Source organism: Virgibacillus xinjiangensis (assembly GCF_042643145.1).
Lineage (GTDB): Bacteria > Bacillota > Bacilli > Bacillales > Amphibacillaceae > Virgibacillus_O > Virgibacillus_O xinjiangensis.
This window is the reverse complement of the sequence record NZ_JBHRSA010000046.1, coordinates 230,687-280,061: the sequence shown is the minus strand read 5'-3', so window position 1 is coordinate 280,061 and position 49,375 is coordinate 230,687. Positions and strand designations below refer to the sequence as shown.

The following is a 49,375-nucleotide window of genomic DNA, read 5'->3' as shown; positions in this document are numbered from 1 at the left end:
CGGCTACAATGACCTTCACCGCTCGGGACTCGAACCCTAAAGCGTGCGCACATGCCGGGCACACAAAAATAAGGCTGTCGAGAACTTTCTCGACAGCCTGAGGGCTTAGAGAACATTCTCTAAGCCCTTTTCCTATTTTTTCTCCGTGGAAACTTCATCAAGAATTGCCGATCGGCCAGTCGAATGGCGGAGATCCTGGTGGTGAGTGCTGAATAATATCCATAAACGGTATGGTGTAAGCAAACAGGATCAGTGCTGCTGTAATAGCAATCCACAACTTCCAGTTCTCCAGCCACATAGGTGTTGCTGGTGCTTCTTCCTCCTCTTCGGCAATCGGGAACTCTTCATCCCCTTTTGGTGCGAAGAATGCCAGTTTAATAAAGATGTAAACCATCAAGCCGATGCCGATAAACAGGATTGCCCCGCCGACAGCCTGTGCCATCTGATACCAGCCCCACTCTGCTGCCTGGGCGGTTCCTCCATAGTCGGAGTAAGCGGAACGCCGTGGTGCACCAAGCAGACCTTGAATGTGCATGGAGCCTGACATGATGAGCATACCCACAGCCCACACAATGGTCTGGATAATTCCCAGCCTGTTGATGGATTCCGTCAGCCGCCTTCCAGTCAAATGTGGGATCAGCCAATAAGCAACACCGAAGAAGGTGAGAATAACGGTGGTTGCCACGGTCAGATGGAAATGCCCGGTTACCCAGATGGTATTATGGACAATGGAATTCAACTGGTGGGAGGCATTGATGATTCCCCCGGCCCCTCCTGGGATAAACGCAACCATACCGAGGAACGGAGCCAGAAAGCGGACATCCTTCCATGGAAGGTGCTTGAACCAGCCGAACAAGCCTCCAAACCCTTTGCGTCTGCCGGTTATTTCAAATGTCGCGAACATGGAAAAGGCAGTCATCAGGCTTGGAACGATCACCATGAATGTCAGCACAACCTGGACAAATTTCCATGTCGGATCAATCCCCGGCTCTGTCAGCTGATGGTGGAAACCGACTGGAATAGAGAAGAATAAGAATAGCACAAAGGATAATCTAGCAAGAGAATCACTGAATATTTTCCCACCTATGATCTTTGGAATGATTGCATACCATGCCATATAGGCAGGAAGCAGCCAGAAATAGACGAGTGGATGGCCGAAATACCAGAACAACGTACGACTGACCAATACATTGATAGTCTCTGCATATCCGAGGGACCATGGAATGAACTGAATCAGCACAGTTGCTGCGACACCAAGGGATGCAATGAACCACATGATCATATTGATGGTAACCATGAATGCCAGAAGCGGTGCCTTTTCTCCACGATGTTTCTGCTTCCATGTATACAGTTGATGCCAATTCACAAATCCGGCAATCCAGCTGCCGATGATTACGAGAGCAAGCCCGATATAAAAAGCGGGATGAGCTTTCAATGGTGCATAGAAGGTATATAATACGCTTGCTTTGCCAAGCATGATCGTAACAGCAGTAAGGATGGTGCCTGTGGTCATTGTCCAGAATGCCAGCCAAGAAACCCTCCGCTGCCTTTCCGATATGCCGACCGTCTTACCCATCAATGCATATTGGAACCCTATGATGAAGAAGGTGGTAAGTACAAGGGCAAGAATGACACCATGTACTGTCAAGACCTGATAGTAGTCGATTCCCCATGGCAGTTGAAAATGGCCGGATCGGACGAACACTTGCAGAAGTCCCATCAACCCCCCGACGAATAATGCTATGAATGCAACATACATATAGGACATATAAAGTCTTGACTCTCTTTTGGTGATGGACAAAGGTAAACGATTATCTTGCTTATATCTTTCCAGTGCTTCCAGCTCCATTATTCATACACCTCCACTGTGGCAAACATCTGATGGTGACCCGTGCCACAATACTCATTGCACACTACGGTGTATTCGCCAGGCTTATCCATGACCTCTTCCATACTGCTCACATATCCAGGTTCGACCATCATATTGATATTCGTACCTGCCAAATTAAAGCCATGGACCACATCTTTCGTCGTTACCTGAAACAGGACGGTAGAACCTTTTGGTATCCGGATATGCTTGACTGCTTTACCTTCCTCATCTGTTCCAAGATCATAATTGAAAGCAGAGGCTGCAATATTAAGGATATATTTCCCTTCCTCCACTTTGGTAAGGCCCAGATTCTCCGGTTTGAAAGCATCATGTGCCTCGATGTTTTCCGGATCGATGGTCACTCCATGGCTCTGTGGATGTGTTCCCATATAAAATGCGCCGTAACCAAGAACCACCAGAAACAGAATAAGAGCCCCCACCCCGGAGAACAGCCAAATCTTTTCATACTTGTGCAAATGCATCGCCACTCACTTCCTTTCCGTCACTTTTTACCTGCCGAGAAACAACATAAATGCCCCCACCCAGCTGATCAAGATAAACAGCCCAACTGCAGAAACCGAAATCAATGTTCCTTTCAGGCTGGGGTTTTTTTCTTCGGAAGCAGTATGTCTGACCACCTTTTTTTCTGCTTTCATTTCACTCACTCCCCTCCTTGAAGAACTCTTCTGTCCTCATTATATTAGATTTTTTCCTGTTATCTCTGTAATTGGAAGCGATTTCATTAAATAGCCAATTGTTTATGAACCTTTTTTGAAAAATTGAACATGTAGGTATAAGGAATTAGAATGATTATCAACTAGGGGAGCCAAAAGGCTGGTAATAGAAGTGGGTAACGCATGATATTTGGATAGTCGGAAGTTGTATCCCTATCCAGGGATCGGCAGGAAATAGAAAAAGCCTACGAAAAAGGTCCCTTTTCGTAGGCTTAAGTATATGGAAAAAACCCCTATCATTATTTTTGTTTTACTTTTTCCAGCATATCTTTGGTCATCTTATCCAGATCATAATCCACATGAAAGCCCCATTCCTGCTGTGCTGCTGAAGAATCGATGGAATTTGGCCAGCTGTCGGCAATTTTCTGCCGTACCGGATCCACCTCATACTTCATCTCAAATTCAGGAATATGGTTTTGGATGGACCGGGCAAAATCCTCTGGTGCTGCTGAAAATGCGGAAATATTGAATGCATTACGATGAATGAGCTTAGCCGGATCTGCTTCCATCAATTGGACTATTGCGTCCAACGCATCCGGCATATACATCATATCCATCTTTGTGCCTTTACCGATATAAGAAGTATACGACTTCTTCTTAATAGCTTCGTAATAAATTTCCACAGCATAATCCGTCGTTCCCCCCCCGGGTGGGGTGACATATGAAATCAATCCTGGAAATCGCACGCCCCTCGTATCTACACCAAAACGCTGATGATAATAGTCACAGAGCAGTTCCCCTGCAACCTTATTCACTCCATACATTGTAGTAGGCCGTTGGATAGTATCCTGTGGCGTATGGTCCTGTGGCGTCGTCGGCCCAAATGCCCCGATGGAACTTGGAGTGAAAAGTTTCAAGTCAAGCTCATGGGCAACTTCCAAGGCATTGACCAATCCCCCCATATTCAAATCCCAGGCAAATTTCGGGACAACCTCTGCTTTAGCAGAAAGGAGCGCAGCAAGATGCATGAGTGAATCTGCCTGGAATTCCTTTGCCACCTCATGCAGTCGGTCTGCATCCGTCACATCCACCTGTTCGAATGGCCCATCACCGATTCCTTCAACCGGCTCGCGGATATCCGTTGCCAGAACATTGGCTTCCCCATATGTCCGTCGCAGTTTCTGTACGAGCTCCGAACCAATCTGCCCAGCAGCCCCTGTTACTAAAATCTTTTTCATCGTCTCTCCCCTTGTTGTCTTTCTAGATCAAGCCCATCTCCCTGCCTACTTTTCCATAAGCGGCAATAGCTTCATCCAGCATTTCTTTGGTGTGTGCGGCAGTAGGCATATTCCGTACCCTTCCTGTCCCCTTCGGCACTGTTGGGAACACGATGGATTTCGCATATACCCCTTCTTCATACAAACGCTTGCTGAACTTCTGTGCGTCCTTCTCGTCCCCAATAATACATGGTGTGATCGGTGTCTCACTGTTTCCGATATCAAAACCGAGCTTCTTCAACCCTTCTTTCAGGTAGTTGCCATTTTCCCATAATCTCTCATTGAGTTCCGTACTCTCCATCAGCATATCAACTGCCTTCGTGCTGGCCGCAGCATCTGCCGGCGACACCGCTGTAGAGAACAAGAACGGACGTGACCGTACTTTCAGCCAATCAATCAGGTTTGCTTTTCCAGCGACATAACCACCGATGACCCCGATAGCTTTCGAGAGAGTTCCCATTTGCATATCCACTTTATCTTCCAAGCCGAAATGTTTAACAGTACCGGCACCTTTTCCAAGCACTCCGGACCCATGGGCATCATCCACATAGGTAATCAGATCGAACTCTTCCGCTATCTCGACGATTTCCGGCAGGAGGGCGACATCCCCATCCATGGAAAAGACACCATCGGTAATGACCATCACTTTGTTATATCGTCCGGATTCAGTCGCTTCCTTCGCTTTCTCACGAAGATCCTTCATATCTGAGTGATTGTACCGGATGATTTTCGCTTTTGACAGACGACAGCCGTCAATGATGGATGCATGGTTCAATTCATCAGAAAGGATGGCATCATTCTTATCCATCACAGCGGAGATCGCCGCCATATTGCAGTTGAAGCCAGATTGATAGGAAATTGCCGCCTCTGTACCTTTGAAGGCTGCCAGCTTTTTCTCCAACTCTATGTGAAGATCAAGAGTGCCGTTGATGGTACGCACAGCTCCTGCCCCGACTCCATGGGAATCGACCGCTTCCTTGGCAACTTCTTTCAGTGATTCATCGGTGGCCAACCCCAGATAGTTATTGGAAGAAAGGTTGATCAGGTCCTTTCCATTCAATTGGATGACCGGCCCGTTAGCCCCCTGTACTGGATCAATTTCATTATAAAGGCCCTGGTCTTTCAAGCCAGCAATATTCTCATTCAAAAAATTATCCAAAGCTTTGCTTGTCATATTCATATCCTCCTTGGAATGTAAACGCTTTACATAAATGGTACCAACAGAAAAACGTTGCATCCATATACATTCAGTTTAACACACCGCCTATCAAATGTTATCAGGTTGAAAAAGCCCGCAATAGTAAAAAAGTTATGAATCTGTCAATCTATACGGTATTTTGCTAAAAACAATAGTCATCCTGCAATTACTTTATTATACTGGGAAAAGAGAACATTTCTGGAGGATTTCAACATGAGAAGAGTATTATTGGCATTATTCATACTGATCATTTTGGTTGTCGGGATTACCGGTTACGTCGAATCGAACGACAAGCCGGTGGAAGTAATTGATGATCATCATCGTTCCACTACCATAACCTATTAACATAGCAGTCCGTTTGTTTTTAAAATGACGTTTTAATACACGAAAAAAAGGAAAGTATCGTACCAAGAGATACTTTCCTTTTATTATGGTATTGGTGTCCGATCGTAATGATGCTATTACTCTACAATTGTAACATTGACTGTTTTGCGTCCCCAGTCAAATGCTTCATCTTTTGTCGGTACATGCACATCGATACGGTTGCCTTTGATCGCACCACCGGTATCAGCTGCTGTGGCATAGCCATACCCTTCCACATATACTTCTGTACCTAGTGGAATCACGTTAGGATCCACGGCAATTACTTTAGCATTCGGATTTTCATTCAAATTGACTCCTGCTGCAGTTATTCCGGAACAGCCATAGCATCCTGCAGTATATGCAGTTGCTTCCATTGCAATGGTTTTACCTTCTGCCTCTTCGGACTTGGTTTCCTGTTGCTTCGGCTCAGCAGTTTTTGTTTCCTGCTTGGCAGGTTCATTGCTTGTTGTATTTGCCACTGCTACATCAGCGGACTGTACTTGGGCTTTACGTTCTTTCGTGCTTTCTCCGTTTACCGCAATTTCTTCACCTGTGACAATCAAATCGGATGGAAGGTCGTTCCATGCTTTCAAATCTTCTATAGATACATTATGTTCGTTACCGATCTTGCTTAATGTATCTCCCTTTTCCACTACATAGTATTCTATGTTGCCATTTTCTTCTACTTCGATTACTTGTTTAGGATGGATCACCGTAGATTTCAATTCATTTATATCAACTAACTCTTCAACTGTAGTATTATATTTATCTGCAATCTTCCAAAGGCTGTCCCCTTTTTGGACCTGATAATCTGCTGCTGAAACGGATGTTACAGCTGTACCGGCTAGAATGATACCAGCAATAGCTGCTACTAATTGTCGCATTAGTAAATTCCTCCTTTGAATTTCTGACAATGCCTATACTAGCATACGAAACGAGGCATTACAGTTACAAGGGAGTTAAGTGTATGTTACACACATCCGCTTTTATCGCCAAAATGTTACAAACGTAACAGTTTTGTAATATTACTTTGGTCCTAGTGGCTTTTATATTACAAAAGTAACGGAAAAAATTGGTTTGTAACAATTCTACCGTCTTTTAATCTAATAAATTAGGGAAAAAGAACTGTTGCAAATCTATTAATGGAAGAATGCTTCCCTTCATTTGGAAGGCTTCTAGAAGTTCTCCTTGGGAAAAGGGCTGAATCATTGATGACTCAGCCCCTCTCTTTGGTGTACTATATTCCATTTGACAAGGAGCTCTTCAAGCATAACCTATTGCTTGAAGAGCTCCAGTTTTCATCATCCACGAAACATGTCGCTCAGGGACTGGAAAAGATCCCGGAAAAAGTTGGCGACTTTCTGCCAAAAACCTTCATCCAACCCCAATTCTTCCATTTTCTCTGTTACGGTTGACGCAATATCCTCCAATTGGCTGCGCACCTGATTGAAATCGATATTCAAGTCACGCATCCGGTCGAACAGGTCGATGAGCATTTGACGATCCGCTTCACTCAAAGAAATTTCCAGGTTCTCCAGATTTTGTTGGACAATCTGCTCCACTTCTTCTCTTGTTGCGGGGTCTTGTTCAGCAATCATCTGCTTGATTTCCGTCAACAGTTCACTTACTTGTTCCTGAGAAACTTCTTCATTCTCTGCTAGGTCTGTTGCCACATTCAATTCATCATTGGCAAGTTCCATGCGTTCCTTGTCCAGTTCCGCTCCTTCTACATCATATGCCTTATAGATCCCTGTAAGTGCGGAGTGGCCGGTGACTGCTACCGGTGAAGCTACATCGACCGTTGCGTTCTCTACACCCGCTGTCAATAGGGCATTAGCGTACATCTCTGTGGTGACTTCCGTTATGTTGTCGGGGGTTACAATATTGATATCCAATCCTTCTCCACTGTCCTCGAGGGTAATCCGTGCGGAAGAATACATATTTGCGTTCGGATTGCCATTGATATATTTTGCATAATCTTCTCCACCGATATCGTACTCTTCGACTGAATCCGTCCCATCGATGCCGACCAAGTCCCTTACTTCTGTCCGTTGCTGTTCTGTCAATTTGTCTCCGTAAACCATGATGGTAGTTGAAGCAGCTCCTGCAGTGGAAGCTGTTCCAGCGGCTATCAAGAAAACCAGCATAAAAGCAACCAGCAGTTTCCCTATATATTTCATAATGTGTATACCCCTTTTCAATGTGTGGTACTTCACGTCCATTATACCTTTTTTTCAGAAAATGTGTACCTTCCATATCATGATCCATTTTCTGAGCAGAAGACTTTTGACTGTCTAGAAAATCGGGTATATTTAGGGTGACGAAATAAATTTGGCAGAAAGAAGGTCATTGTCATCATTGATCAAGAAAAAATAGTCAAACGCAATTTAGCAATCATGTGGGTTGCTAACTTTTTTGTTGCAGGAAGCATGACGATGGTTATTCCGTTCATTTCATTATATATAGAATCACTAGGAAACTTTTCCGACAGTTTTGTCCAAAGATGGTCCGGATTTACATTCGGCATCACCTTTGTGACAGCCTTCCTCTTTTCTCCTATATGGGGGAGAATCGGGGATAAATATGGCAGGAAAAAGATTCTGATTTTCTCCGCATTCGGCATTGGCCTGTCTGTTCTTTTGATGGGTTACGCCACGACGGTATGGCAGCTATTCATCTTGCGGTTTTTCATGGGGGTGGCAACCGGGTTCATCCCGATGTCCCAAGCCTTCATCTCCACTCAAACACCTCAACATGTGGCAGGGAAAGTCCTTGGCACCCTGCAGACAGGGAGTATCACCGGCTCTTTGTTCGGCCCGATGCTCGGCGGTGTCCTGGCAGATGCATTCGGCTATTCCAGTACATTTAAATGGGTATCGATCACTGTATTCTTATCCTCGCTCATTGTCATGTTCGGAATAAAAGAGATTAAGGTGAAGTTCGCTGGAGAGGAAAATGATACGACAACTTATTCCAGACGGGAAGTCATCCGGCATATCGTCACTCATCCCGTCCTGCTGGTGGTCATGTTGATGTCCACCCTTGTCCAAGTAGCTCATTTCAGTGTCCAACCGATCCTTTCCCTTTTTGTTGCAGAGATCCATGGACCTGCCAACATCGCCTTCTTTTCAGGGTTGGCCTTTTCTGCAGCCGGCCTGGGAAACCTTTTGATGACGAGAAACTGGGGTAAACTTGGAGATAGAATAGGGTATGTCAGAATACTGATTGTCCTCCTGTTCATGGCAGGAATCGTTTATTTCCCTGGCGCCTTTGTCACTAATATATGGCAGCTTGTTATTCTGAGGTTCCTCCTCGGCTCGGCTATTGGAGGCATTATACCGTTACGTGTCGCCTATATCAGGCAAGAAGCTCCCTTGTCCATGCAAGGAGAAGTGCTCGGCTACAATACCAGCCTCCGATTTCTCGGGAATATTATCGGCCCGGCAATGGGCGGCATGATCGCCGGATTCTTCGGCTTCTCCGCTGTATTTTTTGTCACCAGCGGCCTGTTGGTCTTGAGTGGTGCGCTGCTCCTTGGGGCATGGTATAAGCATGAATATGCCGGCAAGGAGTCCCGCTCGTTTTCCGCACATCGAAGTTGACGACCCAGCTGCCCGGAAATCGGGCAGCTTTTTTATTTTCCTGCTGATTCCACGAGCGTACGGAGGATATTCTCATTCTCCTGCCGATTCCTCGCGCGTCCTGCTGATATCCCATTCTCCTGCCGATTCCGCGCACGTCCGGAAGATTTCCTCATTCTCCTGCCGATTCCGCGCACGTCCGGAAGATTTCCTCATTCTCCTGCCGATTCCGCGCACGTCCGGAAGATTTCCTCATTCTCCTGCTGATTCCGCGCACGTCCGGAAGATATTCTCATTCTCCTGCCGATTCCCCACGCGTCCGGAAGATATTCTCATTCTCCTGCCGATTCCTCGCGCGTCCGGATGATATTCTCATTCTCCTGCTGATTCCGCGCACGTCCGGAAGATTTCCTCATTCTCCTGCTGATTCCGCACGCGTCCTGCTGATATCCCCGCTCTCCTGCCGATTCCCCATGCGTCCGGAAGATATTCTCATTCTCCTGCCGATTCCGCGCGCGTCCGGAAGATATCCCCGCTCTCCTGCTGATTCCTCACGCGTCACGCTGATATTATCATTCTCAAGGGTTTCTCCTGCCCCCTTGTAGGGGAATATGATGTATGAGAACTTCTGGACTGCACATGATGAATATAGGCTCGAATCATTGCTTTCCGTATGAACTTATGTTAAAACTGTCAGAGATTCTACTCTAGAAAGAAAGTGATCTTTATGGGAATCGTCGTTGTAGAAGTGTGTGACGGAAATTCCATTACGGAAATTAATATAGAAGAAATTTTGGAACAGGAATTCCCTGAAGTGGCCGTCCTGATGAATGAGTGCCTTTCATTTTGTGGCCTTTGCAGGGTTAGGCCGTATGCCCTCGTCAATAATAAACGGGTATTCGGGAATACTCCGGAAGAATGCCTGGAGAAAATCCGGGAAGAGATAAAAAAAGAACTGGCTGTGTATGAATAACAGCCAGTTCTTTTTTTATCCCTTATTTCCTGGGAAATAATTTGTCGTTTTATGCGGAACTAGAGACTTGCCCGGAAAATCTCCAATGAATCCTCTTTGGTAAGCTTCTTGAAGTTACCGAATTCCGGATTGGCAATTACCGTTTTTTCTGCCATCTCCTCGACCGTGCTTTCATCGATATCATAATCTGCCAGCTTGGAAGGAGCCCCGATTACGGTCCAGAATTTCCTCAGGTTCTCGATTCCTTCCAATGCCGCATCATAATCAGACTTGCCTTTCGGATCAACATCAAAGACACGTACAGCCAATTGCTTGAAGCGTGGAGCATTCTCTTCATTCAATACATGTTTCATCCAGTTCGGGAACAGGATGGCAAGTCCGCCGCCATGTGGAATATCATGGACTGCTGACACTGCATGCTCCAGGTTATGTGTTGCCCAGTCCCCGCGGAAGCCCATGCTGAGCATGTCGTTCAGGGCCAGGGTTCCACTTAACATGATGGTTTCCCGATACTCATAATTCTCCAAGTCATCCAGCAGTTTTGGAGCAGTTTCCATAACGGTAAGCAAGAGCGACTCACAGAAACGGTCCTGGATTGGTGTATTGGTCTCCTGATGGAAATAATGCTCCAGCACATGGGACATCATATCGACAATCCCGTAAATCGTCTGATCCTTCGGCACGGAGAAAGTGTTCTCCGGATCAAGGATGGAAAACTTCGGACTGCTGTATGGTGATCCCCATCCATGCTTTTCATTGGTTTCCCAATTCGTGATGACAGACCCACGGTTCATTTCCGACCCGGTTGCAGCAAGCGTCAGCACTGTACCGAATGGAAGAGCACCCGTCGCTTTTTCCTTTTTGGTCACAATGTCCCACATGTCTACATCTGCCTTGGCTCCCACGGCAACAGCCTTGGTGCAATCGATGGTGCTTCCTCCCCCAATGGCTAGCAGGAAGTCGATTCCTTCATTCTTACAGATTTCAACACCTTTACGTACGGTGGAAATGCGAGGATTCGGTTCCACTCCTGGGAGTTCGAATACCTCTGCGTCAATTTCTTCCAACTTAGAAAGAACGGTATCATAAATGCCGTTTCTTTTGATACTGCCTCCTCCATAGACAAGCAGGACTTTCTTTCCATACTGTTCCACTTCTTTAGGCAGGGCATCCAACTGTCCCTTGCCAAAGATGAGTCTTGTCGGGTTATGGTAAGTAAAATTATTCACCGGGAATTCCTCCTGTCTTATTTTTTATAAACGATAACATCCATTTCTACAAGAACGTCCTTTGGCAGTCGGCTGACTTCCACGGTCGCTCTGGCTGGATACGGTTCACTCAAGTAGGAGCCATAGATGTCATTGACCGTAGCAAAGTCCCCCATGGAATCCAGATAAATGGTGAACTTCACAACCTGGGTGAAATCGGCGCCTGCCTCTGTCAAAATTGCCTGCAGGTTTTCGAGTACTTGTTTGGTCTGCTGCACAATCCCCTCTACGACTTCTCCTGTCTCTGGATTGATTGGAATCTGCCCGGAAACATAGATAAAGTCTCCCGCTTCTATTGCTTGTGAATACGGTCCGATGGCAGCAGGTGCTTTCTCCGTATGTATTGCTTTGACCATAATAATTCCTCCTAGATGATGGCTTTTTTATCATCATACCATTTATAACCATTATTCTGAAGCGAGGACGTTCCGGTATGCCAATACAGACGGAACATAGTAAATATCACCGTAGCATGCGCCAATTTCCTCAGCCCCTTCTCTTAGGCAGCGGTAGTCTTCCGGGTTGGGCACCTGCTGGAACATCTCCTGGGAAAAAGCAATGGCAGCCTCCTGTGAGTATTCCTGTCCCGCTTCTTCCATATAAGAAATAAACCCTCTGCCGAAATTGTAGGATTGAACAGCCAATGGAAGATCTCCATCCGCTTCAGCCAGCACGGAGGCAAAATGACGGACGCCTTGCTGGATGGACAGCTCGGGGTCCTCAATGCAGCCTCTTTCTCCGCAATAACTTTCTGAAGACTGCATGGGATCGTTCCCCCTCCCGCCGGATTCCTGCATCATGATGGCAAGAATCACATTGACATGATCCCCTACCTCATAGTGCTCAGCATATTTTTCCACCAATGGTCTATATTGATACACTTCCTCGCTTATTTCCGGACCTTGAGAAGTCTCTGTTACCGGCTGTTCTCTTGAGACATAGGAAAGCACCAGAAACAGACTACAGAGCAGCAAGACAACTCCTCCTGTTTGTTTACATGCACGGATGATGTTTCTTTTCATTCACTTCTTTTCTCCTCTTGATAGATTAATAGAATTGCGAGTACATAACCATAGAGAACATGAGCGGAAATCCATAATAGAAACGCTGCTGGGTCCAACAATGCAGGCGTTTTTTCAGATAGGATTGTCACAGGATAATAAGCAGCACCGATCACTGTACTTCCTGCCACATATAAAACTGTTTCCCTTTCTTTATGCCAGTGGGAAAGCAAATAATGGAGAACAGGAGCAATCACCACTGAAACCATTAAATGCAGTAAAAATTCTCCCCCTTCACCAAGCTCCCAATCGGATACGAGCGGAATATAGTCGATATTCAGCAGCAAAGTATAGACAGCCTTTCCAGTGATTAGTTCGAACGATTTGAGGCAGATGCCTAGCAGAATTCCTGCTATCACGCCTGCCGCAGACCGTTTCAATAGCTTTAGCAAACAGCTCATCGCTGACCTCTACTCTGTTCTTTGAATAATTCCTTTTTCCGCCAATTCCCAAACCGATAATAAAGAAAGGCTACCAGGCTGCTAACAAGAAAGCTTGTCCCCATCCCGATGGCGATACCAATTTCTCCAAACATCCAGGAGAACAAGGCGGTCAGCGGAAAGCGCAACACCCAAAAGGATATGATGTTGAGAGCCAATACCTGGTACATCGCTCCTGCAGCACGGACGATGCCGTTCAACACAAAGTTGATCCCCAAAAAAGGGTAGCACAGAGCAATTATTTGCAGATAGACCGTTCCGAATTGTACCGCCTCTTCCTCCTGGATGAACAGCCTGACCCCATGCTCAGCAAATAGAACAACCACCAAGCCGATCAGCGTCATGATGGCAAAGTTATAAATCACACCATATTTTGCAATCTCCCTGACTCTTGATAGATGACGGACACCCAGGTTCTGTCCGGCCATACTGTTCACTGCTGTTCCGAGGGCATGAGCCGGCAGCAGCAACAAGCTATCGAGCCGCTGAGACGCACCGAAACCGGCGACGACCCCTCCTCCAAAGTTGGTTACCACACTCATAATCGCAGCCGAACCAGCAGAAATGACAGCCATCTGCAGACCTGCTGGGATTCCCAGATTCAAAATAAGCCCCACCTCTTTACGAGAAGGGAGGGTGGGTATCCGGAAAGGTGCCAGCTTTTTATAAAGCACATAGATCATTCCGTATAGAAAGGCACTGCCCTGCGCAACCACTGTTGCATATGCCGCCCCTTCCACGCCCATACCAAACCCTGAAATGAACAGCGGGTTGACAATTATATTGAGGATGACAGCGATCGTGACAAACCGCAGAGGTGTTTTACTGTCACCGAGCGCACGAAGGACAGTACTGATAAAGTTATAGCCGAATAGAAACAGAATTCCCAGGAAGTTGATCCTCAAGTACACTGTCGCTTCATCCATCATTCCTTCTGGTGTTCCCAGCAGATGAAGAAACTGCTCGGCAAATAGATAGCCCATAGATCCTAGAGCGACGGCCATTACTGTCAGAACGACTACAAAGGCATTCAAGTAACGCTCCAACCCCTGTTCACGTTCCCTGCCTTTCTGCTGCGAAAGGATGGTCAGTGCCGCATTATTCAAGCCGATCACAAAGGAAAGGACCGTAAAAATGATGGTCCCTGATACAGCAACCGCTCCTAGTGCATCTGCTCCAAGCAAATTTCCTACCCATAGACTGTCTGCAAATTGGTACGATGTCTGAAGCAGATTCGCCAGCATAATCGGACCAGAAAAATAAAAGAGCTGCTTTAATATATTTCCTTCCGTAAAATCATATTGTTTAGCCACGTAAAACCCAGCTTTCTACCATGTTATTCTGCCATTTTAGCACATAATCAGCGGCATCTCCGCCCATTTGCATGACAAAAGGACAGCCAAACTATATCTGGCTGTCCTTTGGACCATCAATCTATTAAGTTATGCTTCACTACCAGCTTCTCTAACCTTTTTATCCTGCCTGGTGAACAGTTGGATCAGAAGCAGGACGACAAAGGCACCAAGACCGATCATATCGGTGCTTCCTTCCGGATAAATCAACACCAGTCCCGTCACGACGGTAATGATCCGCTCGATCCAGTTGAGCTCCCGGTACCAGAAGCCGATCATGCCGGCTCCAATTGCCTGCATTCCGACCAAGGCACTGAATAACGACCAGGCAATCCCAGTTGCCGTCCCTTCAATCATCAGAAGCTGTGGATTCAACACAAACATATACGGGATGATATATGCGGCAATGGCAAGCTTGGAGGCATTGATCCCGGTCCGTATCGGTTCCCCTTGGGAGATCCCCGTTGCCGCAAATGCGGCCAATGCAACCGGAGGGGTGATATCGGCAACAATACCGAAATAGAATACAAACATATGCCCGGCAAGGACCGGAATGGCTACTTCCAGTTGGTCATTCAATGCCAGAATGGCAGGAAGCGCGATGGTTGACGTAATGATATAGTTGGCTGTTGTCGGAGACCCCATGCCAAGAATGATGGAAGTTACCATCGTGAAGAATAGAGTCAGCAGCAACTGCATATTCACAGATGTTGCTAAGGTTTCAGCAAGTCCTACCAGTCCATTCCCAAGCTTCAGTCCCAAACCAGTTTTTGTTACAACACCGACAATGATCCCGGCACAGGCAGTCGCTGCTGCCACGCCTAATGCTGTACGGGCACCAGACTGCAAAGCTACAATGAACCTGCTCGGCGTAATTCTGGTATCTTTACGGAACAAGCTGACCAGGATAGTGATCGCTATCCCATACAAGGCGGTTCTTTCGATACTGAAACCTTGGAACAGCATCAATACGATAGCAAGGATTGGTACAAGCAAGTGGATTTTCTTCAAGACCGAAAGCTTGCTTGGGATTTCTTCCTTTTTAAGGCCGTGAAGTCCAAGACGTTTTGCTTCAAGGTGGGTCATGATCCAAATTCCCGAGAAGTAGAGAATGGCTGGGATGGTCGCCGCTTTGGCAATCTCCCAGTAACCTACACCTGCAAATTCTATCATCAGGAATGCAGCTGCACCCATGATCGGCGGCATGATCTGTCCACCGGTAGAGGAAGCAGCCTCTACTGCACCCGCAAAGTTATTGCGGTATCCCAGTTTTTTCATCATCGGAATGGTATAAGACCCGGTAGTAACCGTATTGGCCACCGAACTTCCGGAAATCGTGCCATTCAATGCACTGGAAAAGATAGCCACCTTTGCCGGTCCCCCTGTACGGCGTCCAGCAAGTGCAATGGCGAGATCATTGAAATAGGTACCTACACCCGTCTGTACCAAGAATGCCCCGAATAATAGGAACAAGAAAATATATGTGGAAGAAACCTGCAACGGTGTACCTAAAATGCCTTCTGTGGTAAAGAACATCGAGTTGACCAGCTGCTCCAGGCTAAGTCCGCGGTGTGCCAGCATCCCCGGCATCTGTGGACCGAAAATCGCATACAGCAGGAAAGCGATCGCAATTATGGTGATAGGAAGTCCCACCGCTCTACGTGCCCCTTCCAAAACCAGCAGGATGGCAATTCCGCCAATAATCAGCTGTACCTCCGTAATGCTCCCGATTTGCTGTACCAGTGTTTCATAGTAGACGGGCCAATAGGCACAGACGACTATGGATAGGATTACAAGTATGTAATCATACCAGGGTATCCTGGTTTTTTCTGCTTTTCTTCTGGCAGGGAATAACAGAAATATCAGGGTCAAGGCGAAGCCCAAATGGACGGTTCGCTGTATATACGCTGTATATTGCCCAAATGCTCCTGTATAGATTTGGAACAAAGAAAAGGCTATCAATATGAAAAATATGACCTTGGCCATGAGGCCGGTGACATCCCTGGTGTTCGACTCTGCATCATATTTTTGAAGTAATTCTCGTTGATCATCTGTCATTTGATTCTCTGCTCTGTTGTCAGTCACTGATTTTCACTCCTTTCCAATAATCCCATAAGGAAAGCTTTTCGACCTTAAGGGTAAACCATGCACCCGGCTCAAAGTATTCATTGAACCAGACCATTTTTTCATTTTCAGAGGTGTTATCTGTAGAGGAATTCCATACCAGACGGTGTTCCGAAACGGCTTTCCCATTGCGGATATTCATGGAGGCGAAATAATTATCCAGATCTTTTACATGGTATCTGCCATTTTCATGGGAGAAGGTTGCTCCTTTCTCAGCGTTGGAAGGCATACCGATCCCAAATTCTTCATAAATGATTTCATTCTGTCTAATTTCGTACGTATCCATGACTTCATATTTCTCGACTACATCCGTTAGATGGATGGAATGGGTAAAAATGATTTGAAATGTATCTCCGGCTTCCAAGGGCAGGAAAGCTTCTATATTTTCCGTGTTTTCTTCATAGAAAACCAAGGCAGTACGTAACGGGATAAACAAAGCTGCAATAGCAGCAATCACCAGAAGACCACCAAGGATCAATGTAAGTCTATGCTTTTTCATGCTTTTATCCACCTATGTTATCCAGCGAAAGCCGAACAAATTGCTTTTTAAACCAAGGTTGTGGTCCACACCACAATCAGAAGGATCACACTTAAAAATGGCCGGCAGCCAATCCCTTCAACAAGGCTGGACAGCCGGCCATTCTTTTATCTCAGTCAGCTGGAACTATTCGCCACTGACTCCTTGTTCATCATAGTACTTCTGTGCACCTGGATGCACATCGATTCCGATACCATCCAATGCAGTTTCAGTGGTGATGAATTCTGCCTTCGCATGGGCCATGTCGCCCGTGTTTTCATAGATGGCTTTGGTAATCTCATAGACAGTGTCTTCTGGTAAGTCTTTACTGACAGCCAGCATGGCAAGCACAGCAACTGTGGTCACCTCTTCTTCCAGTCCATAAGTCCCGGCTTCGATCGTATCCTCTGCATAGTATGGATACTGATCCACAAGCTCATCTATTTTCTCCTGTTCAATCGGTACAATGGAGACATCAACAGTAGCTCCTAGGCCTTCTACAGCACCAGTCGGTGTACCTGCAGTAATGAAGGCTGCATCAATATTTCCGTCTTGAATGCCACTTGTCGACTCATCAAATGCCAGATTTTGCTCATCAATATCATCCATGCTCAATCCATGAACTTCCAGGATTTGTTCAGCGTTTACATAAGTACCCGAACCAGGCGCCCCAACGGAAACCGCCTTCCCTTCCAAGTCTTCTACGGAAGTGATGCCAGAATCCTGTGTGGTGACAATTTGTATGGTCTCAGGGTACAGGGATCCAATTGCCTGCACATTCTCCACTGGGTTGCCGTCAAAAGAGTTGATCCCTTCTACAGCGTTTGCCATTACATCTGTCTGTACGAATGCCAACTCTGCTTGGTTCTCCTGCAAGGACACTACATTATCAGCAGAGGCATTCGATGAAATGGCGTCTGTCTGAATGCCAGTTGCATCTGTAATGAGTTGTGCCATTTCCCCGCCCAATGGGTAGTATGTACCACTAGTCCCACCGGTCACCATGCTCAGAAAATCAGGAGCTTCACTGCCACCTTCTGATGATCCACCTTCACTGCCGCTTTCATTGCCGCCGTCTCCTCCGCATGCAGCAAGCACGAGAACCATCATAGAAAGCAGGATTGCAGAGAATAATAACTTATTCTTTTTCACGTAAACTCCCCCTTTTAAAAAATTATTTCATTTTGGTAGTTGTATTTTACACTGTAAACTATAAGGATGTCAAACTATTGTCACATCAATCTTTGAAACTGGCATTACTCTCCCCTAAGCTACGCATTCGTTCAAACAACATGTATCGACAAACAGGAACAAGAAAAGCCCTCCCTGATCAGGAAGGACTTTTTGACTACCCATTATTGTGCAATGGTCACATCTTTCAATTGAAGGATCTGTGTAGGTGTTTGTTCCAGCCCCTTCACTTCTTCCCTTACACCTAGCAGATATTCTGAGTGGTGTAAGAAGATCCATGGAGCATCTTCCACAATGAACTGCTGTGCTTCTGCATACAGCTCTTCACGTGTTGCCTGATCCTCTTCACGACGAGCTTCATCTAAGAGGTTATCCAGCTCTTCATGATCGGTGAAGGTACGGTTACCCGGATTACCTTGCTGGCTGGAGTGGAACAGTGGGTAAAGCCCATAATCAGCATCCCCGGTTACAGTGGTCCAACCAAGCACGAACATGTCATGCTCCCCATTCGCGGTCTGCTCAAGGTATGCACCCCACTCAAGCTGCTCTACTTCTACATCAACGCCGATTTCCGACAATTGAGCTTGAATGTTCGTTGCCGCATCAATACGCTCACGGCTGTCGTTGGTCCAGATGGTTGTCGAGAAGCCATCTTCATAACCTGCTTCAGCCAAGAGTTCCTGTGCCCGTTCTCTGTCATATTCCAAAGGCTCGAGATCTTCGTTATAGCCGAATACGTCTGGGGCTAACGGGCCGTTGGCAGGTTCCCCGACACCATCAAAAATTCCTTCAACAATCTGTTCTTTATCAATTGCCATGGAAATTGCTTGGCGGACCCGTTCATCATCAAATGGTTCCTTTTGTGTATTGAAACCGATATAGTTTGTACTTACACTTCCCTGACGGTTGACACGGACACCTTCTTCATTTTCCACCTGCGCCACATCGGATGGGCTTAGCGGATTGGAAATATGAATGTCCCCGTTCAGCAGCTCCGCAATACGTGTCTGGTCTTCTGGTACGACTCGGAAGGTAACAGAATCAAGTTGTGCTTCCCCGTCCCAATAGTCTTCATTTTTCACCAGTACGATTTCGGTTCCTGGCTCCCATTTCTCAAATTTGAAATATCCAGTACCAATTGGGTTCTCATTAATGTAGCTTCCCGGTTCTTCTCCCTCTTCCATTGCCGCGTAGTCTTCCTCAATGACAGCTGGGGAGACCATTCCGCCACCTGGATGTGCAAGGTGGGATGGCAAAGGAGAAAATGGAAACTCTGTTGTGATTCGGACCGTGTACTCGTCCACCGCTTCCACATTGGTTACCATTTCATAGAGGAACGCCCGTGGTGAAGCAACCTCAGGGTCAATGACCCTTTCTATGTTCGCTTTTACTGCTTCCGCATTGAATTCAGTTCCATCATGGAATTGAACCCCTTCCACGAGCTTGAATTCCCATACATTATCTTCAACCAGTTCCCACTCTTCTGCGAGGCCCGGCTGCAATTCCATATCCTGATTCTGTGTGACTAAAGTTTCATAGATATTAGCCTGTACATCACTGGAAGGTGTGTCATTCGAACCAGCAGGATCCAATGTTACCGCATCGGACAAGTTGGCGATCACCAGATCATTTCCGCCTGCAGCACTCTCGTCGCCGTCTGCATTCTCTTCTCCGTTGCCTTCCGAACCTGTATCTCCGCCTTCATCCGGCTCACTTGCACAAGCAGCAAGCAGAAGGCTGAGCAGCAGTGCAAAAGCCAATAGCAAGAGTGATTTCTTGGTCATTTTCATCGTTTCTTCCCCCCTGATTATCTGTAGGTAAACTAAACTAGTACACTAAATATATAATACACCTCCATAAAATACAAGATATTTTGAAACCTTTTATTTATTCAAACATTTTCTCTTCTATTATATATGTGTTATTTATTTCCCAATTTTCATAATGGCGAATTTAGGTATTTTGTAGGCATTTTTCTATTTTCCTTATGTTGTAATATGTCGATTCCGTGATATAATATTTCAAGCGCATATACCTTTTGAAATGTGTGAAAATTTAGCCGGAAAGGGAGATTTTAACTATGAGTGAACAAATTGAGACCATAGATAACCCCAAGACATCTATGAAGCCGCCAAATCCGCGCCTTCAAAACTGGGTGATCGTCTTCAATAAATTGAAAAAGAATAAAGCCGCCATGACCGGCGGATTTCTCATTTTATTTTTCTTAATTGTCGCAATAGTGGGTCCATATTTCACCCCCTATGATCCGAACACCCAAGATGTCGTCAACAAACTGGCTCCACCTTCTGCAGATAACTGGTTCGGGACCGATCATTTTGGACGTGATATCTTCTCTCGGATCATCCATGGTATGTCCATCACCTTATATGTAGGGTTCTTCTCCGTTATTCTGGGAGCGACCTTGGGAGTTTTGATCGGTGTGGTTTCAGGATATTACGGTGGCCGCATCGATACCATTCTGATGAGGCTCATGGACGTGCTACTCGCATTTCCGGGCATTCTTCTCGCCCTGGCCATTGTCAGTGCATTAGGCGGCAGCCTCTTTAACGTCATCCTAGCGGTGGCAGTTTCGTCTATCCCTGTTTTTGCCAGAATCGTAAGGGGTTCGACGCTCTCCGTCAAAAAGCTGGAATATATCGACGCCATGAAGGCATTGGGTGCTAGCGATGCACGGATCATCTTCAAGCATATCCTGCCGAATGTATCTTCTCCAATCATCGTCCAGTCGACACTCAGCATTGCAACAGCCATCTTGTCTGCAAGTGGGCTGTCCTTCCTTGGACTCGGGGCACAGCCGCCTACTCCTGAATGGGGAGCCATGCTCTCGGACGGAAGGAACTACCTGTTCAACGCGCCGCACGTAGCTACATTTCCAGGCCTTGCAATTGTAGCCGTCGTACTTGCGTTCAATATTCTCGGAGATGGGTTGAGAGATGCACTTGATCCTAAAATGAAAGACTAGTAAAGGGGGGTAACATATGTTTAAGTTCATTATAAGAAGATTGATTCAAATCATTCCCGTTTTGATCGGGGTTTCCATTATAGTATTCAGCCTGATGCATCTGATTCCGGGTGACCCGGCACAAATCATGGCCGGTGAAAGTGCCCCGGAAGAGACGGTGGAAAACATCAGGGAGAGACTCGGGCTGAATGAACCGCTGCCTGTCCAATATCTTAAATATGTAGGGGATGCTGTTCAGGGAGACCTGGGAAATTCCCTCCGAAGTGGGCGTGATGTCACCGAAGAAATAGGTGCAAGATTCTGGGTGACGGTCGAACTGGCCATTTACAGTACCATATTAAGTATCTTTATGGGACTGATTGCCGGTATCGTATCCGCAACCAAACGCTATTCTTTTGCAGACACTTTTCTCATGATCGTAGCATTATTCGGTCTTTCCATGCCAAACTTCTGGCTGGGACTCATGCTCATCCAGTGGTTTTCCATCGGAATCGACATGCCGGCATGGGTTCCGTTCGACAGTACTAGTTGGTTCCCTGCTTCCGGTTGGGGAAATGTCTCACAAATTTGGCTCCCTGTCATAACACTGGGAACGGCAGGTGCCGCAGTTATAGCGCGTATGACCCGCTCCAGCATGCTGGATGTCATCGGGCAAGATTATATCCGGACAGCCAGAGCAAAAGGGGTGAAAGAACGAGTAGTGACATACCGTCACGCCCTCAAGAATGCCTTGATTCCGGTTGTTACCGTTACTGGGCTTCAATTCGGTACGTTGCTTGGAGGGACCGTTCTTACCGAAACCGTTTTTGCCATTAATGGAATGGGACGGCTGATCATCGATTCCATCAATGCTCGTGACTTCCCGGTCGTGCAGGGGACTATTCTAGTAGTTGCCCTATTATTTGTCATCGTAAACCTGTTGGTCGACATAACTTACCAGTTCCTGAACAAACGAATTGACCTTGAATAAAGGGAAGAAAGGTGAATGAATATGGCAACAATGAAAGATAACGCTTATGAAAATATATTAGAGATAAATAATCTGCGCACTTCCTTCTTTACGGATGAAAGGGAAGTGAAGGCAGTAGATGGTGTAACCTATTCCTTGCCCAAAGGGAAGACTTTGGGAGTCGTCGGAGAATCAGGCTCGGGAAAAAGTATCACCGCCCTGTCCATCCTTCAATTAATTGAGGATCCTGGGAAAATAGTCGGCGGTGAAATCCTGTTTAAAGGCGAGGATCTCGTAAATAAAAAAGAATCCGATATGAGGAAAATCCGAGGCAATGAAATATCGATGATTTTCCAAGAGCCCATGACTTCACTGAATCCTACTTATACAGTAGGCCAACAGATTGGAGAAGCTTACAAAATCCATGAAGGATTGAATAAAAAAGAGGCAAGGAAACGTTCCATTGATATGCTGAAGCTTGTCGGTATTCCTTCCCCTGAAAAAAGGATCGATCAATATCCGCATGAACTTTCCGGAGGAATGAGGCAGCGGGTCATGATTGCCATGGCACTAGCCTGCAATCCCGAACTCCTGATTGCTGATGAACCGACAACCGCTCTTGACGTAACCATCCAAGCACAGATTCTTGATTTGATGAAGGACTTGCAGGAAAGACTCGGCATGGGTGTCGTATTGATCACCCATGACATGGGCGTGGTGGCAGAAGTATGCGACTATGTTGCCGTCATGTATGGCGGACAGATTGTTGAATATGCCGATGTAAAGACCCTGTTCCATTCTCCTAAACATCCTTATACTGTTGGGTTGTTGAACTCCATCCCACCAGCCGACCAGGATATCGATGGGGATCTTCCTATTATCAGAGGAACGGTGCCTAGTCCGGCAGAAATGCCAGTCGGCTGCCGTTTTGCACCGCGCTGCCCATTTGCAACAGAGCTTTGCAGGGATAACCTCCCTCTCCTGGAGACAGATGAAAAAGGCAATCAAATCCGTTGTTGGATATACACAGATGAATGGGATGGAGATCCGGAGGTGAACGTAGATGACCAAAGAACTGCTCAAAGTAAATAATCTGGAACAGCATTTTCCCATTAAAGGAGGATTACTGGGAAAGACAGTCAACCATGTCAAAGCAGTAGACGGCGTATCATTTGAGATTTATGAAGGAGAAACCCTCAGTATCGTAGGAGAATCCGGTTGCGGCAAATCAACTACCGGAAGAGCCATTCTCCGCTTGGATGAACCTACCGGCGGTGAAATCGAATTCAACGGGGAAGACCTTCTTTCCTTCAATAAAAAGAAAATGAACGAAACCAGGAAACATCTGCAAGTGATTTTCCAGGACCCTTATGCTTCGATCAACCCGAGACAAACCGTTCGCCAAGTATTGAACGAAGCAATGGAAATACAAAATGTCGTACCGAAACATGAACGAAACGACAAGATTATCGAACTCATGGAAATAGTGGGACTTGGACCTCACCAGGCAGATCGGCTGCCACATGAATTCAGTGGCGGACAACGCCAGCGTATAGGAATTGCCCGTGCACTTGCAGTCAACCCAAAACTGATCATTGCAGATGAGGCTGTTTCCGCTCTGGACGTTTCCATCCAGGCGCAGGTGATCAACCTGTTGAAAAGGCTGCAGCGGGAATACAAGCTGACCTATCTGTTCATTTCCCACGACCTAGGTGTTGTCAGGCATATTTCTGACAGGGTGATCGTCATGTATCTGGGTAAAATTGTCGAAATCGCCGATAAAAAATCATTATTCACCAACCCACAGCACCCTTATACGAAAGCGTTGCTGTCCGCAATTCCAACAACCAATATTGACAAGAAAAAGGAGAGGATCATCCTGAAAGGGGACGTCCCTTCTCCAATTAATCCGCCGCAGGGCTGCCGGTTCCATACCCGTTGTCCCTTTGCGACAGATCTATGTAAAACGGAGACACCTGAACTCCGTACTGCCGACTATATGAACGGCGGACATCAAGCCGCCTGTCACTATATGGAGGAAATTGAATCAGGTGAGCACCAGCCGACCAGATAGATCACATTATTAGCGACTTGGAGATCATCTTCTTCAGGTCGCTTTTATTCTGTTTCAGTATATGTATATTCTGCTTCAGGCACAAAATGTGTTGACAATCTACTTAATCTTCTATATCATAAAGTAAATTGACAAACTATTAAAATATTTGTTGGAGGAGCTGGTATGGTGAAAGTGAAAATAGCTGCCTTTGGTACCGAACAATTGCTCAGTCGCATAAGTGACTACACTAATAATCAGAGGGACATAGAGGTCGTCTTCTTTCCGTATACCAATGCAGATGAAACTATAGACTTAATTGAAAAGGCTTTCATGTGTGACGTTTACCTTTTTGCTGAACCACTTTCCTATTTATATGCACATGATAAAATACAGTCGAAACGGCTGCCGGCAATTCAAGTGGCATTTGATGAATATTTGATCCTTTCGTCTTTTTATCGTGCTAAAAACCACCATCATCTGCAATTGAACCGCATGTCCATCGATATACTGGAACAATCCTGTGTAGATGGTGTCCTACGAGAGCTTGACATCGATCAGCAAGAAATTTATACATATAGTTATGCAGCAAGTGGGACATGGAATCTGGAGAAAATCGCTGCACATCATGAGCAGCTTTGGTCGGACAATAAGATTGACTATGTCATTACATCCATTGAACAGGTGGAGAAACGGCTGATGTCCCGGAATATACCAGTGATTCGTATGTCCGTTCCCAAACTGAATATCATCCGTTCCATTGAAGAGGCAAAATCCCTCGCCACCCTGAACCAGAGCAAGAGCGCCCAGATTGTAGCCGGATATGTGCGGCTGAAGGACTACCCGGCATTGAAAAAAATGAAGGGGGAAAAAGAAGCATCCGCCATTAGAGAGATCCTTCATCAGATTCTGGACAACTTCGGAGATAAAACCTATGCTTCGGTCCTCTCCTGTCATGATGATGAATTCGTTTTGCTTGGCACTAGAGGGATGCTTGACCATATTACAAACCATTACCGTGATTTTCCCCTGATCCAGGAGGTAGAACAGAAGCTCACCATTCCAGTGCACATCGGATTCGGGCTTGGTCTAACGGCTAAACAAGCAGAAGGGCATGCTAAATTGGCCTTGGAGAAATGTGAAGATACCGAGGGCAGCAGTTGTTATATAGTAAATGACAGGCAGGATACCATCGGGCCACTGGGAGTGAAAAAATCATTCAGCACCTCCAAGCTTTATCAGCAATTGATTCATAAAGCAAGGTTGAACAATGAACTCTCCTACAACTTTATCGATTTCATCAACGTACGCAATAATGAGCCATTCTCTTCCAATGATATTGCCACCTATTACAGTGTTACCAAACGCAGTGCAGAACGGACCATCAATAAACTGCTGACCGGAGACGTCATCAAAGTAGTCGGTGAAGAAAAGCCTTATGTAAAAGGACGGCCAAGAAAGCTGTTCTCGTTGAATCAATAAGCCTGTATGCTGAAAAACAAAACAATCGAAGTTCCTCTACCATTTAGCATAAAAATCTGGCCACTCGTCTGTGCATAAAAGCATCTATCGCAAAACCTAAGCCTGCCCCCTGTAGAGAGGCAGGCTTTTTAACGTAGCGGAAATGTCAGTCTTTCAGCTGATAACCTTTATGCCTTTTCAAGATGTTCAGCGCCTGTTCATATTCCCGCTCTTCTACCTCCCCTTCCACAATATGAGTGAATTCTTTCTCCCTTTCTTCTGTAGATATTCCAGCTTCCCCACTCCCAACAACTCCTACGGTGCCTGCTCCGGCGCCTGGGTTGTTGATAGGAATGAGGCTTGCATCTTTCTGATCTTCCGGGATGGAATCTACCATTACACGTTCAGTTTTTAACCGCTGTAAGTCAGCCTTTGCGGCTTCCGCATCATTTTCCGATTTAAAATAGGCTTGAATCGGCTCCATCGAGAAAACACCCTTTCTCCTTTTTTCGGAAGACTTCTGGCTCTTCCCTCCTATTTTAGACATCCTAGTATAGGACAACTTTCACTTATAATTCCCCTCCTTCAAGCAGAAAAAACAAAAGAAGGCACCAAGCCGGCACCTTCCTTAAATACTCAACAGTTCTCTGACGTCCTCTTCGCTCAGGCTGGAGAGCATTGTCTCTCCCGGTTGGATCACCTGATCGATCAGTTCACGTTTCCGTTGCTGCAAATCATATATTTTTTCTTCAATGGTTCCTTCTGTAATCATCCGGATCACCTGGACCACATTCTTCTGTCCGAATCGGTGGGCTCTCCCAGTGGCTTGATCCTCCACTGCCGGGTTCCACCACAAATCATAAAGGATGACCGTGTCGGCCCCAGTAAGATTGAGTCCAGTCCCTCCTGCTTTCAAGGAGATAAGAAAGACCTCATTCTCCCCTCCATTGAACCGTTCGCTCATTTCCATCCTTTCTTTGGAGGACGTCCCTCCATGAAGATAGAAATAACCGACTCCTTCTTCCTCCAGGCGACTCTTGATGATGTCATGCATGCTCGTGAATTGGGAGAATATCAGCATCCGCTTCCCGTTATCAACAGCGTTACGGACGGTGGCCATCAACTGTTCCAGCTTGCCTGAGTGCCCTTCGTAATTTTCGAGAAACAACGAAGGATGACAGCAAATCTGCCGCAGACGGGTAAGGCCAGCCAATATTTTCATCCGGTTCTGTTGGAAGCCGTTATCTTTCATAGACTGTGCTGCTTCCTGCTGCAAGCGTCGGTGATAACCTAGATACAGATCCTTCTGTTCCTTCGTCAGCTCAGAAACGCTCACAGATTCAATTTTCTCTGGGAGCTCTTTCAGTACATCATCCTTCAGACGCCGTAGGATAAACGGCCTGGTCATTAGCGATATTTTTTCATGTGGCAGCTGTTTGAACTCCCGCTGGTTCGGCATCAAGCCGGGAAGGACTACCTGGAAAATGGCCCACAATTCTTCAATCGAGTTTTCGATCGGCGTCCCACTGAGGGCAAACTTTCTAGCAGCCTTGATTTCCCTGATGGCTTTGGATGTCTTCGTGGCATAGTTTTTGATAAACTGCGCTTCATCCAGAATTAAATTACGGAAAGCTATTTCCCGGTACCATTCGATATCTTGCCTTAAGGTTGCATAGGATGTAATCCAAACATCCTTCGTTGTCCCTTCTGCAAGGTAGTTCCTGCGTTCGGCTGGGTTGCCTGTAAGTACAGCGACATCCAGGTCAGGGACAAATTTATCGAATTCATTCTTCCAGTTATATACCACCGATGATGGCGCCACGATCAGATGCGGACGGTCACCAGGATCCGAAGCAATATACGCAATGGACTGCAATGTCTTCCCGAGCCCCATATCATCGGCCAGAATACCTCCGAGATGGTAATCGGCAAGCGACTTGAACCATTGGTAACCAGTCTGCTGATAGTTTCTTAAGCTTGCCTGGAGATTGTCAGGCAGAGGGTATTCCTGTTCTTCCGGGTTCTTCAGCTGATCCAAGAGCTTGCGGAATGCCGGACCATAATCCTTCTTGGTCCCGATCAGTTCATCTACCTGGGTGCCACGGTAGACAGGCATCTGGACGTTCCCCTCGTGGATATCATCCTTATCCAGGTTCATTTCGTCGAAGAACTGCCTCATGGAAGAGAATTCTTCCCCCTCCAGAGAAAGAAGCGCACCATTTCCCAGGCGATAATACCGTTTTTTCTCAATCATTGCTTCAATGATCTTGTCGATTTCCGAATCGTCTATCCCATCGATCTCAAAACCGATATCCAATAGATTCGTGGAAGATTCCAATTGTACTTTGGTGCTTGGCATCGGGTCATTCTCCACCATCATATTTTTGATTTCCGATGTCAAATAGAGTTCTACATACTCATCCATCAGCGGCAGTACATGATAAAGAAAATCGTACATCTCTTCCTCATCTGTGTCGATATACAATTCTTTCCCATTGTAGTGGAAGTTGGCATGTTCAATGAGACGCATGATCTGCTGTTCTTTTTCGACGTCACGGATGATAATCACGTCACGTGCTTCACTCCCACCAAAGGGGTCGATCACTTGGTTGCCGTAATGGTACTCAAGCTTGCCGGCAATCCACTCATCCTTCACCTCAAGGAAAAGCTTTGCTCTTAGCGGCACTTGAATGATTTCTTCCGCTACCTGCTCCTCAATTTCCACTTCCCCTACCTTTTTCAAGGAAGGGAGAACTTCAGATAGGAAGGTGTCGGACTTGGAAGATGGAATCGAAAACTGTAGATTTTGCATACCGAAGCGGCTGATTTCTTCCAATATCGGAACCTGTTCCTTCTTCGGAAAATAGAATGTCCCTTGGTAGAACAATAATTCATATGGGGGGAAATAGGTAACCTCTTCCACCTCTTCCATCTTCAGCAAGAGATCATTCCTGTCATTCTTTGTCACTTCAAACTGAAAGGGCAATTCTTCTTCCGCTACGGAGGGATGGTTATACGTCTTTACCGGCGTTTCCACCATCAAATCCCTCTCTGCAAGCTTTGCAAGCAATTCCTTTGCTGCAAGCGGAGGAATGATGATCGCCCGCTTATCCTTTATCCCTTCATCATTATAGAAGGTGAAATTCTGGAATACTTGTTCATTCTTCTTAATGGAATGCAACAGCTCGAAAATTTCCAAATCCGCTTGGAGAAACTCATGCTTTTCCGGGTCGTAGGTAAATGTTTTTGTAAAGTAATGTTCATCATGCCCAAGAACATCCTGAAGAAAAGCATAGGAATCTTTGACAACGAAAGCACGCTTCACACCGGTTTTCAACTCGATAAGGAGGTTCCTGTCATAGGACCACCTGCATAAATATTCCACCCGCAACAATGCTTTCCCGGGAAGTATGCCACCAGAAGACTCTGTATGTTCAATGGATGTAACCGCCTGTATGAAACGATCTGCCTTATAGTAGTTGTAGTCATCCAGTGCAGGGGCAGAGCTTGGACTTCCACCTTCTCTCTCCGTCTCTTTATGAACGATGCTTATTAATGCCGCAGCAATATGTTTGCAGGAACCAAATGTATCGAATGCTGGACAGTCGCAATACGTGTCAATGGATCCTTGCTCATAATCCTTCATATTGATTTCGACGAAGTAGTCCTCTGTTCCGTGGACGGTAGCGGTCCAGACTTTAAAATTGATATCATACAATAGTTCACTGACCTTATTCTGTTTTACGTATTCCAATCCCCGCCGGTAGATTACGGAAGGGAAAAGCTTCTGGACATTGATTTCCCTTATACTTTTCAAAATACCTTATACCTGCCTTCTCCATTCATTACCTCTATTGTAAACGAGAAATGCATGTTTTTAAACTATTGAACCGGCATATAACGTAAAGAAAAGGAACCTATCCACTCTAGGGCCAGTTGGATCTTCTTTTTGCACGGATAAAAAGATACCCATAAAGCAGGAGGGATACCATGACAGATAATCCGGAAGTTATATATATCGAGCCGTATCCATAGATATATGCCAATTGTCCGAATGCTATGGCTCCTATCCCTATCCCTAGATCAAAGAAAGAGAAAAAAGTAGCATTTGCCATACCTTTCCTGTTATTGGCTGCCTTGTCGACTGCCCATGCCTGTAATGCTGGCTGGACGCTGCCGAACCCCAAGCCATACAATGCGGCTGCAACAAGAAGAATCGCCGTGTTCGGCAACCATGCCAGCAAGAACATGGCAGAAATAATCAACACAGTGCCTGGTGGGAAGACATACTGATGTCCCTTTTTGTCATAAATTTGCCCTGCAAACGTACGGGAAATCATTAAGAAGACAGCATAGACAAGGAAGTACAGTTCAATTCCTGCAACCCCATTTTCTATTGCGTGGAGTGGAAGAAATGTAGCGATCCCCCCGAATGTAGCCGTGATAAAAAACAGCAGAATAGAAGGTTCAAGTGCTGTCTTTTCAAAGATGTCGAATTTCACTGTGGTCGTCTCTACGGATTGATCGACCTTTTTATATTGGATGCGGGAGGATAATAGTAATGCTATAAGCCCAAATGCAGCACAAATCATGAAGAGGCTGCTGAATGAAATGACACCGACCAGCGCCAGACCCAAGGACGGGCCGACTGCCAGTGCAATATTACCGGACAGGCCAAAATACCCCATCCCTTCCCCCCTGCGTTTTGGAGGAATCAAGTCGGTCGCAATGGTACCACCGGCTGTGGTGGAAAACCCCCAGCCAGCCCCTTGGATCATACGGATAAGGAACAATAGCAGGATGCTCCCGATAAAGCCGTAGGAGCCGATGGATAGGACGAAAACAGACAGGCCGACCATATAGACAAATCTACGCCCTCTCGATTCCAAGGCATGGCCAGCGTATGGTCTCAACAATAATGCCGAGAATGTGAACACACCAACGATGACACCAACCAACTGATCATTCCCGCCCAATTCCTTCACAAACAAGGGAATGGTTGGAAGTGTCATTTGAAACCCAAGAAACACGAAAAAGTTCGCCAAACATATCAATACAAAATCACGGGTCCATATTCGGTTGGTACTGCCTGCTGCTTTTCTATTCACTGCATCCATCATTATCTCCCTCTCTTCGATACTCGAAATATATTATACCTCAGCACTAGGTGGTTGGAAACATAATCCTCTTCCATTGGCCTCAATCAGGAATAAAGTAGGGGTGATGGAAGATGGATATATAAATAGAACGACAGACCCACCTTAAATGATTGCCGGGCCATTATATTGCTGGCAACGACACTTATAGTGCCTTACAATGGAGGAAAGAGTGAAGGAGGGTATGTATGAGCATTTTTGACAGTATGATGGGGAATGCATCCGAGATGGACGTGAATAAAGCCGAACAGGAATTGTCAGAGCTTTTGACAAGCTCCGAACAAGTGGAACATGCCTACAAACTTGTCCGCGATTTGATGATTTTTACCAACAAACGGTTGATTTTGATTGATAAGCAGGGGATGACAGGGAAAAAGGCTGAATACCACTCCATTCCCTATAAGCATATCAACCATTTTTCTGTGGAGACAGCCGGCACCTTCGATTTGGATGCCGAACTGAAAATCTGGGTATCCGGGTCCTCTGCTCCTATAGAGAAAACATTCAATAAACAATTGAACATTTACCACGTCCAGGGAGTACTTGCTGAATATGTCTGCTGAAAATGGAATAAATAAATCAAAGAGGGCCTGTACAAGAGGCCCTCTTCTTTGTGATATTATTCGATTACCCCACATGCAATACGTTCTCCTGCATTACCAGAAGGCTGTGATTGATAGTCATCTGCCTCCGAATGGATGACCAGTGCAGTTCCTTCGTCCGTATATAGGGTGTTCTCTGCTTCCGGCTGCAATGTCACCATATCCGCAGTAACTTCTGTAGTCACGGTGCCATCTTCAGATACCTCAATGTTCTCCAAATCGCCTGCATGTGGTCCTTCTGGATCATCAAACCCATGGTTGGCATCTGTTGGATTATAATGGCCGCCTGCTGATTCGAAATCCGGACCTTCACAAGCACCTGTTTCATGAATATGGAAGCCATGTGTACCAGCTGGCAAGTCTGTTCCTTCCAACTGAATATTCACTCCTGATTCCATCTCCTGTAAAGTTGCCGTTGCTACGATATCGCCATCTGCATTCTCCAGCGATACAAGCGTATCATCTTCAGACTGGGGGCCATCTGCTGTTGCATCTTCGCTTTCCGCCTCTTCTGATTCTGAATCCTGCTGTTGCTGCTGGATGCTCTCTTCATTTTTCTCATCCAGCTTCTCCTCTCCCTCTTCTCCTGTGCCGCCATTTTCAGGCTCTTCTTCGGCTCCGCCGCATGCACCTAGAATAACAGTAAGTAGCAGAACTGTAATAAGTAATAACCATCGTTTCATTTCACTCGTCTCCTCCCGTGAACAACTTATCAATATACTTCACGGAGGAAGAGAATTTTAAACCTATATTTATATATAATAGGCCGTTTTCCTCTATGTGGAAAAACGGACCGCCCAACACGGCGGAGGTAGTGGTGAATTATCGCAAGGGAAGGTAGATTTTCGCTTCCTTCCCCCAAATCAAAAATACACGCTGTCATATGGCGTGTATGCAGGCGGTGGGGAACTTGTTTCAATTCATGAAAGATCGGCATTCAAAAGAACTGCATGGGCTGCGCTATTGTCGCTTGCGCGGAAGAGAGAAGTCAAGGAACAGGCGCTGATGACGGCTGCACGTCAAAATATGAAAAAGACTCTCCTCCATCTAGCTAGGGTGAACTAGGTGGTGGAGAGTCTTTTTCGGTTTCAACCTCAGACTAAGGAGCAAAGGACCATGACACTCCTGCGGAAAAACGGGCGATCCGAGTCCCCGCAGTGTGGGGTTTCACAAGGAGGCTCGGGCGTTCGTCCGCGGAAAGGGAATGGTCTGTGCTCCTGAAGGCCAGAAAAAAAAGCTTGTAGAAAACCACGTGGTTTCTCTACAAGCTGAGTACAAGCTGTCATATGGCGTGTATGTCGAAATGCTTATTTCATTGCTGAAAGGGAAGACTCACTACCTCCCCTTCCAGTCTAGTTTCAATAGCAAGTTTATTAGACAACCGCAACTTTCTTTCTTTTATTTTTAACAATTGGTGTGTGGCTTTTCAAGAATGGGATCACCCATCTGTCCAAACCGTAACGGCCGGCATTATATCCTGCTACGATCAAGAATACGGTGATCAGTACCATCTGTGCATTGGTGCTTACTGTACCACTGAACAGGAATGCGAAGTTCATCGTGATCCCCATCAATGCTGCAAAGTTGGTGAAAATCCCCAGGATGAGAGCAATACCTACCAAGAATTCTCCCCACATAACCATGTAGCTAAAGACTCCTGCATTCGGCAGGGCTACTGTTTCCAGGAATGCTGCCCACCAACCTTGAACGGCTGGGTGGTCTCCACCTGCCTGAGCGATCGCTCCTTGAATGAAGCCGCCTGCATCAAATTCCCCGCTGGTTATCTTTCCATATCCACCCATTAACCATTGATATCCGATATACACCCTGAGAAAAGCTAAGATACCTGCAACAGCCTTGTTGTTACGAATAAAATCCATCATCATTTCCATCTCCTTCTATTGATCTATCGTTTATTTGTTGCTTCACTTGTTCAGTATTTCACAATATATTGTAAAGGTACCTCGTTGGTACATGTATAGAATACCACGTTAACAAGACCTGTACACGCTTTTGTTCACCATTTCACAATTTAGTCAAAACTATATGTCTAAATTGTGAACGGTTCACTCATGAGTATTTGACTGAAAATTCAAATCAGTGTATTCTGTATATATACATATAAACACCAGAACAGCTGCATTCACTGTCTCCTCAAGGTACCTCCATGATGCTGCTTCTGGCTTTTTCAGGAAACCAATGATGGGAGGATACCGAATAATGACCGTTGAGAAATGGATTCAACTCTCCAAGGAATCACGTGAACCTATTTATCATCAGTTAGAAAAGCAGATTCAGGCATGGATTGCTGGCGGCCAGCTTCCTCCGGGCACTCTGCTCCCCTCTATCCGCTCCCTCTCGAAAAAACTCGAAGTAAGTATGATTACCACCCGGCGAGCCTATCAAAATTTGGAACATAAGGGGTTTGTGCTGACAATTCAAGGCAAAGGAACTTTTGTGCAGGACATTGACGCTTCTCTAAAACAACAGGTCAAGGTCTCTACTGTATATGACATCCTTGAAAAGGCCCTGGTAACCGCCCTCAACTACAATTACACCACGGAACAGATCGAAGAAATCTTCCACGAAATTTTGCATTCCCATACCAACTCGGACTAACGAATATGGGCATCATAGCATATGTCCTCCGCCTGATTACGACAAAGTTTGATAGGACCCTCGATTGATATTTTCCATATTATTCCCTTATTTCTTGTGACCTGGTCTTGAACATATTACTATATATTTATCATTAAAAGTCAAGGCACCAAAAGGAGGATTTGATGAACTGGAGAAATTTTTTGATCATCGGAGCAGGCTTCCTGTTATCATTGATATTATTCGCTCCGGAAGAAAGCAGTGCACACAGCAAAGAAACATATGAAGTCAGCAATCAAATACTGAACGTAAGAGAGGCACCTTCAGACAGTGCTGAAATTATCGGAACTTTAAGCAAAAATGACACGATTACCGCCTTCCAGGAAAAATATGGCTGGGTGCAAACGTACTTCGGCGGGGAAGAGGCATGGGTAGCAAAACATTATCTCGTCTCGACATCATCAGGGAACTCTCATGGTCAGTCCTATACTGATTCCATAACCATCCAAAAAAATGGAGTCAGAGTCAGGACAGGCCCTAGCACAAACAATCAGATCATCGATATTGCCGCTTCCGGTGATACATATCAGATGACTGGCACGGAAGGAGATTGGCATCAAGTAGTCATGGGCAACGGGACCACTGGATGGATAGCCTCCTGGCTGACTGACATGCCTGCTAGCAGCAGTGGCGTGGCTCACGAATCAGTACCGACCACAAAGATTTCATCTAATGGATCCTTGTCCGGCCTCCATATTGTGGTCGATCCTGGACACGGAGGAAAGGACTCTGGTGCCATTGGATTGAACGGTGTCTATGAGAAGAACTTGGTTTCCTCTACAGCGGACTATGTGGCACAGGAACTGCGGGATGCGGGAGCAGCAGTTACTTTGACCAGAAACGGCGACTATTTCGTTTCACTGAACGAGCGGACGAACATCAGTAACAGGCAAGGTGCAGATGCATTCATAAGTCTTCACTATAACTCTTTCCCGATGCTCGCCGCTAGCGGCACACGCACTTATTATAGCAATAATGGAAAATCGCTGGCCCAGCAGGTCCAAGGATCCCTTGCCTCCCATCTCCCGCTGCGAAACGGAGGAATCCACCATGGAGACTACCGGGTATTGAATCATACAACAGCACCGGCAGTCCTTGTAGAACTGGGCTTCCTGTCCAATCCGAATGATCTGCAGGAAGTGCAGACATCCTATTACCAGTCCAACGCAGCAAAAGCTCTAACCAGCGGATTGAAGAATTATTTCAATTGATCCAGTAAAGCTGTCCTTATCAGAGGGCAGCTTTTTTTATGAAGCAAACCTTTGACTTTCCCTGTAAATGTGGCATGTTATACTAAACAAAAAACTGGAGGTTATACGATGGATGAACAGCTTCAAGATTTGGTAAACCGGACGGCAGACCGATTAGGGCTCCAGCAGTATGAACTGGCGAGGCACTCCATTTTCAGACAGACTAATACTTTCCATGAAACCGTCTATATTCTAAATATGGAATGGTTCCCGAACCATGTTCAAGAGAGCGGAGAAAACTTCAACCCGGCTGGAACGGCTGTTGTCGAGGTGGACATTCACAGTCATCAGGTCAGGCAGCTCATTTTCTCTGAGGGTGTTACCTTTGAAGAGAACAAGAATCTCCCATCTTCCGACAAAGAGGACGCAATCGAGTGGGTGGAGAAAATGACCGGATTGGAATTCGGCCGTCAATTCCGTCTAGTCGATGAACAGGCTGACACTCTTTATTTTCAGGCTGCTGTGGATAATGTTCCCGTCTATCCTTCCGGAACGATCGAGTTACGATTCGATGAGGAGGGAAACCTTATCCTATTCTCCGTCGATGGTACCTTTCCAGATGAAGAGCATATTCGTTGGGAGCCATTCAATCTGACCACAGACAAAACTGGGCAGACTGCCGAGGAACAAGTGAAACTGATGGAAATTCCATTGGAAGAAGAGACGAGGTGGCTGCCTGTTTATGGACTGAATACTGTCTTTCTGACAAATGACGCTTCCCGTACAATATCCTTTGAAGAAGTAGAAAAGCATCTCACTTATGTGGGTAAAGATACCCTGTTGGAGTGGAATCAACCAGCAGAGGAGGAATTTGCTGAAGAGGAAGTGGATTTTTCCTTGGAAGTGACAGAAAAACAAGCACTTGAAAACGAGATGGATCCTGATACACAGCCATTGACGGAAACCGATCAAGCCAAAGCAGTCGAAGAAGCGGTCTATTTCCTTCAACGTGTCTATCCGGAAGGCAGCGGCACTTGGCGACTGGCCGGTATTTACAGACAGAACGGTTATATTTTTGCAGACTTGAAGGGAGCTGAAACTACCAACAAAGTCGTGGAGCGGAAAATCAGACTGATTCTGGACAAGGATGATCTCCATGCAGTCAGCTATCTTGATAACCAGGTGATTGTGGATATCTTCCAGCAATTCGAGCCTGCCGAGCAAACACGATTATCCACAGAGGAGTCATATCAGAAATTGAAAGACCACGTGGATGTCACTCCTGTGTACGTGTATGAAGCCTCCCAGGAAAAATACATCCTTTGTGGTAAAATTGCTTCCGATTACGGTGTGGATGCAGTGACAGGTGAGGTCATCTCCTTGAATGAATTGTAATAAAAAGAAATCGGCGAGTGCCGATTTCTTTTTATGAAGTATTTTTGCAGATAAATCTCGCTTCAGGCTTATTTACCGCGCGTATCTCCTGTTGATCATTCGCTTTGTCGCCGATTCAGTAGTGGCCAGCCTACAGTTCATCGAAACCGTTCAGGTCGCTCGTCTTCGTATACTGTCTGGATTTCTGCTCGAAGAAATCCGTTTTGGTCCCATCAAAGTTATCCACATAGGCTCGGATCCACTTCATCGGGTTATCCACAAACTCTGGATAAAATTCACTCAGCCCCATCATTCGGAGCATTTTATTTGCCCGGTATTTGATATACCCAGCCATCTCATCCAGATTGATGCCCTCTACGTCTTTGAGTACATAGGTAGACCACTCGATTTCCAAATCCACGGAAATCTTGAATTGCTCATAGATCCATCCAGTGAATTCCTGTGTATTGTATTCCGGCCGTTCCGCAAGCACTGCTCGGAACAATTCCGAGATGAATCGTCCATGTTCGAGTTCATCCCGGTTGATATAGCTGATCATCGTGGAAGTTCCCACCATTTTATTGTTCCTTGCCAAATTATAGAAGAACGCAAAACCGGAGTAGAAGAACATTCCTTCCAACAGGGAAGTATATACCAGTGTCTTCAGGATATTTTCCATCGAGGGCACTTCAGCAAATCGATTATACTGCTGTATCAAAAGCTCATTCCTCTTCAATAGTACAGGGTCCCTTCTGCCCAGTTGAAAGGATTCCTCCTGTTCATCAAGCGATACAACAGAAGAAAGTACATAAGAATAGCTCTCATTGTGTACAGCTTCCTGCTGGGAGATCACTGCCATAATCGATTGGACTGCAGGGTCTGTAGCGTACAGAGACAGCAGCAGTGCTGTCCTTGTCTGGGGACCATCCAAAGTGGATAATAGGCCGATGATCTTTAGATAGGCATCCTTTTCTTGCTGAGTCAATTCAGGGAACTGCTTAATATCACCGGACATGTTTACTTCGTCCGCCTGCCAGTAGTTGCCCACAAGCCTTTTATATAATTTGTACCAGTGTGGATAGGCTATATTGTTCCAATTCAAAATACCGCTCGACCTTCCGCCAAACAGGGCCGTTGATTTATTCGGATGGCGTGGTTCCAACGTTTTTGCTATTTCCAGTAGTGTTTCGGACATCATACAACACTCCTTCCGTCCATTCTATTACTTTCCTCTCCTGGCTTCCCCTGGGGGACTGCTCAATTTTCAGCATCGGCCATTTGCTTCCGTAAAATGTCCACAACTTATCCACAGCTCGACAGAATAATTCATCACCTCCAAATTGTGTATCACCTGACCCGAAAACAGCAATATGACCCGGCTTATAACCAATCTCCAGGACAAACTCCTTCATTTCTTCCGGGGTGCTGCCCCTGTCCCACGTAAAAGTGCCAAGACAAATGAGTGCATATTCTTCCGGATTAATGGGAGGATCGACTCCAATTTGGTGCATTTCTACTTCCATCTTTGCTTCCCTGCATCTTTCAGCAATCATTTGTGCTGTTTCCTCGGTATTTCCACTATAAGAGAGATAAGCAATAAGCACCTTCAACTTTCACACCACTCACATCCCTCCACATCATTCGAGGTGGAACGGACATAATAGGTTGTTTTCAAACCTTCTTTCCATGCTTGGAGATGAAGGTCCAGCAGAACTGCTGCCCGGATCGTATTCGGTACATAGAAATTGAAGGAGATGGACTGGTCGACATGTCTTTGTCTCGCTGCATTCTGTCGGACAGACCAGCGCTGATCGACAATATACGCAGATCTCCGATAGATGCGATAGTTCTGATGATCCATGTCCGGAGCAGTGACCGGAATCTTGAAATCTTTTTTCTCCTCATGATAGAACGGCTGGAATATCGGGTCGATACTTGCCGTCGATCCTGCAATCATAGAGGTTGAGGAATTAGGCGCCACTGCCATCAAGTAGCTGTTGCGAATACCATATTCCTGGACCTCCCGCTTAAGCTGCTCCCATTTCTCTCCTGTATATCCTCGTTCCTCAAAGTAACGCCCCGTCTCCCATTTACTGCCAGTGAACAGAGGATAACTCCCTTTTTCTTTGCCTAATTCTTGGCTTTGTCTGATTGCCAAGTATGCAATCTGTTCATACAGCTCATCAGCATAACGGACAGCCTCTTCCGACTCCCAGTCTATATTCTGCTTTGCCAACAGATGATGCCAACCAAAGGTGCCTAAACCGACAGCCCGGTATTTCTTATTGGTCTGCTCTGCCTGAGGAATCGGCAACGTGTTGACGTCAATGACGTTATCCAACATACGGACCTGAATGCGGATGAGTCTTTCCAGCACCTGGTCCGGTACTGCCCTTCCTAGATTGATAGAACTCAGGTTACAGACAACATAGTCACCGGGCCGATACTTTTTCAATAAGCTTCCTTCTTCCAGCCACTCTTCGACAAATTCCGTTGGGGATTGGTTTTGGGTGATTTCCGTACATAGGTTGGAGCAGTAGATCATTCCCTCATGCGAATTGTTGTTCTTTCTGTTCACTTCATCACGGTAGAATATGAAGGGAGTCCCCGATTCCAGTTGGGATTTCATGATCCGTTTCATAAGGTCAATGGCAGGTACCTTCCGTTTAGACAACTCCTCAGACTCTACGCATTCCTCGTATTTGAGCCTCCATTGCCCAGCCCCCCTGGTTTCATCATAAAAATCTTCCAATGAGTAGCCCATCACCTGACGGACTTCATGCGGATCAAATAAGTACCAGTCACCTCTTTTATCTACCTGCTCCATGAATAAATCAGGCAGGCAGACGCCGGTAAATATATCATGCGCACGCATTCGGTCATCCCCGTTGTTCAACTTCAGGTCGAGAAAAGACTCGATATCCTGATGCCATATATCCAGATAGACCGCAATGGCCCCTTTCCTGGTTCCCAGTTGGTCGACACTTACCGCTGTGTTATTGAGCTGTTTGATCCATGGGACCACACCGCTCGACATCCCCTTGAAACCTTTGATGGTGCTTCCGCGGCTGCGGACTTTGCCCATATAGACGCCGATCCCCCCACCATTCTTGGAAAGTTTGGCGATATCCGTGTTGCTGTCATAGATAGATTGCAGACTATCATCCACTGTGTCTATGAAACAACTGGACAGCTGGCCATGGGTTTTCCCTGCATTGTTCAGTGTCGGGGTAGCTACAGTCATGTATAAATTGCTTAGCGCCCAGTAAGCCTCTTGGACAAGATCTACTCTGTTTTCTCCCTTTTCCTCCCGCATCAGATGCATGGCAATGACCATCCACCGTTCCTGTGGAAGCTCAAATACCTTCCTCTCATGGTCTACAGCTAAATAACGTGTCGCCAAGGTATAGATCCCCAGGTAATTGAACAGCAGATCTCTCTGAGGATCTATTACCATTGCCAGCTCCTCAATCTCCTCACTGCTGTATCTATCAAGGAGGTCTGGCGAATAGATTCCCAAACGAGTCAGTTTCTCCAGCAATTCATAAAAACCACCATATTTTATGGAAGGATCATAGCCACGATTCTGCCCCGCCTCTCGGTACAAATTTCTCAAATAGAGTCGGGCCGCAAGAAAGGTCCAGTCCGGATTAGCCTCGTCTATGTTCTCCAATGCTTGTTTAATCAGGGTATCAACTACTTTTTCCATAGAACCATCAAGTTTTGCTGCCTCGATCGCTCTATCTTTCCACTTGTCTATATCCAATGATAAACCTTCAGCTTCCTCGTCGATCAGAGTGGAGATTTCTCCCGGCATTACCGGTGCTTCTGCCATCATGTCCAACTTCCTCCTTTATTAGATTACGGTTCCGGACCTTCAATGCCCCCTAAGCCCGAACACGAAAAAAGCCGTCCATCCTCCGGGATGAACGGCATAAAACGACAGTAATCCACCATATGACTGCCGCTTCACATTCCCTCACCCCGGAGAATTGAAACATGAGAATACGGCAGGTCTCCTGACTTGTGCATCATCCTCCAGGGTCCTTCCAAGACGATCGCCTGTTCAGCATATCGACTCGTGGTGCATCCCTTTCGTCTACACATACAGTTGCGGGGGCAGTTCCAGATTCCAACTGGATTCCCTTTTAAGGCATCAAATGCCACCATAACTCAATTCACTACATATAGTATTTAATTTTAAAACTAATCACAATATATCGTACCCAAGGTTAGCATAAGCTTAAACTAGTTGCAACTGAATACGTTCATTAATTTTGAAATCTTTCCAGACGAGTAAAGAAATCCTTCAGAAAATCGTAGAATACTTGTTCAGTAGGAAGAAGATGACGATCGGTCGGTACGATCATTCCAACCGTTCTGGCTACATTCGGTTCTGTCACCGGAATCTTCACAGTGGCTCTCGGGATACTGTCTACCAAGGTTATTTCCGGTACAAGTGTAACACCCAGCCCAGCAGAGACCAAACCTTTAATGGCATCAATATCCTCGCCCTCAAAAGAGACCTCCGGATCGAATCCCAGCTGCTTACAGGCATTCAGAAGCAACGTACGCAGGATGTAGCCATCAGGAAACAAGATGAACTGATCATTGCGAAGATCGCTCAACTTGAGGGATTTTTCTCCTGCTAACGGGTGGCTGGATGGCAGGAGAGCTACCATATTTTCCGTAAAAAGGATAGCTCCCTTGAGCCTCTTCTCATTCATCGGGACAGGTCCTAGTAATGCCATATTGATTTCACCGTTCAGTACTGCTTTTTTCAGTTCGTGATAAGAACCCTGCTTCAATTGGAATTTGACATCCGGGTACTGATTGCGGAAACCTGATACAGCGGTTGGCAGCATATAAGCGGATAAACTGCTTGGAAAGCCGACATGGACCGTCCCTCGCTCCGGGTCTGTATACTCCTCTATTACCTGGGCTGCATCCTCGATTGTATGGAGAGCCTGTTCCATATGGTCTTTGAACACTCTGCCGATCGGGGTGAGCTTCACGGTCCTACCTTCTCTTATGAACAAGGACACTCCCAACTCCGCCTCCAAGTTGAAAATCTGCCTGCTTACGGCGGACTGTGCAATATGCAGAGCATTTGCAGCCTCGGTCACATGCTCCCGCTTGGCAACTTCTATAAAATATTTGATTTGTTTCAATTCCATGCTAGGCACCTCTCTTTATTCATATCACAAAGGCATAGATATCATCTAGAATTTATATTGCTGTTATATATTATAACATGTAAAATTATTGCTATATTGATTAAAATTTTAACACTTCAAAATTTATATCAGGAGGTTCTTAATGCAATTATGACAAATTCAACAATGGAAAACACCAATACCGAAATGAAGCAGAAAGTACAGACATATATCAGTGAAGTATACAACACGCTTGTGGAAAGGAACCCCAATGATACAGAATTTCACCAAGCAGCTGCACTAATCTTTAAATCCCTCTCTCCCATTCTGGAAAAACACCCCGTTTATATTGAAAAAGGCATTCTCGAACAGCTTTCAGAACCTGAAAGGCTGATTACCTTCCGAGTTCCATGGGTGGATGACCAAGGCAAGGTGAGAGTCAACCGTGGTTTCAGGGTTCAGTTCAATAGCGCAATCGGTCCATATAAAGGTGGATTGCGCTTTCACCCTTCTGTAAACCAAAGCATCATTAAATTCCTAGGCTTGGAGCAGATCATCAAAAATTCCCTTACTGGTCAGCCGATCGGCGGCGGGAAAGGCGGCTCGGATTTCGACCCCAAAGGCAAATCCGATAATGAAATCATGCGTTTCTGCCAGAGCTTCATGACTGAATTATACCATCACATTGGCCCGGACACTGATATACCTGCCGGTGACATCGGTGTCGGTGCCAGAGAAATTGGTTACATGTTCGGCCAATACAAGAAGCTGCGCAAACGCTATGAGGCAGGTGTCCTGACTGGTAAGGGATTGGATTACGGCGGCAGCCTGGCACGTAAGGAAGCGACTGGGTATGGAACCATCTACTTTGTAAAAGAAATGCTTCAAGACCAAGGGATCGCTTTCTATGGCAGCAAAGCGGTCATCTCCGGATCCGGAAATGTTTCGATCTATGCCATGGAAAAAGCCATGGAACTTGGTGCTAAAGTAGTTGCCTGCAGTGATTCCTCCGGTTACATCCATGATGAAAATGGAATCGATCTGGACACCGTGAAGGAAATCAAAGAAATCAACCAAGGCAGAATCAGTGAATATGTAGAGAAGCACCCGCATGCTTCCTTCCATGAGGGATGCACAGGCATATGGTCCATTCCTTGTGACGTGGCACTGCCATGTGCAACACAGAATGAGCTTGATGAAGAAGCTGCACAACTGTTGATCGATAATGGAGTGAAAGCAGTGGCAGAAGGTGCTAATATGCCATCCACTTCCGAAGCAATCGACCTGTTCTTGGAAAAAGGTGTATTATTCGCTCCAGCAAAAGCTGCCAATGCTGGCGGTGTTGCAGTTTCTGCATTGGAAATGGCCCAGAACAGCATGCGTTTATCTTGGACCTTCAAAGAAGTTGATGCAAAATTGCAGGAAATCATGAAAGATATTTACAAAAATTGCATGGAAGCAGCAGAAGAATATGGAAAGCCTGGAAACCTGGAAATTGGATCGAATATCGCAGGGTTCAAAAAAGTAGCAGACGCTATGATTTCTCAGGGAGTATAAGCCCCACATTCGTCTGCTAAGCAGACAGCATATACACAGAGCTGTACCTAGAAGTTTCATCTGACTTCTGGTACAGCTCTTTTTTATGTAAGTGTACCCTTGATCACCCGGAATCCGGCCTCTATGGGCAAAAAAACCAATGAAGAAATGAAATTCTCCACCGGCCTTTTCCTTCTTTTTATCCCAGTACTGCACGGTCACTTTCAAATTGGGATCCACGAATTCTTTTAAATTCAAATAGTAAATCTTCCACGGTGAGCTTTTGTTTTTTCTCACCGCTTGCCTCGAAAATGATCTGTCCTTTATCCATCATGATCAGCCTGTTCCCCAAGTCGAGTGCCTGCTGCATATTATGGGTGACCATCAACGTCGTTAAACCAGATTCCCGAACGACTTCACCGGTTAAATTCGTAATTAGCTCGGCACGGGAAGGATCCAAGGCGGCTGTATGTTCATCAAGCAGGAGAATATCCGGTTTGGTGAAGGTGGTCATCAGCAAGGACAATGCCTGCCTTTCCCCACCCGAAAGAAGTCCTACCTTAGCCGTAAGCCTGTCTTCCAATCCGATATTCAGAGATGCAAGGTGTTCTCGGAACGATTCCCTCCGTTTCTTGTTCACTCCCAGCCTCAGTCTTCTTTTCTTATTCCGGGAATATGCCATGGCCAGGTTCTCCTCAATAGTCATCGAGGGAGCCGTACCGGCCATCGGGTCTTGGAACACCCTTCCGATTAATGAAGAGCGTTTATATTCAGGCAGATGAACCACCTGCTTCCCGCCAATCACCACATCTCCTACATCTGGGATCAGTGCACCGGAAATGATATTCATCAAGGTAGATTTACCTGCCCCATTACTGCCGATGACTGTTACAAAATCTCCGGTTTCCAGGGAAAGGTTAATATTTCTTAATGCCTTTTTCTCGTCTGGTGTATTTTCATTGAAAGTAATCGACGTGTTGTTCAGCTCAAGCATTACGAAACCTCCTTCACTTGGCTTGCCAGTTGTTTCCTCTTTTCCAGACGGCGCTTATTCTCTTTTCTCGTCTGAATCAGTTTAGGCGCGACCAGTGCACCGATGACAATCACAGCTGTAATCACCTTCATGTCCCCGGTTTCCAGAAAATCGACGCGGAGTGCCAAGGTGACAATCATCCGGTAGATAACCGCCCCCAGGATGACCGCCAATGTAGCTCTCGCGATCGTTTTCGTGCCAAACAGCGCTTCCCCGATAATGACGGAGGCGAGACCAATGACAATCATACCAATCCCCATATTCACATCGGCAAAGCCGCCATGCTGTGCGACTAATCCTCCGGAAAGAGCTACAAGGCCGTTCGACAAGCCTACGCCCATAATGGTAAGTGAATCGGTATTGGCTGACAGGCTGCGGATCATTCGTTTATTGTCCCCGATTGCCCTCAATGCGAGCCCTACTTCTGTCTTTAGATAATAATCCGTCAACAACTTGATCAAGATGGTGACTATGGTCATTACCAGGAGAACCGCCCAAGTGGACGGGAGGCGGTCAAGCCCGGTGATCGACAATAGTCCATTCAATATTGAATCCAGCCCAGTCTGCTGCCATATTGACTCCAATTGGGTGAATAATGTACTTTCCCCAAGCATCGACAGGGTTGGCTGCCCTAGAATTCTCAAGTTTATGGAATATAAAGCGGTCATCATCAGAATCCCGGATAATAAGGCATTAATCTTCCCCTTGGTGTGCAGAACGCCTGTTACACACCCAGCCATGAATCCTGCAACTGCTGCTAACACTGTTGCAAGGATAGGAGGAACACCATTTATGATGGAGATACCAGCCACAGCAGCACCGGTGACAAAGCTTCCATCCACCGTCAAGTCAGGAAAATCGAGCACACGGAAGGTCAAATACACTCCTAATGCCATCAGAGCATAGATGACACCTGATTCCACTGCACCAAATAAAGATATAAACATATTCTTCCTCCTCCAAGCTATTCATGAAGTAATACAGACGGGAGCCAGGCAATGCCCGGCTCCCGGTGCTTCAACTATTCCGTTTCCACGATTTCAGCGGACTCATCCCATTCTTCTTTCCACTCCACACCTTGTTCTTCGGCTCCTGCTTTATTGATAAACAACTGGATTTCCGGAGGATATTCGGCAGGGATCTCTCCTGGTTCTTTTTCACCTGTCAGAATATCTGCAGCCATTTCTCCTGTCCGATAGCCGATAGTGTGGTAGTCGATTCCAAAGGTCGCAAATCCGCCTTTAGCCAAGGAATCAGGTTCTCCCACGATAAGCGGGATATCCTGGTCATTGGCGACACCTACGACACTGTCCAAAGCAGACACGACGGTATTATCGGTAATGATATAGAAAACATCTGCGTCTTCCACAAGCGTTGTAGCTGCCTGCTGCACTTCAGCGGAATTCGCCACTGTCCTTTCTTCAATAGAGAGGCTTGTGTCTTCAGCTGCTGCCTTGACACTTTCCACCTGGTTCACGGAATTCTGCTCCCCGGCATTATAGATCATACCTACGTTTGCATCAGGAAAATGTTTATCGATAAACTCCACTGTGGCATCAATCTGTTCAGGATGCAGATCTACTACTCCAGTAATATTCTCGCCTGCTTCTTCCATCGATGGCACCAGCCCGGCGTCCACTGCATCTGTCACTGATGTGAATACAATCGGAATCTCACTTGTTGCCTGGAGAGCACCAAGTGCACTTGGTGTTGAATTGGCAAAGATAAGATCGACATTATCTGCGACAAACCCATCTGAAATCGGCTTTACGTTGTTCTGGTCATTTTGGGCACTTTGGAAATCATATTCTACTTCCAAACCGGCATCAGCCAGTGCATCCTGAAACCCTCTGTAGGCTTCATCCAACGAAGGATGCTCTACAATCTGTGTTGCCCCGACCTTATAGGTTTCTTCCCCTGCTTCCGAATTACCGGAAGTTTCATTTGCGGATTCTTCTCCAGATCCGCAAGCTGCCAATAGGAAAATAGATATAATTGCTAATAGACTTATGAGCTTTTTCATCATCCTGCTTCTTCCCCCCTGTTAAATATATGGCTAAATATTTAAACGTGATTATATCATACTTACGAACTATTATCGATAAAATTTTTAAAAAACTTTTGTGTTTTATTACATACACGCTCTAAAGTGATAAAGTAAAATCTTTTAAAACACCGGGACTAAGAATTTTACTTTATAAAATGGGGTCTAGCATCCGTTGCAGTAATGACCTTGAGCTCTCCGCAAGTGACCCGGGAGCTACCTCGAATCGTCTTTTTTGTATGAAAAATGCTCAAACTTCATGTGCTACAGCGTATGCTTGTATTATGTTACTCGCACATGATTTCAATATGCTGTGAGGTAAACAATAAGTGTGCTCCTCACACCGCTGCGGAAACTCCACTACGCTTTCCTCGGGTGACCCGTGAGCTTCCTCGAACTATCGTTCTCCAGGATCTCACTCTGGTCACTGTTCCCGTAGGAGTCTCCTTGGATTTCCTCCGCTAGTCGGGTGGTTACAACATTTCTATCTAGCGCAGTGTCACTTTTCAACTAGTTACTTCAGGGCATAGCCACTCAAAATCAGAACGCCTTAACCAGCGTAGGCAGAATGCGTAGACTCCTGTGGGAACAGCACGTGTCCGAAGGCCCCGGAAGAAGCGTTCTGTGCTTCTGAGGAGACTGAGGCCGTGCCCACGGAAAGCGAAGCGTTCTGCCGGAGCGGAGGCAAGTGATTGCATCACGACCCAGAAAACTGGCATACACAGTAATTACAGTTTTTCAACTGAAATACAAAAAACCCTGAAGAAGTCATCATCTCCAGGGTTTCTAATCATCTAGAAAGGGTTATTTTAATAGGTTCTCTTTCCTTTATTTTTTCCTACGTATACCGATGACGCGTCCTGCTTCATCCGGCTTCTCTGAAGGCTTATAGGATGCACCAAGTTCTTCAACTTGTATAAAAATCTCTTCAGGGAATGGACCAGGCCTACCGGTGGATTGATCAATCCCCATCAACATTTGCTCACTAGTCGCCGCGCGCCTGCCCTCAGGCCCATAGAGCTCAAAGAAGACATGCGCCCTCTTGGCATCATAATCAAGCATTTGCAGATGGACTTCGATAGGCTCGCCTTCTTTCAATTCGTTCAGATAGCAGACATGTGTTTCCATTGTGTAAATCGTATAGTGGTTCTCTTCACGGAATTCATCTGTGATACCGATCAACTTCATGAACCGATCGACTCCCCAGCTGAATACCCGGACATACTCTGCATCATTCATATGGCCATTATAGTCAACCCATTCCTGACGCACTTTATCCTCTAGAATCACTTTTGTCTCAGACAAGCCAATTTCCCCTTTCTATTTGGAACCTTTCACTGTAGCAGCTGGCCAATACTTCTCCAAAAGCTCCTGCAGTTCAATAAGGAATTGATCCCTTCGCTCTTCCAACTCTACCATGGTTACATTTTCTGTCTGTTTTTCTGTTCCTGAAATAACTTTCTCAGCGAGTTCGTCTGTCAATTCCGGAGCTTCCAACTTTGTCCAGGGGAGCTTCAGAGCTGGACCGAACTGCTCGAGGAGATGCCTCATGCCTTGCTTACCCCCACCCATATGAAGAGTGAGGAATGGCCCCATCAAGGCCCAGCGCAAGCCGGGTCCGTAAACAATGGATGCATCCACTTCTTCTGTAGTTGCCACTCCATCATTAACAATATGAAGAGCTTCACGCCAAATTGCCTCCATTAGCCTGTCCGCTACATGGCCTTCAATTTCATGCTCGATAACCAGAGGTTTCATATGGAGATGATTATAGAAAGCCTCCGCCAGCTCTACGTAATTCTTATCTGTCTTCTTTCCTCCCACTAACTCAACCAATGGCATCAGATATACTGGATTGAATGGGTGGGCAACCATCACTCGTTCCGGCTGCACTTCACAATCAGCCTGCAGTGTGCTTGGAAGAATTCCTGAGGTGCTCGACGCAATGATGGCTCCCTCAGGTGCATGGCTGTCGATTTGCGATATCACTTGCCGCTTCAGATTTTCCCGTTCTGGAACATTCTCCTGGATGAAGTCAGCATTCTTGACCGCTGTTGCTAAATCCGGCTCGAACGAGAGATTATCTATGGAGGCATCTTCAGCTAATCCCACTTTCTCCATCGAAGGCCATGCCTGCTTCACTGCCGCTACTGTACGTTCCTCTGCAGCTGGGTCAGGGTCATTTGCGGTTACGTGGTATCCATTAGCAAGAAAACGGGTGATCCAGCCATTGCCGATGACCCCGGTTCCAACTACTGTGATATTCTTGATGGCAGTCTTCTCTGATGTCATACTAATCCTTCTTTCCATTAGGGTTTCTTAGATTCATTTGCTCACGTGCTTCGGCTGGAGACATGACGTCGGAACCGAGGCTTTGGATAATGCCTACCGCCTTATCCACAAGCTGTTCGTTTGTTGCCAACTGGCCTTTTTTCAGGTATAAATTGTCCTCCAGACCAACACGGGCATTGCCTCCCTGTAATACAGACTCCGCTACGATCGGCATTTGCATACGACCAATACCGAATGCAGCCCATGTTGCATTTTCCGGCAGCCTGCTCTTCATATAGGAAATGGTTTCTGCATCCGCATCGGCTCCCCATGGAATTCCTAAGCAGAACTGATACATTGGGCTGCCTTCCACCAATCCTTCCTGAACCAATTGGTTGGCAAAACGGATATGGCCTGTATCAAAGCATTCCAATTCCGGTTTCACCCCACTGTCCTTGATCAGCTGTGCCTGCTTTCTCAGCCATTCTGTCGGACTGATGTACACCTGGTCCCCAAAGTTGACGCTGCCACAGTCAAGTGTACAGATTTCCGGACGCAACAGGCCTACCGGCTCGTGACGCTCTTCCGGTGTCTGCATATCGGTTCCTTCTCCACCTCGTGCAGGGTCTTCTGTGCCCGGTACCCAGTCACCACCGCCACCGGCAGTGATATTGATGATTACATCGGTATCCGCCTCTCGGATTCTTTCTACCACTTCTTCAAAAAGCTTTACATCATGGCTAAGCTTTCCTGTTTTCGGGTCTCTAACGTGTACATGGGCAATGGTAGCCCCTGCCTTAGCCGCTTTGATTGCCGAATCGGCGATCTCCTTCGGTGTTACCGGTACATGTGGACTCTTTTCCGTTGTTTCCCCTGCTCCGGTTACGGCACAAGATAGGATTACATTTTTATTCATGGCTATTTCCTCCTGTATCGGTTGAATGTATGTGTTTTGGTACATGATTGAAGATTTCCCCACTTTCAAAGAAGGCAACAAGACGCTTGATCCAATCATAATAG

Annotated in this window: 47 protein-coding genes and 1 riboswitch (1 of these 48 only partly in view); of the genes, 13 read left to right on the top strand and 34 right to left on the bottom strand. The window is 46.1% G+C overall.

Going from position 1 to position 49,375, the window contains the following annotated elements:
* Positions 1-157 precede the first annotated feature (157 nt).
* The 5 genes from ACFOGI_RS13350 to ACFOGI_RS13330 all read right to left on the bottom strand — a co-directional run bounded on the left by ACFOGI_RS13350 (position 158) and on the right by ACFOGI_RS13330 (position 4,995).
* On the bottom strand, positions 158-1,849 hold the full coding sequence (locus tag ACFOGI_RS13350) for a b(o/a)3-type cytochrome-c oxidase subunit 1 (protein ID WP_390273475.1): 1,692 nt from the start codon (positions 1,847-1,849) through the stop codon (positions 158-160).
* Positions 1,849-2,352 (bottom strand): cytochrome c oxidase subunit II, encoded by a 504-nt coding sequence (locus ACFOGI_RS13345; protein WP_390273473.1) that lies wholly within the window; start codon positions 2,350-2,352, stop codon positions 1,849-1,851. Before ACFOGI_RS13345 ends, ACFOGI_RS13350 begins: the two co-directional genes overlap by 1 nt.
* A gap of 27 nt (positions 2,353-2,379) precedes the next feature.
* Positions 2,380-2,526, bottom strand: coding sequence for a cytochrome c oxidase subunit 2A (locus ACFOGI_RS13340; RefSeq protein WP_390273470.1), 147 nt, complete (start codon positions 2,524-2,526; stop codon positions 2,380-2,382).
* Between the two features lie 317 nt (positions 2,527-2,843).
* Positions 2,844-3,782 carry an L-threonine 3-dehydrogenase gene (locus ACFOGI_RS13335; RefSeq protein ID WP_390273468.1) on the bottom strand — a complete coding sequence of 313 codons (939 nt, stop codon included), beginning with the start codon at positions 3,780-3,782 and terminating at the stop codon, positions 2,844-2,846.
* A gap of 22 nt (positions 3,783-3,804) precedes the next feature.
* Entirely contained in the window at positions 3,805-4,995 is a 1,191-nt protein-coding gene (locus ACFOGI_RS13330) for a glycine C-acetyltransferase (RefSeq protein ID WP_390273466.1), read from the bottom strand.
* Between the two features lie 237 nt (positions 4,996-5,232).
* On the opposite strand from ACFOGI_RS13330, the gene ACFOGI_RS13325 reads away from it, so the two are divergent.
* The gene (locus tag ACFOGI_RS13325; RefSeq protein ID WP_390273464.1) at positions 5,233-5,364 is read left to right on the top strand and encodes a hypothetical protein; all 132 of its coding nucleotides are present in this window, start codon (positions 5,233-5,235) and stop codon (positions 5,362-5,364) included.
* 116 nt (positions 5,365-5,480) lie between these two features.
* On the opposite strand, the gene ACFOGI_RS13320 is transcribed toward ACFOGI_RS13325, so the two are convergent.
* Together ACFOGI_RS13320 and ACFOGI_RS13315 are read right to left on the bottom strand one after the other, a co-directional pair.
* On the bottom strand, positions 5,481-6,266 hold the full coding sequence (locus ACFOGI_RS13320) for a LysM peptidoglycan-binding and 3D domain-containing protein (protein ID WP_390273462.1): 786 nt from the start codon (positions 6,264-6,266) through the stop codon (positions 5,481-5,483).
* Between the two features lie 417 nt (positions 6,267-6,683).
* Positions 6,684-7,562 carry a DUF1002 domain-containing protein gene (locus ACFOGI_RS13315; RefSeq protein ID WP_390273460.1) on the bottom strand — a complete coding sequence of 293 codons (879 nt, stop codon included), beginning with the start codon at positions 7,560-7,562 and terminating at the stop codon, positions 6,684-6,686.
* Between the two features lie 216 nt (positions 7,563-7,778).
* Between ACFOGI_RS13315 and ACFOGI_RS13310 the strand changes: the two genes are divergently transcribed.
* Positions 7,779-8,984, top strand: a complete 1,206-nt coding sequence (locus ACFOGI_RS13310) for an MFS transporter (RefSeq protein WP_390273458.1) — start codon at positions 7,779-7,781, stop codon at positions 8,982-8,984.
* Positions 8,985-9,056: 72 nt separating this feature from the next.
* Here ACFOGI_RS13310 and ACFOGI_RS13305 read toward each other — a convergent pair whose 3' ends face one another.
* Positions 9,057-9,179, bottom strand: a complete 123-nt coding sequence (locus ACFOGI_RS13305; protein WP_390273456.1) for a hypothetical protein — start codon at positions 9,177-9,179, stop codon at positions 9,057-9,059.
* Between the two features lie 196 nt (positions 9,180-9,375).
* Positions 9,376-9,525: a hypothetical protein gene (locus tag ACFOGI_RS13300; protein WP_390273454.1), complete on the bottom strand. Its 150-nt coding sequence runs from the start codon at positions 9,523-9,525 to the stop codon at positions 9,376-9,378.
* A 165-nt stretch (positions 9,526-9,690) separates the two neighbouring features.
* Between ACFOGI_RS13300 and ACFOGI_RS13295 the strand changes: the two genes are divergently transcribed.
* Positions 9,691-9,936, top strand: coding sequence for a DUF1450 domain-containing protein (locus ACFOGI_RS13295; protein WP_390273451.1), 246 nt, complete (start codon positions 9,691-9,693; stop codon positions 9,934-9,936).
* 59 nt (positions 9,937-9,995) lie between these two features.
* Here the strand turns inward: ACFOGI_RS13295 and ACFOGI_RS13290 are convergent, their stop codons facing one another.
* The 9 genes from ACFOGI_RS13290 to ACFOGI_RS13250 all read right to left on the bottom strand — a co-directional run bounded on the left by ACFOGI_RS13290 (position 9,996) and on the right by ACFOGI_RS13250 (position 19,679).
* Entirely contained in the window at positions 9,996-11,165 is a 1,170-nt protein-coding gene (locus ACFOGI_RS13290) for an iron-containing alcohol dehydrogenase (RefSeq protein ID WP_390273448.1), read from the bottom strand.
* A 17-nt stretch (positions 11,166-11,182) separates the two neighbouring features.
* Positions 11,183-11,560 (bottom strand): RidA family protein, encoded by a 378-nt coding sequence (locus ACFOGI_RS13285; RefSeq protein ID WP_390273445.1) that lies wholly within the window; start codon positions 11,558-11,560, stop codon positions 11,183-11,185.
* 51 nt (positions 11,561-11,611) lie between these two features.
* Positions 11,612-12,226 (bottom strand): lysozyme family protein, encoded by a 615-nt coding sequence (locus ACFOGI_RS13280; protein ID WP_390273443.1) that lies wholly within the window; start codon positions 12,224-12,226, stop codon positions 11,612-11,614.
* The gene (locus ACFOGI_RS13275; RefSeq protein WP_390273441.1) at positions 12,223-12,666 is read right to left on the bottom strand and encodes a hypothetical protein; all 444 of its coding nucleotides are present in this window, start codon (positions 12,664-12,666) and stop codon (positions 12,223-12,225) included. Before ACFOGI_RS13275 ends, ACFOGI_RS13280 begins: the two co-directional genes overlap by 4 nt.
* Entirely contained in the window at positions 12,663-14,018 is a 1,356-nt protein-coding gene (locus tag ACFOGI_RS13270) for an MATE family efflux transporter (protein WP_390273439.1), read from the bottom strand. The genes ACFOGI_RS13275 and ACFOGI_RS13270 overlap by 4 nt, the downstream gene beginning before the upstream one ends.
* Positions 14,019-14,147: 129 nt before the next feature.
* Positions 14,148-16,115, bottom strand: coding sequence for a TRAP transporter permease (locus tag ACFOGI_RS13265; protein ID WP_390273509.1), 1,968 nt, complete (start codon positions 16,113-16,115; stop codon positions 14,148-14,150).
* A 19-nt stretch (positions 16,116-16,134) separates the two neighbouring features.
* On the bottom strand, positions 16,135-16,680 hold the full coding sequence (locus ACFOGI_RS13260; protein ID WP_390273437.1) for a DUF1850 domain-containing protein: 546 nt from the start codon (positions 16,678-16,680) through the stop codon (positions 16,135-16,137).
* Positions 16,681-16,845: 165 nt separating this feature from the next.
* A complete protein-coding gene (locus ACFOGI_RS13255; RefSeq protein ID WP_390273434.1) occupies positions 16,846-17,850 on the bottom strand; it encodes a TAXI family TRAP transporter solute-binding subunit in 1,005 nt (334 codons plus the stop codon).
* A 203-nt stretch (positions 17,851-18,053) separates the two neighbouring features.
* A complete protein-coding gene (locus ACFOGI_RS13250; RefSeq protein WP_390273431.1) occupies positions 18,054-19,679 on the bottom strand; it encodes a glutathione ABC transporter substrate-binding protein in 1,626 nt (541 codons plus the stop codon).
* Positions 19,680-19,969: 290 nt separating this feature from the next.
* On the opposite strand from ACFOGI_RS13250, the gene nikC reads away from it, so the two are divergent.
* The 5 genes from nikC to ACFOGI_RS13225 all read left to right on the top strand — a co-directional run bounded on the left by nikC (position 19,970) and on the right by ACFOGI_RS13225 (position 25,356).
* The gene (gene nikC, locus ACFOGI_RS13245; RefSeq protein WP_390273429.1) at positions 19,970-20,872 is read left to right on the top strand and encodes a nickel transporter permease; all 903 of its coding nucleotides are present in this window, start codon (positions 19,970-19,972) and stop codon (positions 20,870-20,872) included.
* A 16-nt stretch (positions 20,873-20,888) separates the two neighbouring features.
* Positions 20,889-21,842 carry an ABC transporter permease gene (locus tag ACFOGI_RS13240; RefSeq protein ID WP_390273427.1) on the top strand — a complete coding sequence of 318 codons (954 nt, stop codon included), beginning with the start codon at positions 20,889-20,891 and terminating at the stop codon, positions 21,840-21,842.
* 15 nt (positions 21,843-21,857) lie between these two features.
* Entirely contained in the window at positions 21,858-22,913 is a 1,056-nt protein-coding gene (locus ACFOGI_RS13235; protein ID WP_390273425.1) for an ABC transporter ATP-binding protein, read from the top strand.
* The gene (locus ACFOGI_RS13230; protein WP_390273422.1) at positions 22,885-23,895 is read left to right on the top strand and encodes an ABC transporter ATP-binding protein; all 1,011 of its coding nucleotides are present in this window, start codon (positions 22,885-22,887) and stop codon (positions 23,893-23,895) included. The genes ACFOGI_RS13235 and ACFOGI_RS13230 overlap by 29 nt, the downstream gene beginning before the upstream one ends.
* 165 nt (positions 23,896-24,060) lie before the next feature.
* A complete protein-coding gene (locus tag ACFOGI_RS13225; protein WP_390273420.1) occupies positions 24,061-25,356 on the top strand; it encodes a hypothetical protein in 1,296 nt (431 codons plus the stop codon).
* Positions 25,357-25,501: 145 nt separating this feature from the next.
* On the opposite strand, the gene ACFOGI_RS13220 is transcribed toward ACFOGI_RS13225, so the two are convergent.
* The 3 genes from ACFOGI_RS13220 to ACFOGI_RS13210 form a co-directional block, all read right to left on the bottom strand.
* Positions 25,502-25,819 (bottom strand): hypothetical protein, encoded by a 318-nt coding sequence (locus ACFOGI_RS13220; RefSeq protein ID WP_390273417.1) that lies wholly within the window; start codon positions 25,817-25,819, stop codon positions 25,502-25,504.
* A gap of 144 nt (positions 25,820-25,963) precedes the next feature.
* A complete protein-coding gene (locus ACFOGI_RS13215; RefSeq protein WP_390273415.1) occupies positions 25,964-29,152 on the bottom strand; it encodes an SNF2 helicase associated domain-containing protein in 3,189 nt (1,062 codons plus the stop codon).
* A 109-nt stretch (positions 29,153-29,261) separates the two neighbouring features.
* Positions 29,262-30,455, bottom strand: coding sequence for an MFS transporter (locus ACFOGI_RS13210; RefSeq protein WP_390273413.1), 1,194 nt, complete (start codon positions 30,453-30,455; stop codon positions 29,262-29,264).
* A gap of 224 nt (positions 30,456-30,679) precedes the next feature.
* On the opposite strand from ACFOGI_RS13210, the gene ACFOGI_RS13205 reads away from it, so the two are divergent.
* Positions 30,680-31,054, top strand: coding sequence for a PH domain-containing protein (locus tag ACFOGI_RS13205; RefSeq protein ID WP_390273411.1), 375 nt, complete (start codon positions 30,680-30,682; stop codon positions 31,052-31,054).
* Between the two features lie 56 nt (positions 31,055-31,110).
* On the opposite strand, the gene ACFOGI_RS13200 is transcribed toward ACFOGI_RS13205, so the two are convergent.
* On the bottom strand, positions 31,111-31,776 hold the full coding sequence (locus ACFOGI_RS13200) for a superoxide dismutase family protein (RefSeq protein WP_390273409.1): 666 nt from the start codon (positions 31,774-31,776) through the stop codon (positions 31,111-31,113).
* Positions 31,777-32,466: 690 nt separating this feature from the next.
* Positions 32,467-32,979 carry a DoxX family protein gene (locus ACFOGI_RS13195; RefSeq protein ID WP_390273407.1) on the bottom strand — a complete coding sequence of 171 codons (513 nt, stop codon included), beginning with the start codon at positions 32,977-32,979 and terminating at the stop codon, positions 32,467-32,469.
* 334 nt (positions 32,980-33,313) lie between these two features.
* On the opposite strand from ACFOGI_RS13195, the gene ACFOGI_RS13190 reads away from it, so the two are divergent.
* From ACFOGI_RS13190 to ACFOGI_RS13180, 3 genes are all read left to right on the top strand, one after another.
* Complete coding sequence (locus tag ACFOGI_RS13190) at positions 33,314-33,712, top strand: GntR family transcriptional regulator (protein ID WP_390273405.1); 399 nt, start codon at positions 33,314-33,316, stop codon at positions 33,710-33,712.
* A gap of 164 nt (positions 33,713-33,876) precedes the next feature.
* Complete coding sequence (locus ACFOGI_RS13185; protein ID WP_390273403.1) at positions 33,877-34,962, top strand: N-acetylmuramoyl-L-alanine amidase; 1,086 nt, start codon at positions 33,877-33,879, stop codon at positions 34,960-34,962.
* Positions 34,963-35,070: 108 nt separating this feature from the next.
* A complete protein-coding gene (locus ACFOGI_RS13180; RefSeq protein WP_390273401.1) occupies positions 35,071-36,336 on the top strand; it encodes a hypothetical protein in 1,266 nt (421 codons plus the stop codon).
* A 130-nt stretch (positions 36,337-36,466) separates the two neighbouring features.
* Here ACFOGI_RS13180 and ACFOGI_RS13175 read toward each other — a convergent pair whose 3' ends face one another.
* The 4 genes from ACFOGI_RS13175 to ACFOGI_RS13160 all read right to left on the bottom strand — a co-directional run bounded on the left by ACFOGI_RS13175 (position 36,467) and on the right by ACFOGI_RS13160 (position 41,492).
* Positions 36,467-37,510, bottom strand: coding sequence for a ribonucleotide-diphosphate reductase subunit beta (locus ACFOGI_RS13175; protein ID WP_390273399.1), 1,044 nt, complete (start codon positions 37,508-37,510; stop codon positions 36,467-36,469).
* Positions 37,455-37,925, bottom strand: a complete 471-nt coding sequence (locus ACFOGI_RS13170) for a flavodoxin (protein WP_390273397.1) — start codon at positions 37,923-37,925, stop codon at positions 37,455-37,457. The genes ACFOGI_RS13175 and ACFOGI_RS13170 overlap by 56 nt, the downstream gene beginning before the upstream one ends.
* The gene (locus ACFOGI_RS13165; RefSeq protein WP_390273395.1) at positions 37,922-40,153 is read right to left on the bottom strand and encodes a ribonucleoside-diphosphate reductase subunit alpha; all 2,232 of its coding nucleotides are present in this window, start codon (positions 40,151-40,153) and stop codon (positions 37,922-37,924) included. Before ACFOGI_RS13165 ends, ACFOGI_RS13170 begins: the two co-directional genes overlap by 4 nt.
* A gap of 154 nt (positions 40,154-40,307) precedes the next feature.
* Positions 40,308-40,501, bottom strand: a riboswitch (cobalamin riboswitch).
* An 85-nt stretch (positions 40,502-40,586) separates the two neighbouring features.
* Positions 40,587-41,492, bottom strand: a complete 906-nt coding sequence (locus tag ACFOGI_RS13160; protein ID WP_390273393.1) for a LysR family transcriptional regulator — start codon at positions 41,490-41,492, stop codon at positions 40,587-40,589.
* A 186-nt stretch (positions 41,493-41,678) separates the two neighbouring features.
* On the opposite strand from ACFOGI_RS13160, the gene gdhA reads away from it, so the two are divergent.
* Positions 41,679-43,028, top strand: a complete 1,350-nt coding sequence (gdhA, locus tag ACFOGI_RS13155; RefSeq protein WP_390273506.1) for an NADP-specific glutamate dehydrogenase — start codon at positions 41,679-41,681, stop codon at positions 43,026-43,028.
* A gap of 178 nt (positions 43,029-43,206) precedes the next feature.
* Here gdhA and ACFOGI_RS13150 read toward each other — a convergent pair whose 3' ends face one another.
* From ACFOGI_RS13150 to ACFOGI_RS13120, 7 genes are all read right to left on the bottom strand, one after another.
* Positions 43,207-44,001 (bottom strand): ABC transporter ATP-binding protein, encoded by a 795-nt coding sequence (locus tag ACFOGI_RS13150; RefSeq protein WP_390273391.1) that lies wholly within the window; start codon positions 43,999-44,001, stop codon positions 43,207-43,209.
* On the bottom strand, positions 44,001-44,987 hold the full coding sequence (locus tag ACFOGI_RS13145) for an ABC transporter permease (RefSeq protein WP_390273389.1): 987 nt from the start codon (positions 44,985-44,987) through the stop codon (positions 44,001-44,003). Before ACFOGI_RS13145 ends, ACFOGI_RS13150 begins: the two co-directional genes overlap by 1 nt.
* A gap of 74 nt (positions 44,988-45,061) precedes the next feature.
* Entirely contained in the window at positions 45,062-46,063 is a 1,002-nt protein-coding gene (locus ACFOGI_RS13140) for an ABC transporter substrate binding protein (protein WP_390273503.1), read from the bottom strand.
* A gap of 849 nt (positions 46,064-46,912) precedes the next feature.
* Positions 46,913-47,389 (bottom strand): thioesterase family protein, encoded by a 477-nt coding sequence (locus tag ACFOGI_RS13135; protein WP_390273387.1) that lies wholly within the window; start codon positions 47,387-47,389, stop codon positions 46,913-46,915.
* A gap of 15 nt (positions 47,390-47,404) precedes the next feature.
* Positions 47,405-48,376 (bottom strand): 3-hydroxyacyl-CoA dehydrogenase NAD-binding domain-containing protein, encoded by a 972-nt coding sequence (locus ACFOGI_RS13130; RefSeq protein WP_390273385.1) that lies wholly within the window; start codon positions 48,374-48,376, stop codon positions 47,405-47,407.
* A gap of 1 nt (position 48,377) precedes the next feature.
* On the bottom strand, positions 48,378-49,271 hold the full coding sequence (locus tag ACFOGI_RS13125) for a BKACE family enzyme (protein WP_390273383.1): 894 nt from the start codon (positions 49,269-49,271) through the stop codon (positions 48,378-48,380).
* Positions 49,264-49,375, bottom strand: the end of a protein-coding gene (locus ACFOGI_RS13120; protein ID WP_390273381.1) for a GbsR/MarR family transcriptional regulator. It continues 452 nt past the right edge of the window; only the last 112 of its 564 coding nucleotides appear in the window; its start codon lies off the right edge, out of view; its stop codon occupies positions 49,264-49,266. The genes ACFOGI_RS13125 and ACFOGI_RS13120 overlap by 8 nt, the downstream gene beginning before the upstream one ends.

Excerpts from the sequence above, each read along its gene's own strand:
- ACFOGI_RS13345 (WP_390273473.1), bottom strand. The coding sequence starts at position 2,352 with ATGCATTTGCACAAGTATGAAAAGATTTGGCTGTTCTCCGGGGTGGGG.
- ACFOGI_RS13140 (WP_390273503.1), bottom strand. The coding sequence starts at position 46,063 with ATGAAAAAGCTCATAAGTCTATTAGCAATTATATCTATTTTCCTATTG.
- nikC (WP_390273429.1), top strand. The coding sequence starts at position 19,970 with ATGAGTGAACAAATTGAGACCATAGATAACCCCAAGACATCTATGAAG.
- ACFOGI_RS13175 (WP_390273399.1), bottom strand. The coding sequence starts at position 37,510 with ATGTCCGAAACACTACTGGAAATAGCAAAAACGTTGGAACCACGCCAT.
- ACFOGI_RS13150 (WP_390273391.1), bottom strand. The coding sequence starts at position 44,001 with ATGCTTGAGCTGAACAACACGTCGATTACTTTCAATGAAAATACACCA.
- ACFOGI_RS13240 (WP_390273427.1), top strand. The coding sequence starts at position 20,889 with ATGTTTAAGTTCATTATAAGAAGATTGATTCAAATCATTCCCGTTTTG.
- ACFOGI_RS13185 (WP_390273403.1), top strand. The coding sequence starts at position 33,877 with ATGAACTGGAGAAATTTTTTGATCATCGGAGCAGGCTTCCTGTTATCA.
- ACFOGI_RS13330 (WP_390273466.1), bottom strand. The coding sequence starts at position 4,995 with ATGACAAGCAAAGCTTTGGATAATTTTTTGAATGAGAATATTGCTGGC.
- ACFOGI_RS13315 (WP_390273460.1), bottom strand. The coding sequence starts at position 7,562 with ATGAAATATATAGGGAAACTGCTGGTTGCTTTTATGCTGGTTTTCTTG.
- ACFOGI_RS13310 (WP_390273458.1), top strand. The coding sequence starts at position 7,779 with ATGTGGGTTGCTAACTTTTTTGTTGCAGGAAGCATGACGATGGTTATT.
- ACFOGI_RS13190 (WP_390273405.1), top strand. The coding sequence starts at position 33,314 with ATGACCGTTGAGAAATGGATTCAACTCTCCAAGGAATCACGTGAACCT.
- gdhA (WP_390273506.1), top strand. The coding sequence starts at position 41,679 with ATGAAGCAGAAAGTACAGACATATATCAGTGAAGTATACAACACGCTT.
- ACFOGI_RS13305 (WP_390273456.1), bottom strand. The coding sequence starts at position 9,179 with ATGAGGAAATCTTCCGGACGTGCGCGGAATCGGCAGGAGAATGAGGAA.
- ACFOGI_RS13275 (WP_390273441.1), bottom strand. The coding sequence starts at position 12,666 with ATGAGCTGTTTGCTAAAGCTATTGAAACGGTCTGCGGCAGGCGTGATA.
- ACFOGI_RS13280 (WP_390273443.1), bottom strand. The coding sequence starts at position 12,226 with ATGAAAAGAAACATCATCCGTGCATGTAAACAAACAGGAGGAGTTGTC.
- ACFOGI_RS13235 (WP_390273425.1), top strand. The coding sequence starts at position 21,858 with ATGAATATGGCAACAATGAAAGATAACGCTTATGAAAATATATTAGAG.
- ACFOGI_RS13130 (WP_390273385.1), bottom strand. The coding sequence starts at position 48,376 with ATGACATCAGAGAAGACTGCCATCAAGAATATCACAGTAGTTGGAACC.
- ACFOGI_RS13335 (WP_390273468.1), bottom strand. The coding sequence starts at position 3,782 with ATGAAAAAGATTTTAGTAACAGGGGCTGCTGGGCAGATTGGTTCGGAG.
- ACFOGI_RS13260 (WP_390273437.1), bottom strand. The coding sequence starts at position 16,680 with ATGAAAAAGCATAGACTTACATTGATCCTTGGTGGTCTTCTGGTGATT.
- ACFOGI_RS13295 (WP_390273451.1), top strand. The coding sequence starts at position 9,691 with ATGGGAATCGTCGTTGTAGAAGTGTGTGACGGAAATTCCATTACGGAA.
- ACFOGI_RS13165 (WP_390273395.1), bottom strand. The coding sequence starts at position 40,153 with ATGATGGCAGAAGCACCGGTAATGCCGGGAGAAATCTCCACTCTGATC.
- ACFOGI_RS13285 (WP_390273445.1), bottom strand. The coding sequence starts at position 11,560 with ATGGTCAAAGCAATACATACGGAGAAAGCACCTGCTGCCATCGGACCG.
- ACFOGI_RS13200 (WP_390273409.1), bottom strand. The coding sequence starts at position 31,776 with ATGAAACGATGGTTATTACTTATTACAGTTCTGCTACTTACTGTTATT.
- ACFOGI_RS13230 (WP_390273422.1), top strand. The coding sequence starts at position 22,885 with ATGACCAAAGAACTGCTCAAAGTAAATAATCTGGAACAGCATTTTCCC.
- ACFOGI_RS13210 (WP_390273413.1), bottom strand. The coding sequence starts at position 30,455 with ATGATGGATGCAGTGAATAGAAAAGCAGCAGGCAGTACCAACCGAATA.
- ACFOGI_RS13195 (WP_390273407.1), bottom strand. The coding sequence starts at position 32,979 with ATGATGATGGATTTTATTCGTAACAACAAGGCTGTTGCAGGTATCTTA.
- ACFOGI_RS13320 (WP_390273462.1), bottom strand. The coding sequence starts at position 6,266 with ATGCGACAATTAGTAGCAGCTATTGCTGGTATCATTCTAGCCGGTACA.
- ACFOGI_RS13125 (WP_390273383.1), bottom strand. The coding sequence starts at position 49,271 with ATGAATAAAAATGTAATCCTATCTTGTGCCGTAACCGGAGCAGGGGAA.
- ACFOGI_RS13265 (WP_390273509.1), bottom strand. The coding sequence starts at position 16,115 with ATGACAGATGATCAACGAGAATTACTTCAAAAATATGATGCAGAGTCG.
- ACFOGI_RS13225 (WP_390273420.1), top strand. The coding sequence starts at position 24,061 with ATGGTGAAAGTGAAAATAGCTGCCTTTGGTACCGAACAATTGCTCAGT.
- ACFOGI_RS13160 (WP_390273393.1), bottom strand. The coding sequence starts at position 41,492 with ATGGAATTGAAACAAATCAAATATTTTATAGAAGTTGCCAAGCGGGAG.
- ACFOGI_RS13350 (WP_390273475.1), bottom strand. The coding sequence starts at position 1,849 with ATGGAGCTGGAAGCACTGGAAAGATATAAGCAAGATAATCGTTTACCT.
- ACFOGI_RS13145 (WP_390273389.1), bottom strand. The coding sequence starts at position 44,987 with ATGTTTATATCTTTATTTGGTGCAGTGGAATCAGGTGTCATCTATGCT.
- ACFOGI_RS13220 (WP_390273417.1), bottom strand. The coding sequence starts at position 25,819 with ATGGAGCCGATTCAAGCCTATTTTAAATCGGAAAATGATGCGGAAGCC.
- ACFOGI_RS13180 (WP_390273401.1), top strand. The coding sequence starts at position 35,071 with ATGGATGAACAGCTTCAAGATTTGGTAAACCGGACGGCAGACCGATTA.
- ACFOGI_RS13340 (WP_390273470.1), bottom strand. The coding sequence starts at position 2,526 with ATGAAAGCAGAAAAAAAGGTGGTCAGACATACTGCTTCCGAAGAAAAA.
- ACFOGI_RS13250 (WP_390273431.1), bottom strand. The coding sequence starts at position 19,679 with ATGAAAATGACCAAGAAATCACTCTTGCTATTGGCTTTTGCACTGCTG.
- ACFOGI_RS13325 (WP_390273464.1), top strand. The coding sequence starts at position 5,233 with ATGAGAAGAGTATTATTGGCATTATTCATACTGATCATTTTGGTTGTC.
- ACFOGI_RS13205 (WP_390273411.1), top strand. The coding sequence starts at position 30,680 with ATGAGCATTTTTGACAGTATGATGGGGAATGCATCCGAGATGGACGTG.